The sequence below is a fragment of the Achromobacter sp. genome, from assembly GCF_057314935.1.
The window spans coordinates 1-56434 of record NZ_DBHKZA010000023.1; the positions used below are offsets into that span (position 1 = coordinate 1).

Genomic DNA, 56434 nt, shown 5'->3' on the forward strand with positions numbered 1-56434 from the left:
CAAAGGCCGCCCGCGCGGCCGGCCGGGAGCGGGCCCCGCAAGATCCTCCACCACCTAAAACCCGGGGCGAGAACCCTAAGCACACCGTTCTCCCCTGCTGACGTGAAGTTGCAGCTGGCAGAGCCTGTCGCGGCAGTCCCCCGGGGCGTGCGGGGAGTCGATAAGCCCGAGGGAATCCGTAGGAAGCCGAAGGCGTACGAGGATGAGGACGGGGCAGTCCGGAGCGACGGCTCCGGACCGCAATCGTTGACCCGCACGCCCCGGGGGACTGCCGCGACAGGCGCCTAAAGAACCAACAACCCAAAAAAGAAAAAGGGACCGCCAAAAAAGCAGCCCCTCTCCAAACTAAACCCAAAAACCCAAACAGAAATCCGGCCCTTAAACCACCCCCTCGAACTCCTTCAACAAAGGCCCCAACTCCGCCCGCAAAGCCGCCTGTAAGCCGTCTGCCGGCGCCACCAATGGATCCAGCACTTCTGGCGCGTTCACGCCGATCAGATCCATCACCGACTTCATCGGACCCGGATTCGTCTCCGCAAACGCCAGATTCATCAGCGGGATCAACCGGCGATGCAGTTCCATCGACTCCCGCGTGCGCCCTTCGGCCGCCAACGCATAGACCTTCCGCCAGGCCGTCGGCAACAGGCTTGCCGTCACCACGATGCCGCCGCGCGCGCCGGCAGCCAGATGTACCGGCAGCAGCGTATCTTCACCGCTGAACACCGCGAACGAATCGTCCACGCCCGCCACCGTGCGCAAGAAATGGTACATGTCCGTGTTGCACGCCTTCATCCCGATGATGTTCTCGTGGCGCGACAGTTCGTGCAGGACTTCCGGGGCGATCGCGATGCGGGTGCGGTACGGGATCTCGTAGATCATCACGGGCAGCGGCGAGGCGTCCGCGTAGCGCAGGAAATAGTCGCGGATGCCGGCTTGCGTCGGCGTCGTGTAGTACGGGGTCAGCACCATCAGCGCGTCGGCCCCGGCGTCGGCGAATTCGTGGCCGGCTTGCAGGGCGTCGTGAAAGCCGGGGTCCAGCACGCCGGGGATCACCGGCACGCGGCCTTCGATGGCTTCTACCGTCAGCTTGCACATGCGGATGCGTTCGGCGCGGGGCAGGGCGCCGTATTCGCCGGTGCCGCCCAACGGCACGATGCCGTCGATGCCCTGCTTGAGCAGGTAGGCGATCAGCGCGCGGGCGGCCGGGACATTGATGGTGTCGTCGGCGTTGACCGGCGTCGGGATGGCGGGGAAGACGCCGCGAAGATGGGTTGCGTTCAGCATATTGCGAATCCTAAGAGGTAAAACAAGCGCGCATGGGATCAGTTGGCCAGGCTGCGGCGGCGGAGCCGGTCGGCCAGCCAGATCAGCGCGGCGATGAAGATGAAGAGGCACGTCGAGACGGCGGCGATCACCGGGGATATCTGCAGCGTCACTTCGTCCCAGAACTGCTTGGGCAAGGTGGCGTTCAGGCCGCCCGAGGCGAACAGCGCGATCGTCAGTTCATCGAACGAGGTCGCGAACGCGAACAGGAACGACGACATCAGGCCGGCCCCCAGGATGGGGAAGGTCACGAAGCGCAGCGTGGCCCAGGGGCCAGCGCCCAGGCTTTGCGCGGCAAGGTCCAGGCGCGTGTCGTAGTTGCGCAGCACCGCCATCATGGTGATCACCACGTACGGCACGGCAACGACCGTGTGCGCCAGGATCAGGCCGATGGTGGACCCCACCAGGCCGACGCGGGCGAAGAAATAGAACATGCCCACGGCGATGATCATGCGCGGCACCACAATCGGCGACAGCACGAAAGCCAGCATCGCCGACTTGCCGCGCATGTTGGCGCGCACCAGCAGGAAGGCGGCGGGCGTGCCGATCAGCATGGCCAGCAGGCCGGTGCCCACGCCTACGATCAACGAACGGGTGATCGCCTGCATCCACACGGGCGAGGTAAACATCTGTTCGTACCATTGCAACGAAAAGCCCTTGGGCGGCCACGTCAACCCGGAGCCCGAATCGAACGACAGCGGGATCATCAGGAACGCGGGGGCGCTCAGGAAGGCCAGCACGCCCAGCACGATCCACCACAAGGTGCGCGACTGCCCGGTGCCCGATACCGAGCGGCGCAATCGCTTGGGCAGCAGCGCGAACAGCGCGTCCGACACGTTGGCCAGCACGGTCAGCACCGCGTCGCCCGCGCGGCGCGACAGGCTTTCGCGGCCGGAGGCGCGCACGCGGGTGGACGCGCCGCCCGTCATGGTCGACAGGCCCAGCACCTTGTCGTAGATGGCGAAGACCACCAGCACCACCACCAACAGCAGCACCGACACCGCGCCGGCGAACTCCCAGTTCATGGTCTGCTGGACCTGGTCGATGATGATCTGCGTGATCATCGTTTCCTTGCGTCCGCCCAGCAGCGCGGGCGTGATGAAAAAGCCGATGGCCGTCACGAACACCATGATGGCGGCCGCGGCCACGCCGGGCATCGACAGCGGGAAATAGATCCTCCAGAAGGCCGTGCCGGGGCGCGCGCCCAGCGTGGACGCGGCGCGCGGCAGGTTGCGGTCGATGTTCTCCATGACGGACAGCATCGTCAACACCGCCAGCGGCATCAGCGCATGCACCATGCCGACCAGCACGCTGCCGAAGTTGTAGAGCAGGTTGGCCGGCGCATCCAGGATGCCAAGCGCCTGCAGCAGCTGGTTGACCACGCCGTTGCGGCCCAGCAGCACGACCCAGGCGAAGGTGCGCACCAGGAAACTGGTCCAGAACGACAGCAGCACCCAGAACAGCAACGACGTCTTGCGCTTGGCCGACAGGCTGGAGATCAGGTAGGCCACGGGATAGCCCGCCACCACCGAGAAGAACGTCGTCCACAACGAGATCTTCAACGTGATCAGCAGCACGTTCACGTAGACCGACGATTCGAACAGCCGGTGGTATTGCGCCAGGCTAAATCCCTGGTCGCCGACGAAGCTCAACAGCAACAGCTGGCCGACGGGGTAGATCAGCAGCACCAGCAGCAGCACGACCAGCGGGGCCGCCATCAGGAAATGGCGGCGGCCCGGGCTCATGCGCTTGCGGGGATTGGCAAGGGTTGTCATGCGTTCACTCCGCAATGGCCACCGCGTCCGCGGCTTGCCAGCTGACCGTCAGCGGCTGGCCGATAGCGTATTGCTCGGCCTGGCGCTGCGTGGGGTACGCCACGACGATCGGCGCGGCATCCGCCACGCCGGAATCCAGGTACAGCTTGGTCAGGCTGCCCGTCACCATCACGTCCAGCAGCTTGCCGGTCAGCCCCGGGCCGGCGGTGCCCACGCGCAGGTTCTGCGGGCGCAGCATCACCGTGACCTTCTGGCCGGCCTTGATGGGGGCGCCGTTGGACAGCGCCTGCCCGGTCACGCCCTGGTGGGCCAGCTTGACCGTCAGCGTGTCGCCGTCCACCGACACGACGTCGCCCTGCAGCAGGTTCGACTCGCCCAGGAAGTCGGCGACGAACAGCGTGCGGGGGCGGAAGTACAGGTCGGCCGGCGTGCCCAGCTGTTCGATCGCGCCGCCGTTCATCAGGCAGATGCGGTCGGACATGGTCATGGCCTCTTCCTGGTCGTGCGTCACGTACACGATGGTGGTGCCCAGTTCGCGGTGAATGCGCTTGATCTCAAGCTGCATCTGGTCGCGCAGCTTCTTGTCCAGCGCGCCCAGCGGTTCGTCCATCAGGATGATGGCCGGGCGGTAGACCATGCAGCGCGCCAGCGCGATGCGCTGCTGCTGGCCGCCTGACAGTTCGCGCGGCAGGCGCGAGGCCACGTGCGGCAGGCGCACCATCTCCAGCGCCTCGTGCGCGCGGCGGCGCGCTTCGGCGGCCGGCACCTTGCGCATCTTCAAGGGGAAGGCGATGTTCTCCTCGATGCTCATGTGCGGAAACAGCGCATAGTTCTGGAACACCATGCCGATATCGCGTTCATACGGCGCGCCGTAGGTGACATCGGCGCCGTCGATCAGCACGCGGCCCTCGTCGGGCTGCGCCAGGCCGGCGATCAGGCTCAGCAGGGTGGTCTTGCCGGAGCCGGACGGACCCAGCAGGGTCAGGAATTCGCCGCGGGCGACGTCCAGGTGCGTGGGCGCCAGGGCGACGAAGTCGCCGTAGCGTTTGCCCAGGCCCGAGATTTGCAGATTGGAAGAAGACATGGTGTTCATTCAGAAAAGAATTACTTCAGGACCCAGCCGTTGAAGCGCTCGAGCACGTCGCGCTGCTTGTCCAGCCAGTACGCCGCGTTGATGTGCAGGCCAGTCTTGATGTTGTCGGGGTGGGTCGGGCAATTGCGCGCCACGTCGGCCTTGATGTAGTCGAAGGCGGCGGGCTGGGTCACGCCGGCGGCGAAGAATTCGACCAGCGCGGCCTGGCGCTTGGGGTCGGACGCGAACTTGATGAATTCGCGGCAGGCATCGGCGTTGGGCGTGCCTTTCAGGATGGACCAGTTGTCGCAGCCCCAGATGTTCTGGTCCCAGACGATCTGCACCGGCGCGCCGTTGGCGATGGCGGATTGCGCGCGCGACACCCAGGTGGCGATCATGTCGACTTCGCCCGAGCCCAGCATCTGTTCGACCTGCGCGCCCGTGTTCCACCACACGTCCACCGACGGCTTGACCTTGTCCAGGCTGGCCAGCGCGCGGTCGATGTCGCACGGGTAGACCTTGTCCGTCGGCACGCCGTCGGCCATCAGCGCTTCTTCGATGGTGTCGAACGGGTGCTTGCGCAGGCCGCGGCGTCCGGGAATGTCCTTCACGTTCCAGAAATCGGCCCACGACGCCGGGGCGCGGCGGCCCTTGAACGCGTCCGTCCGGTAGGCCAGCACGGTGGTGTAGACGTTATTGCCCACGCCGTACGGCGACATGTATTGCTTGGGGATGGTGGCCACGACCGGATCGGATTCCAGGCCGTGCTTTTCCAGGTAGACCTTGCCGCCTTCGGTCAGCATCAGGATGGCGGGCTGGCTGATCTTGGCCATGTCCCAGGTGTAGTTGCCGGTGTCCACCATGCTGCGGATCTGCGCGGTGGGCTCGGCGTTGGCCTGCACGCCCACGACCTGGATGCCGGTGGCTTCCGTGAAGGGCTTGTAGAACACGGCGCCATACGCCTTGCTGTAGATGCCGCCGTCGTCGCGCACGACGATGCGCTTGGACGCGGCGCGCGACGGCGTCCAGATCATGGGCATGGCCAGCGCGGCGGCGCCGGCGGCAACGGTTTTCAGCGCGCTGCGGCGCGAAGCGTTGTGGGAGGTCGATTTCATGGAAGACTCCTGCGGGTCGGGTCAGGGACGACGGATCAAGAACGACGGCTCAAGGCAGCAAGCGGCCGGGGTTGAAAAGATTGGCGGGGTCGAAGGTGGACTTCAGCGCGCGCATCATCGCCAGTTCGACGGGCGACTTGTAGTGCGCCATTTCGGCCAGCGACGTGCGGCCCACGCCGTGTTCGGCGCTGAAGGTGCCGCCCAGCGCATCGGCCACGTCGTTGACGGCGCGGCGGATATCGGCCGCCATCGTGTCGCGGTCGGGCAGGGCGTTCCAGGCGTCGAACGTGAAGAACGGAATGAAGTGCACGTTGCCGTCGCCCAGGTGGGCCACGATCAGCACGGGCAGGCCGGGCACCAGGCGGTGCACGGCGGCCGTGGCCTCTTCGATGAAGCGCGGCACGCTGGAGACCGGCACGGCGCTGTCGGTGGTCAGGCCCACGCCCGCCTTCTTGTTGCCTTCGGACACGCTGTGGCGCACTTCCCAGAGCGCCGCGCGCTGCGTGTCGTTGCTGGCCACGACGGCGTCGTGCAGCAGGCCCCGTTCGGAGGCCTGTTCCAGGATCTGCTGCAGCAGATCCTGCAGTTCGGCGCCGTTGCCGGTGTCGGACAGTTCCACCAGCACGTGCCAGGGATGCGCGCCGGCCAGCGGATTCTTGCGTCCCGGGACGTGCGCCATCACGATGTCCAGCTGGTTGCTGTCGATCATTTCAAAGGCCGACAAGCGCGAACCGCAAGCGCGCTGGAACAGGCCCAGGATCTCGAGTGCCGCCTGCGGGCTGTCCGGCGCCAGCCAGGCCACGGCGTGGGCGGTGGGCAGCGGGTGCAGCTTCAGCACGGCGGCGGTGACGATGCCCATCGTGCCTTCGGCGCCGATGAACAGGTGTTTAAGGTCGAAGCCCGTGTTGTTCTTGCGCAGCGCCGTCAGGCCGTTCCAGAGAGTGCCGTCGGGCAGCACCACTTCCAGGCCCAGGATGTTGTCGCGCGTGTTGCCGTAGCGCAGCACGCCCGTACCGCCTGCATTGGTGGCGATGGTGCCGCCGATCTGGCATGAGCCTTCGGCGCCCAGGCTGATGGGGTACAGGCGGCCTTCGGCAGCCGCCGCTTCGTGCACGGTGGCCAGCACGCAGCCCGCTTCGACTTCCATGGAATTGTTGGCGGCATCGACCCGGCGGACCCGGCGCATGCGCGCCAGGTTAACGATGACGGGCGGCTTGCCGGAAGTGTCCGGCACGGCCCCGCCGCACAGGCTGGTATTGCCGCCTTGCGGCAGCACTGGCGTGGCGTGTGCGTTGCACAGGCGGACGATGTCGGCGACCTGCTGCGTGTTGCCCGGCAGGGCGACGCACAGCGCGGGGCCCTTGTACCGGCCGCGCCAGTCTTCGGTGTAGCCGGCGGTGTCGGCGTCGGAATGAAGGATGGCGTCCGCGCCCAGGGCCTGGGTCAACGCGTCTAGCAGGGTGATGCCGTTGGTCATGTCTGTGGTCCCGAATGGGGCTCGGACATCGACGGAAGTCCAAGCGCATTTGAGGCACAGCATACGATTACTTAAATCGCTTTTCGATTTAATTAATCGTATTTCAATTGATTCTAGGGTATGTACTAGGGGTGAATCAGTCTGATATCAGAGCCGGCCCATGACCGAAGGATTGCCGGGATGCCCGCAAACCCGCATTCTGCCAAGCTTTGCCGGTGAAGACCCGTTGCGCGTCCGCACCTTGCCGCATCGCTTTTGCCCTTATGGATGCCCCGGATTGCAGTTTTCAAAATGATCGAAATACAATCATATCGTGTGTAATGCAATTCTATTCGGCTCCCGCAAATCAAGGAAGGGGACATGCTTCCCAGCGTGATGGATTACCGGCGGCAGGCGCAAAAGCGGCTGCCGCGGCTGGCGTTTGATTATCTGGAGGGCGGAGCCGAAGACGGGCAGGCCCTTGCCCGCAACCGGGCGGCTTACGCCGATCTGGAATTTCGCCCCGACGTGCTCGTGGACGTGACGGATTGCCGTCTGGAAACGACGGTGCTGGGGGCGGCGGCCGCCATGCCCGCCATCGTGGGGCCGACGGGCCTGAACGGGCTCTTCTGGCCGCAAGCCGATGTGCATCTGGCACGCGCCGCGCATCAGGCGGGCTTGCCGTTCGTGCTGTCCACCGCGTCGACGTCATTGCTGGAAGACGTGCGCGCCGCCACGCCCGGCGAACTGTGGTTGCAGCTGTATGTACAGCGCGACCGCCGCATCGCCGAACACTTGATGGACCGCGCCTGGCAGAACGGCTACACCGTGCTGTTGCTGACCGTGGACGTGCCGGTGCATGGCAACCGCGACCATGACAAGCGCAACGGCTTCAAGCTGCCGTTGCGGCCGTCGCGCCGGCTGCTGCTGGATCTGGTGTCGCATCCGGGCTGGTGCTGGCACATGTTGCGCCACGGCGGGCCACAATTGAAGAACCTGGCCGTCAGCTCCAATGCGCGCGAGAACATCACCGAGCAAGCCTCCGCGCTAAGCCGGCAGATGGATCTGGCGCTAAGCTGGAACGACGTAACCTGGCTGCGCCGCCACTGGCGCGGCCGTATCGTGATCAAGGGCATCCAGGGCCTGGCCGACGCGCGGCGCGCACAGGCGCATGGCGTGGACGGCATCGTCCTGTCCAATCACGGCGGCCGGCAACTGGAAAGCGCGCCGTGCCCGCTGGAGGTGCTGCCAGAAGTCGCCGCGGAACTCGGGCAGTCGCTAGAGATCCTGGTGGACGGTGGCGTGCGCCGCGGTAGCGATATCGCCAAGGCGGTGGCGCTCGGGGCGCGCGCCGTGCTGCTTGGCCGTGCGCCCCTGTATGGCCTGGCAGGGCGCGGGCCGGCCGGGGCGAACGAAGTCCTGGCCATCCTGCGCACCGAGCTCGACAATACCCTCAGGCTGTTGGGCCGCAACCGCATCGGCGCGCTGGACGCCGCAGCCGTGCGAAAGCGCTGAACCCGTCTGGCCACCTCTTTTTTGGAAGCAGAGCAACATGCGAGAAAAGATCGTTTTCATCGGCGGCGGCAACATGGCCTCCGCCATCATCGACGGCCTGCTGCGGCAGGGCCGCGAACTGACCGACTTCCTTGTGATCGAGCCCTACGCGCCCACGCGCGACGCGCTGTTCGAACGCGGCCTGAACTGCCGCGAAAGCGTCGGCCCGGAAATCGCCGACGCGGCGTTGTGCGTGCTGGCTACCAAGCCGCAGGTATTGCGCGAGGCTTGCGGCCAGGTGCATCAGCATCTGGCGGCCGCGGCCACTGTGGTCAGCATCGCCGCGGGCGTCGAACTGGCGTCGCTGTCGGAATGGCTGGGCGGCCATGCGCGCATCGTGCGCGCCATGCCGAACACGCCGGCCAAGGTGGGCTTGGGCATGACGGGGCTTTACGCCACGCCGGCTTGCAGCGACGCCGAGCGCGGTCAGGTGGACGCCTTGTTCGCCGCAGTAGGCGAACGCATCTGGACGGACAGCGAAGCCATGATCGACGCGGTGACCGCCGTGACGGGCAGCGGGCCGGGCTATGTCTTTCACTTCATGGCCGCCTTGGAAAAAGGCGCGTTGGAGCTGGGTTTTTCCGCGGCCGATGCGCGCAGGCTGGCCGTGTCGGCCTTTCGCGGCGCGGCAGGGCTGGCCGCCAGCGAGGAGGTGCCGCTGACCGAATTGCAGGACCGCGTCACCTCCAAGGGCGGCACCACCTACGCCGCGCTGTCGCATATGCGCGAAGCCGGTGTCGCGGATGCGATCACGCAGGCGGTGCACAAGGCCGAACAGCGCGCGCGCGAACTGTCCGCGGGGTAGGGCGGTCCACGGGCGGCTGCAACACCGCCTTTGGCCGGTTCAACGTCGGCGGCCCAGCCACCACAGCAGCACGACCGACGCTGCGATTGCCGCCAAGTTGAACTGCATGGCCGACGCAAACGCCTGGGCGTAACGCTCGGGCGCGCTGGCCTCGGCATGCGCGCGCAACGCGCCGCCGAACAGCATGCCCGCCGCTGACACGCCGAGCGCGGCGCCCACCTGCTGTAACGTCGACACCACGCCTGCCGCCATGCCGGCCTGCCGGTCTTCAACCAGGCCCAGCACCAGATTCACAAGCGGCGTATTGACGGCGCCTTGTGCTGCGCCCAGCCAGACCAACGCCGGCACCAGCGACCACGGCGCCAACGCCGCGCCTGCCGTTCCTACGTGCACCATCAGCGCGGCCGTGGCCCCGCCGTACAACAGCGCCGCCATTGCGATGGCGCCCGTGCCAAAGCGCGCCACCAGCCGCGGCGCGACCATCGACCCCGCCACGAAGCCCACGCTGGCCGGCGCGAAAATCAGGCCGGCGGTCAGCGCATCCAGGCCGAAGCCGGTTTGCACCAGCAGGGCATAGCACAGGAACATCGCGCTGGCGGTCGAGAAGACGAACATCACCAGCAGGCAGCCGGCCGCAAAACGCGGCTGCGCCAGCAAACCCATGTCGACCAGCGGCGCGCCGCCGTGGGCCCGCACGCGGCGCTGCATCCGCACAAACTGTGCGAGCAACACGGCGGATGCGCCGCCGCAAGCGATCGCCCAGACCGGCCAGTGGCGCGCCGGCCCTTCGATCAACGCCAGCAACAGCAGCGCCAACCCCGTTCCCACCAGCGCCGCGCCGGGCCAGTCCATTGCCGCGCCCGACGCCTCGCGCGATTCCGGAATGTGGCGAGCCAGCCGCCACGCCAACAGGCCCAGGGGCACGTTGATCAGGAAGATGGTGCGCCACGCCAGGCCGAACACGTCGGCATGCACGATCCAGCCGCCCAACACTTGCCCGGCGATGGCTGCCAGTCCCAGCGTCATGCCCATCAAGCCGAATGCGCGCCGCCGCGCATGGCCTTCGTAGCTGACGCGGATCAGCGCATACACCTGCGGGAACAGCATGGCCGCCGCCACGCCCTGCAGCACGCGTGCGCCGATCAGCGTATCGGCCGTCGGAGCCAGCCCGCACAGCGCGGACGCCAAGGCAAAGCCGGCCATGCCCAGCATGAACAAGCGGCGGCGCCCGTGGCGGTCGCCCAACCGGCTGCCCGCGATCAGCAGCACGCCATACGCCAATTCGTAGGCGGCGATGATGAAGTTGATCTGCGCAAAGCTGGCCGACAACGTGGTTTGCATGCTGGGGATGGCCACGTTCACCACGAACAGGTCGAAGATCGTGATGAAGCCTCCCGACAGCAGCACGGCCAAGCCCAGCGGGCTGAGCGCAGGGGCGTCGGGGGCGCGTGGCGCGCAAGGGGAAGGCAGGGTGGTCGAGGTCATGAATACGCCATCGGAACAGGATTGGCGCTATTCTGGGCGGGCTCTCAGCCTTATACAATTTAGCTGTTTATGCTATTACTGCTTGCAATAGCCTGCACGCCGGAATGCTTGCTTCCTTCCCTTGATGACTGACGCTCCCACCCCCCAACGCCTGGACCGCACGCGTGCGGATTTGTCCGAATTCCTGCGCCTGCGCCGAGAACGGCTTCGCCCGGCAGACCTGGGCCTGCCCGCGGGCGGCCGTCGCCGCACGCCCGGCCTGCGCCGCGAGGAAGTGGCCGCGTTGGCGGGCGTCGGCCTTGCCTGGTACACGTGGTTCGAACAGGGCCGCAACATCAGCGTGTCGGCCACCTTTCTGGAAAATCTGGCGCGCGTCCTGAAACTGGACCCCGCCGAGCGCCGCCACCTGTATCTGCTTGCCCATCAACGCCCGCCGGCCGAACCCGGCCGCACCGTGTGCACCGTGCCGCCTCAGGTGCGCCGCCTGATGGACGACTTGCCCGCGCGGCCCGCGTACATCCTGAACCTGCGCTGGGACGTCGTGGTGTGGAATGCCGCCGCGGACCGCGTCTTCGGCTTCTCTACCCAGGCGCCCGGCCGCCGCAACCTCTTGTGGATGCTGTTCGTGGCGCCCGCGATGCGGCAGGTGTTCGTCGACTGGCAAGCGCAGGCGCCCGCCATGCTGTCCACCTTCCGGCGCGATTTCGCCAGCGCGGCCGGCGTGCCCGACATCGCCGAGCTGGTCGACGAACTGGAACGCGTGTCACCGGATTTCAAGGTCTGGTGGCGCGAGCATGACGTGCACGGCGCATGCATGGGCGTGCGCAAGCTGCATATCGAGCCGCTGGGAGAGGTGGCGTTCGAGCACGCGACCTTGTCCGTGGACGAAAGCCGCCACCTGCGCCTGGTGGTGTACGCCCCGGCGCCGGACGAACCACGGGCGCAGGACTTCGCGCGATGGGTGCAGGGGCGTACGGCGTCCACAGAGGCCGCGCATTGCGAGTAAGGTACGCAATAGAGGCCTTTGATTGCCTGGCACGCCGGCCGGTGCCACCAGCGGGAACCCGTCCATCATGAAGATCTTCCGTTCAGCCCTCAGACCCGTCCTTGCCGCGGTCGCGTGCGCGTCGATTGCCGCCTGCGCGAATAGTCCGCCCAAGCAAACCGATATGGACTATCGAAGCCGGCCATCTTCCACGACGCAGCGCGCCGACACGCAGCCCGGCTCCTCGGATCAACGCCTGACCATACAGTCCGGCGAAGGGGAAAGGTTGAATCTTCCTTGGTTCATCCGGGATACGCAGGAATGGATCAACACCAATTGAGCCTGGCCTGCGCCGCCGATGCGCTGCGCTTTACGCGCAACCGCGGATGCGTCACCGTTCGCCGGCCGGGCAGACCAGTCCACCCGGCGATTCTCGCGGGTACGTTCCTACGTTTCATTTAGCGGTTCCAATGGCCATACCTCGACGACACCGTGCGCAACCGCGCAGGGTGTGCGTGACACCATATCAATCGCCTCGGCCAGATCGGCCGCCTCGATGATGGCAAAGCCCGCCACGGGCAAAGGTGAACTCAGGTATGGCGCGTTCGTCGTTGCGACGCCGGCGGCATCGTGATTGCGCACCTGCACCGGGGCGCCTGCGATGCCCATCAACACGCCGTCCTGCCTCAACCTGGCGTCGTGCGCATGCGCCGCATCCCGGATGTCTGCTGCGGTACGGTCGTAACCCGCTTGGTCTCCATATCCGATCGTCACGAACTTGGGCATGGGATGCCTCCTGTGAAAGTGCGTCGTCTTCGGGGGGAGCCAGGCTGCATTTTCAGCGGCACGATCTGGCGTCCCGCACCGTGGCCCCTTCGCAATGAACATTCAGTGAGGGGAGTCGGCTTGGCGCGTGGCCAGCCATGCACGGCCTTTGGGCGTCAAGATCGCCACCGGCGCGCCTGCCGTTGCCGACGGCCGGCCAGTCAGATCGATCAATCCGTTGGCGGTGGCGTCCTCCCACGCCGACAGGCGCGGGCATGACGTGCGCCACGCCTCCATGATGTCGGTGTAGGTGCGCGGCCGTTCGGCCACCCAGATCAGGAACTGCGTCAGGTTGCCCAGGTGCGAGGCGCTGGCCTCGATAAGGGGAGTTTCAGGCATGGCGGACTCCGGTGTGATCTGCCGCCTTTTACGATACTCCCGCAGGCCGTGCGCCGCCATTTTTCAGGGGTACAGGCGGAATCTGGCCGGATCAACGGCGCGCGCGTTGCCAGAAATCGGAGTCCACCACCTTTTACCGGCGCGGCGGCAGGACTGCCGCCTGACACCTTAAACCGCTACAGCGTCGGTTGCGGAATCGGGGTGTCTTTTGGCAGCGTGCCCGATATGCGCGATGGGCAATCCGAGATCCCCCACTTGGTCACCATGCCCTTCTCGATCATGAATTTCTCTGCGCATACGTGGTATGCGGACATGGGACCCCAGATCTCTTCGTACGAAATGATGGTCGCCCCGCTTGCCAGCGTATAGCTTTTCTTGGGAGGCCCCCACTTGGAAATCAACTGCTCTTCCGTGCTGCCGACCCAGGCTGCATTGACGTCGTTGTAGGTCTTGTTCCGCGTGCCCATCAGCATGTTCATCTGCCCGGAAGTACATCCGGCAAGCAAAGATGGCAGGACAACAAGCAATGCTAATTTTCTCATTTTGACCGTTACCCCAAAGTTCGACAGTTGAGAGTTGGGTGCTTTAGCGCGGCATGGCATTGGAAAACACCTTCTGCGCGACTGCGGCATGCCCGGCGCAAGCCGGGCCGCGAAGCTGCCCTTGCTTGTATTGATTTTCGGCGTCAATGTATCAGAAACCTTGCAGCCGGGCGGGAAATCCATGTGGCCTGCCAATTACCTGCTTCGAGCGTCGCCGCCAATCTTCCTGGCTGTCAACGTCATGGTGAAAACTCGCCACGCTTGTCGGCCCGCACGGCGGCTATCGACCCTTTTGCGTCATTCGATCAGCTTGGGCGTCGGATCACACTGCGCGCAATGACTGGCCCTGGACGACGTATCCGAGGCGGGCGGCCAGTTGTGACGTCGCCAAATACCCGAATCTGGTCGGGAGCGGGCTTTTGCGATTGTCCGCGCCATGTGATGGTTCACCGCACTGGCAGCAGATATTTCAACCCCTGCGTGAAGCCTCGTGGTGCGACGGTGAGATGGTCCTCGTCGTTCAGGACCGATGACTTCAGTTTCAGGCTCGGATACTTTCTGCTTTGCAGCGCCGCTTCCAACGCCCGGTTGTCGGCAACCATGTCCACCGTCTGGTTGTAGCGTCGATCCCCTTTGCGCAAGGCCTCAAAGGCGCCGACATAAAGATAGACATTCGCCTTCAGGTCCCGATTCTGCTTGGCGTAGCCCGCTTCGAGCGTCAAGGCATGTCGCTTGTCGTACCAGAGTGACGGACTGCCGAGGATATAGTCGCTGAACAAGCCAGGTTCGGTGAAAAGAATCTGCGTCCCAAGCAGTGCGCCGTACGAATGGCCCAGAAAGATCGCCTTGGAAGGGGACGCCCGATAGCGAGCGTTGATGAAGGGCTTTACCTGATCGCGCAGATATTGTTGATAGGCCTGCGCCTGACCGTGGATCGAATTCGGCGGTGCAGTGCTTGGTCCGTTCGGTGTCGGCGTGTAATCACGCTGGCGGCTGACACCGCCGTCCTCGCCCTTTCCATAGGACAGGCCGACGAGAATGAACTCTTCGATCTGGGGACCTTCAACATTCAGGCGTCGCCCTAACTGACGGATGATTGGGAAGGCGTAGTCGGCGTCGGTCACATACAGGACGGGGTAGCGCCGCTGCGGCTGCTTGGCATAGGACGGCGGCAGCGCAACAAAGACCTGGTAGCCGCGCTTGGATACCGGATCGGGCACGTCCCATACCTCGCTGTCGGCGATTTCGTAGGGGTGCCCGTCGCCAGACTGCACCTTTGGCGTCGATGGGGTCTGAGCGTGCGTCGGAGCGATAAACGCGCCGGCGCTGGTCACTAGGGCAATCAACAGGGCAAGTGGAAAACGTCGATGCATGGGGTTTCTCTTTGACGAACGCCGCACTGGGTATATGAGAACAAGTCGGGTCGGGGATGAGTGGCGTGCTGGCAAGATAGTCGGGTTGGTCATCCTACCGGATTCGACTTTTGCACGCCTTCAGGTCAGCCTGCAAATCCGAATCGTTAGCTGCGCGCTTGCACCCCGCTCGATTCCACCTTGGCGCCACTGCGTCTTCCCGGCACCGGCAGCAATTGGCCGTATGTAGCCAGCCAGGCTGCGGTCGCGATGGTTAGCGCATGGGTCCGGATCAAGAAGCCAGAACCGCTTCGGCGCAACGGCGACCAAGAAGGGGGGCAAGGATCACGCCAGGGTGTGCGACCAATGCAAATAAGCCCTCGACTGTTCCGACTTGGCCGCATAGCAGTTTGCCGTCGCTCGTCATGGGACGCTGCGCTGCGGTTATAGAAAGCAGGGATGGCGCCGCGGCGAGCCCAAACAGATCAGCAATGGCGTCACGCGTTTGCGCGGCAAGGGCGGGAAGGCCGGTTTTACCGCTTTCTGGATAATCGGCAGCAGAAACAAGACCCCCTGCTAAGGATGGGCGCAGCTCCAAGTCTTGAGCACAAACAAGGTGACGAAGGCCATCCGCTTCCTTACCGAATCGAAGCAACACTGCCGGCGACTCATGGATTGGAAGGTCCACGCCGACCGTTAAAGCAACCGCGCGTGAGCGATAGCCATTGGCGAGCACGACAATGTCAGCGGGAAGTTTCTTGCCATCCACCACGACCCCCGTGATCCGGTTTCCTGCGGCTTCGACGGCTTCAACCATTCCTTGGCGGACAGATGCACCGGCGGCCTGCGCTCCTGCCAACAGTTGGCGTGCAAATGCGCCGGGTTCCAATGCGAAGTCGCCGGGCGCCCAGGCGGCGAGTGATGGCGCTTTACCAATCGCCGGCTCCTTCGCCACAATCTGGGAACGTGTAAGTCGCTCCATTCGCGTGCCGGCGGCTCGATGCTCTGCAATCATTGCTGCCGTCTCGTCCTCGGAAGACCACCAGAGAAGCGCGCCGCGGGCGGCGATTGGCAAGGGGCAGAGTTCGCGCTCGATACTTGCAAACGCTTCCAGCGCCTGCAATCTCTCGGCGAATGCAGCCTGGTTGTCTGAAGGCGTGCTCGCGCTGGCACCGACCCAGCCGAAAGAGGAGGCGGTCGCACTGGTGAGGCAATCAGGGGCTTGTTCGATCAATGTAACGGACGCGCCTGCTTTGGACAGATGCCAGGCTGCCGACGCGCCCATAATGCCACCGCCCACCACGATCACTTTACCTTTTCGAATTGCTCGGTCGTGCTTGACGAAAATGGGCATGTGTTTGGCTGGGAAAATTGTTGACGCAAGGCGGGCATATTCCCACTTCGATTCATCGGACGCATCTTAGCGTCGATGCGTGTCAACGCGTTCAGACGATTCGAGCCGACAAATCGCCTCCCACGGGCCAGTCCGGCGCCTGGATCGGCCCGGGGAGCACTTGGCCGGTACAGGAGACCGTTTAAGCGTTTGCGAGGTTGGCGAAGTTGGCCACGCATGCGCTCAAGGTTATCCATTTTGACCAACCCACGAGATTGCCGTTTTCGCCGACCACTGTCGCCGTGCGTGGACGGGCCAGGTGTCGTGCATTGTCAGCATTCAACCGTCAAGGATTGTCAACAAAGCGATCGGAGATAATCTCTCGCGATATTGTCTTGCTGGAGGGCGCTTGCTCCATCGAGCCGAGATACGTGGCTTGCGAGGCGTCGATACGCGTATAGCCGATGCGTTTGAGTATTCGCCCTCGCAGCATGGCCCACAGCAGATAGCGGAGAGTATCGAGGCCTGGGGAGATTTAGGCGCCGCAAAATAGATTTACACAGCAGCGCCAGACAGTCGGTGCTTATACTCCAGCCCAGAGCCAGATGGCTACGAACGTTGCCGAGAGTTGTTTTGGACGATTAGTTCCTGAGGGGAACGACGTGTTGCTGCAGCGAGGCAGGCGTGAACAACGGATGCGACCCACGGTACGCCGGACAACACTAAGTTTGGCGGTAATCTGGTTGGCGCTGGTGGCCGGCCTGGGGTGGTGGATTTCGCAAAGGATCGTGACCGCACAGTTAGCGAGCCTGGCGGCCAGCGCCGAATACGAGACCAAAACGACTGTGCGCGTTATGGACCGGTTGTTCACCGAGATGGTAAGCGTGGCCAATATGGTGGCGCGGCAGAGTCTGGTGATTGAACTCGCCATGCGGTATCGCACGGATCCGCCAGGCGCCGCCGAGCTGACACGGCAGGAGCGCGCTTTGCAGTTCACGCGCGACCCACTCGTGCGCCGGGTCGGCGACGTCATGAACGCGCTGGCCAGTGATCTGCGATACGCTCGCATTTACATGAACAACATGTCGGACGACACCGTGACGGCCAGCAATTGGGCCGAGCCCGACAGCATCGTGGGCATGATCTACTCGGGCCGGCCCTACCTTATTGACGCGTTGCGCACGGGCAATGGCCATTCGTTCGGTATCGCGCGTCTGAATAAATCCCCCTCCTATTTCGTGGCTAGTCGTATCGAGGATTCGAACGATGTGCCGCTGGGGTCAGTCACGGTCAAGTTTGACGCACCCGAGGTGGCGCTTTACCTGACAGGGCGCCATGTTGCGCTGATCGTGAACCGCCAGGGGCGTGTGATCACGGCGTCGTCAGAGCCGTTCATGCTACGTAACGTCGCGACGCTTCTTCCACCAGGTACGGTACTTCCGCCAGATGGTGAGGAAGAGCCAGGCGAGCTCATGGATGTACGCGCCGCAGGCAGCTTGGACCCTGCCGACCAGTGGATCATCGACGGCAGGCCCTACCTGCTGCGGCATCAGCCGTTGTCGGACACACAATATCAGTTGCTCACGTTGGCTTCGTTGGAGCACCTCGCGCCCATGCGCAAACAGCACCTTTGGATGGCAGGCCTGGTTGCGGTATTTGGCTTGATCTTGATCCTGCTGTCCGGCCATGCGGCCAGCCAAATCGCGATGCGCCGAGAGGATGAGCGGTATGCGGCCAACTACGATGCGCTGACCGGCCTGCCAAATCGGCGCGCGGTCTTGACCGAGCTGGAACGGTTGTTCGTTCTGGCGAAACGGACGCAGCAATGGGTTCTTGTGGCATTTATCGATCTGGATGGCTTCAAGCCGATCAACGACACTTACGGGCATGATGCGGGCGACAGATTTTTGATCGAGGTTGGTCGACGCATGTCGGCTGGTCTGCGCACGAGCGATATGCTGGGTCGATGGGGGGGCGACGAGTTCGTTGTGATTGGACTGGTGGCTCCGTCCAGGTCCGACGATCCGCAAAGGGTCGTCGACGAGATGCGCAGCCGTTTGGCACTGCCGCTGATCGGTACCTATACCTTGGCTGAGTGCAGTTTCGACTATCGAGGTGCGAGCTTGGGCATTGTTAGCGTGGACCCCGCTGTCAGTTCGCTACACGCCGCTCTCAAGGAAGCCGACCAGCTCATGTATGCGGACAAGCAGGCGCGCCGGCCTGAATGCGCAATGCCTTAAGGCGCCAGACAACATTTTTGCCTTAACGTATGTCTTGCGAGCCAATAAGGAATCCAACCCATGAGTACCGCAACAGACACCGCCATCGCAATCGTGGGGCCGGGCGCCATCGGCACCACGATTGCCGCCGCGCTGCATGAGGCCGGCCGTCCGCACGTGTTGTGTGGCCGCACGCCCCGCGACCAGCTGACGTTGCTGAACGGCGATCGCCGCGTCATTGTCCCGGGGCCCGTGCAGACCGATCCGGACCAGATCGATCGCAAGATGGACCTTGTTTTCCTCGCGGTTAAAGCGACGCAGACCGAGACGGCATCAGGATGGCTCGCGGCATTGTGCCGTCCAGATACCGTGGTGTGCGTGTTGCAGAACGGCGTCGAGCAGTTGGAACGAGTTGCGGCGCATGCGCCGCGTGCGCGGATCGTCCCGGCCGTGGTGTGGTTTCCCGCGCAGGCTCAAGCCGACGGCTCGGTACGTTTGCGGGGGGAGGCGCGCCTGAGCCTGCCGGACTCGCCCGCTTCCCGCGTCGTGGCCGAGGGGCTCTTGGGTACTCAGTGCGCCGTAGAGATCACCGCAGATTTCCAGTCTGTGGCTTGGCGCAAGTTACTGCAGAACGCGGCGGCCGGCCTCATGGCGCTCACCCATCGCCGCGCCGGCATGTTTGGCCGGCCCGACATCGCCGAGCTATCGCTGGCGTATCTGCGAGAGTGCCTGGCCGTGGCGCGTGCCGAAGGGGCCGAACTGGGCGACGAAGTTCCGCAGGAAATCCTCGCCAAGTTTCAAGCTTCTTCTGCCGACTTGAGCACCTCCATCCTGACAGACCGCGAAGCCGGGCGGCCACTCGAATGGGATATCCGGAATGGCGTCGTCTTGCGCCGCGCCCGGGCGCACGGCATACCGACTCCGATCAGCGACGTTGTCGTTCCCCTGCTGGCCGCGGCAAGCGACGGGCCGGGCTGAGACGCGGTCTTCGCGAAGCGGATTCGCAATGTCTCATTATTCGCGCCCATCCGTCTCACCTCGACGCATTTGACGCTTTCCGTGCCGCTCCGCAGTGTAAATTCGCCCACGATTTGCATCGTATGACGCCTTGGGTAAACCAAGCGTCCAACGGTGGAGTCTCCAGCAATTTAACTGACGGTAAAGATGTATATGCTTCCCACGACACGCAGTAAGGCAGTCCGTGTTTCGCTTGCTCTCTTGGGCATGACCCACGCGATGTCATACGCGGCGGACGGTGCAGCAGACCCGGCGGTTACGGATCCCCACTTCGAACTGGCGCCAGGCTATATCCCGAAAGAGCGCTTGCCCAACAGCCTCGATCTGCTGGGGCCGCCGCCGGCCGCGGACAGCGCCGCGTTCGCGCGTGACGAAGAGGCCAGGAAAGCGACGATTGCGCTGCGCGGCGGGGCACGCGCAACGCAGGCCCGCCTGGATGCGGACCTGCAGTTCCCGCAGCCAGCCAAGAATTTCTCGTGCGCCATGGGTGTCGATATCACCGAGGCGCAAACGCCGCACCTGTACCGGCTGATGCAGAAAGTGCTGACCGATGCGGGCCTGTCTACCTACGGGGTCAAGAACACCTATAACCGGGTTCGCCCGTTTGTCGTCCACAACGAAGGCACATGTTTCCCTGAACAGGAATCCCTGTTGCGCACCGATGGCTCATACCCGTCGGGCCATACGGCGGCGGGGTGGGCTTGGGCGCTGGTCCTGGCTGAAATCAATCCTGAGCGGGCCAACACACTGTTCAAGCGTGGCCTGGACTTCGGCCAAAGCCGGGTTGTCTGCAACGCGCATTGGCAAAGCGATGTGGACGCCGGCCGCACGATGGGCGCGGCAACGGTTGCCCTGTTGCAGAACTATGAGGAGTTCCGTGCCGATGTGGCCGCGGCTCGCAAGGAAGTGGAGGCGGCCAAGGCCAGGCACCCGGCGCCCAGCATGGAATGCAAGGCAGAGGAAGCCGCGCTGTCCGAGCAGTGACGCCGCCCGCAATCCGCCTACGGACTTCCAAGACGCCGCAATATCGAGTCGCCATGAAACTGTGCTTTACGCCGCTGATCCTGTTGAGCGCGCTGGTCGGGACCTGCAACGTATCCTTCGCTGACAGCACGCTGCCAATCAGCCCCCTTCTGAAGAAAGAATCGGGCGCGGCTGCCGACGAGTGGCGGGTCAGCGTCAGCCCCTATGTCTGGGCATCCGGCATCAAGGGAAAGGTCGGGCAGTTCGGGCAGCCGCCGGCGAAGCTGAATTCGAGTTTCAGCGACATCATCAGCGAGACGGATCTGGCCTTCATGGGTGCCGCCGAGGCCCGGTACAAGCGGTTCAGCCTGATCGGAGACGTCATGTATGCGCAGCTCTCCGGCGGCGGCAACACCCAATACGGCGTCCTCAGTCGAAAGGTCGACATCTCATCGGAGACGTTCTCCGGCTTTCTTGGCGCGGGTTACAGCGTGCTTGAAGGCGACAGGGGCCACCTTGATGTGATCGGCGGCGGTCGGCTCTGGCACGCAAGCACGACGATTTCACTGAAGGGCGGAGTGCTTGGCGGAAAGCGCCGGAGCGACAGCGCAACATGGATCGATGCGGTGGCCGGTTTGCGAGGCCAATATGCCTTGAATGACCACTGGTATCTGAGCGGTTGGGGCGTGATCGGCGCCGGGCAAGCCCGGCTGGACTGGGACGCCACGGCGGCGATTGGCTATCAATTCAAGTCCAATCTTTCGGCGATGCTTGGTTACCGCGCGCTGGGCGTCAATTTCAATCGGAATGGCTTTGTCTACAACGTCGTTCAGCAAGGGCCCATTGTGGGCCTGGCTTACCAGTTCTGAAGCGCACGCACCTCAGGCCTGGCCAGGCCGATGGCTGTGCGCGGCAAAATGGGTCGACAGGAAATTGTCGCTGTTCACCGGCGACGCCGCATTGCGGCTTCCGCCGCTGGCGTCCTCAGGGGCCACACCGAAGCGTGCGATGAACGCGTGGCGAAATCGTGCGGTAGTGCGAAAACCGAAATCAGCGGCGATCTGGCTCACCGGGCGCGCTGGACGCCGCGGGTCGACAAGAAAGGCGTAGGCCGCGTCAAGGCGCCTCGTCTTGATCACTTGGGCGATGCCGCCAAGGTCGGAAAACACGCGATACAGGTGCGCGCGCGAGACTCTGAATCGCCGCACGAGCAAGTCCGGACCCAGCTCGGGATCGGCAAGGTGGCGATCAATATAGGCAAGGGCGCGCGCGCGCATCGCCTGACCCAGCACGGATTGCGGGCCGTCGTCGACGGGAGCGGTGTTCGACAGTCCGGCCGAAAGCAGGGTGGTAAGGGCTTCTTGCGCCGCGCCGTCTTCGCTTGCGGAAAATTGGCCGGCCACCGCGTGGAAACCGCGAAGGTAATCTCCAAGCAGTCGCGTCATCGGAAGCCCAGGCTCAAGGACAAACCCGTGCACGTCGCGGGCGCCCAGCAGTTTGTCGATGCCGGCGCGCGGAATGGTCGTGGCCAATCGTTCGCCGGCGTCCACGCTGCATGCATAAGGGCGGGCCAGGTCGATGATGCAGATTCCGCCCGGAGCCGCCACGACATTGCGGCCGTCAAAATCGCCGTAAATGGAGCCTGCCGCGACAATATGGACAAGATAATGATCCAGCCCGCTGCGGGCAATCGTGGTCTTGTCCCGTTTGTAGCGCTGCGCATTGAAGGTCGTTGATCCCAGCGTCAATCCGCCAAGATGGCGAATCCGCATGCTTCCCTCCAACGTTTGCGCGCCTTTTGTCGTATCGAGTGTCGTGTCGCAGAAGGGGCGCGTGACTTCACGCCAGTATTCGTCACGCAGCGAGTGCTCTATTGCGTCGGTGGAGATGAACGTTTCTGAGCAAGTCATGTTGACGTCTCGCCTAAAGTCGCAAGCCCGTAGCCGGCTGGAGGGCCAGTGTACCCGCGTCTGTGTTGCACGGACGCGGGGCGTCGGCCCGGGTTGCGCGGCCGATCTGAGGGTCAGGGCTGCGCAGTCGGCTCCGGAAAGGTCCATTTGCCGTTCAAGATTGCATCGCTTGGCTGATAAAGCCTGACCGTATAGTTCCAGCCCGGCGTGGTGGGCAGGCAGTTGGCGATCTTTCCATCGCAGCCGCCGAACTGGATGTCGATCGAACCGTCAGCCTTTTTTTGCGCAGTGAGGTCGTTCAACGAATAGGCGTCGTACGGGTTCTGCTGGAAGTAGCCGTCCGCGTTGTACACGCTGACCGACCAGAAGCTCTTCACCGGGACGTCCTTGACGTTCAGCCGATAAACGGTTTTTCCATCGTTCTTCGGCGCCACGCCGGTAAGGTAGATGGCGTCCTTGCTGGGATTTCCGCCCCAACCCGTCGCGGTTCCAATCAGGTGCTGGATGGGATCGACCGCGCCCTTCGGGCCAAAGGCCCGGTTGTAGTTGGGGACCGTCTCGCCCAGCACCAGCAGGGCGTCGCGCACCTTCTTCTGGCTGGACTGATCCCACTTCGGCACGACGAATTCCCCCGCCTTGGCCTGGCTGACCTTGATGGCGTCCTGCAAGGCGTGCACCTGCTCAAGATCCTTCTTGTCTGCGGGGTCGACGAGCGTGCGGATCGCGACAAAGACATAACGCGTGCCGATTTCCGCTTTGCTCAGGGTGTGGCTGCCGGCGCCGTAGTAAACAGCCGGTACGTAATGGTCTTCGTCGACGATTTGCATCGACAGGAATCTGGCGCCGGCTTCGGGCAGGGTGATCGTGACCGGGCCTGCATCCAGATCGAACACGGCTTCGGAGTAGAGCGTGTCCCGGTTCATGCGGATGACGTTCTGGGCGTCGATGGCAACCGGCGCGCGGCTGTGGATGAACTTGCCGACACCTCCGTCCGCCACCATTTTTCCCATGTAGAGATCGGACTCGGCGCGGACAAAGTTGTCGACCCCGACGGGTGTCGCCGCATCCTGGGATTGCGCGTGCGCGCCGCCAAAGGTTGCGAGCGTCAGGGCGACGATGCGGGACGCGGACGAAAATGACATGTAGGCCTCTTGATCGTTTGAAAGTGACTTCGTTTCCCAGCTTCACGCAGGCATCGCGCTTTCCGACGCCGCTACGCATTCCGGGATGCACCTACGATCTTTGCCTTCGGGCGATGGCTTGGCGCTGCGACGGGCAAACGCTCGACCTATGCACGTCGCCTCGCGTGAAATCGTTGGCGAATTTACACCGCGCTCTGCGGCAGAAGCCGCCATACAGGCCACGACGAGACAAATCGGTCTGAATAATGAGACATTGCCGCGCGTCGAGATCCGAGAGCGCGAGCGCCTCCTTGATTTCCCTGCGCGCGGCGGCCCGGCGTGCGTGTTTTCCTGGCCAGGCCCAAGCGAGTACGGCCGCTTGCCGTGGCTCCAGGAAATCGGCGCGCCGTGGGTCTATTGGCAGACCACGGGCGGCTCCTATAGTCGGGTCTTTCGACCCGCTCCGGCCCGCTTGGATGCCGACCCCCACGTATGCCTTCCACTTCGCTGTCCCGTCGCAACGCCTTGCTGCTGCTGGGCGTCGTGGTCCTGGCCTGGGGCTTCACCTGGGTCGTCAGCAAACTCCTGCTGCAATACATGACGCCGATCTGGGCCGTGGCCGCGCGCAGCGCCGTGGGCACGGCCGCGCTGCTGGTGCTGGGAATCGCGCTGCGGCGTGTCGCGTGGCCGGTCAAGGCCGACCTGCCGGTGATCTTGAGCGTGGGCTTGCTGCACATGGGCGCATTCGCCGCGCTGGTCAGCCTGGGCCTGCAGACGGTGCCGGCGGGCCGCTCGGTGGTGCTGGCCTACACCACGCCGCTGTGGGTCATTCCCGGCGCATGGCTGTTCCTGGGTGAACCCATCGGCCGCGCGCGCCAATTGGGACTGGCTTTGGGGGTGCTGGGGCTGCTTGTCATCTTCAACCCGCTGGCGTTCGACTGGACACGCCGCGACGCGCTGCTGGGCAATGGCTTGGTGCTGTTGGCGGCATTGTGCTGGGCGGCCAACATCGTCTATGTGCGTGCGCACCGCTGGGTGACGCCGCCCTTCGAATTGGCGTTCTGGCAGGCGTTGCTGGCCTCGGCGGTGCTGGCTGCGGTGGCGTTCGCGGCCGAAGGCCCGCCCGTTGTCGTCTGGACGCCGGACCTGGCCTGGTTGCTGGGATATGGCGGCGTCTTCGGTATCGCCGTGGCGTACTGGGCAGCGGTAAACGTGAACCGGTCCTTGCCGGCAGGCGTGACGTCCATCGGGCTGCTGGGGGTGCCGGTATTCGGGTTGTTGTGTTCGGCCGTGATCCTGCACGAACCGCTTGGTGCGTCCTTGCTGGCGGGCATGGCGCTGATTGTGGGGGGCATCGCGGCGGGGGTATTTGAACGCCGCGCTTGACGCCTGGATTTTTGCGGGTGTATCGTAAGATATATATCTAAAGATACATCTTAAGAGCGAAACCACCATGCGACATTTCCATCATGACCACCGCGGCCATCACGGCCACCATCACCACGCCCATCATCCCCGCCACGCCGCCTCTGGCGGCGACTGGTTTTCGGGCCCGTCCGACGGCCGGGGCGATGCGGACGGTTTCGGCGGCGACGGGCGCGGTTTCACGCGCGGGCGTCGCGTGTCGGCCGACGACCTGCAACTGATGCTGCTGGGCTTGCTTGAGCAAAGCCCCAGCCATGGCTATGAACTCATCAAGGCGCTGGGCACGCTCAGCAACGGCTTCTATACACCCAGCCCGGGCATGGTCTACCCCGCGTTGACCTATCTGGAAGAACTGGGCTACGCCACCGTGGAACAAGAGGGCGCCAAGAAGCGCTACCACCTGGCGGATCCGGGCAAGGCGCATCTGGAAGCCAACCGCAGCCGCTTGACCCTGATGTTCAACCGCTTCAAGCACATCGCCCGCAAGATGGACTGGATGCGCCAGGCCTGGAGCGGCCAGCCCCGCAACCTGGGCCCGGAAGGCGAGGACGTGCGCACCGGCTGGCTGCCGGAATTCGTCGAGGCGCGCCAAGCCCTCCGGCAGGCGCTGCTGGATCGCACCGACGCCTCGCCCGCCGAGCAACGGCGCATCGTCGCCATCCTGGCGCGCGCCACCGACGAGATCAACGGCAAGCCCTGTGCTTGACCCGTTCCCCTGACACTGGAGTTTTAATGACCCGTAGCGATTTGAACGTGGAGCGCGTGCGCCACAACCTGAAGATGCGCGTGCTGACCGTGGCGCGCGTCGAGCGCGTTGCCGGCCTGCTGGCCCGCATCACCTTCACTGGCGACGATCTGCAGGACTTCGTGTCCGCGTCGTTCGATGACCATGTGAAACTTTTCTTCCCCGCCGACCCGACCCAGCCGCTGGCCTTGCCCACCGTGGGCCCGGATGGCGTCAAGTTCCCGGAAGGCGTGCCCAAGCCGGCCGCGCGCGACTACACGCCCCGCCGTTTCGACGCTTCCCGCCGTGAGCTTGTCATTGAATTCGTGCTGCACGGCGACGGTCCTGCGTCCTCGTGGGCCGAACAGGCCGCGCCTGGCCAGACGCTTGGCATCGGCGGCCCGCGCGGTTCCTTCGTGGTGCCCACGGGGTTTGATTGGCACGTGCTGATCGGCGACGAAACGGCGCTGCCCGCCATCGCCCGTCGCCTTGAGGAACTGCCCGCCGCCGCACAGGCGTTTGTCCTGATCGAGGTGCCGTCCGCCGCCAATCAGATCCCGCTGGCTTCGGCCGCGCAGGCCTCCGTACGCTGGCTGCATCGTGATGGCACGGCGCCGGGCTACAGCACGTTGTTGCTGGAAGCGGCGCGCGAACTGACCTTGCCGCCAGGCGAAGGCTATGTGTGGGTGGCGGCCGAATCCGCCGTGGCCAAGGCCGTGCGTGAAATCATGGTGTCGCAGCATGGCACCGACAAGGCCCGCATCCGCGCCGCCAGCTATTGGAAGCGCGGCGCCGTGGCCGTGCACGAATCGCACGAAGACTGAGCGTCGCGGCACACCCGCGCTAGGCGCGGCCGCCGGCCAGCCGAAGCAGGTTTTCCACCTTGCCGCCCGGCCGGTCCTGACGCACTGCCAGGCCCAGCACTGCACGCGGCCAGTCCAGCGCGAAAGGGCGGTAGACCACGCCGTCGGGACGCAGATGGCGCAGTGACGCGGGTACTACCGCCACGCCCATGCCGGCCGCCACCAGGTTCACCGCCGACGACAGCTGCGGCGCGCGTTGGCCGATCAGCGGGTTCAGGCCGTGCTGCCGGCAAGCCGCCATGATGTCCGCGCTAAGCCCGTAACCCGATTTGCGCGAATACAGGATGAAGCGCTCCTGCGTCAGGTCCGCGGGCGCCAGCCGCTTCTTCCGCGCCAACGCATGGCCCAGGGGCAGGGCCACCACCAGCGGTTCTTCCGCCAACTGCGTGAACGTCAAGCCGCCGTCCAGTGCGAAGGGCGGCCGCACGAAGGCGGCGTCGATCGCGCCTTCGCGCAGCTGCGCCACCAGCGTCTCGCTATCGCCTTGCGACAGCGTCATTTCCACATCGGGGTATTGCTGCCGGTATTGGCGGATCAGCTCGGTCACGACACCGTTGAACGATGCGGACTCGGTGAAGCCCAGCGTCAGTTCGCCGACCTCGCCGCGGGCGGCGCGCTGCGCCGTCTGCACCGCGGCCTGCGCGCGCTGCAGGATGTCTTGCGCGCAAACCAGGAAGGCGCGGCCCGCGTCGTTCAGCGCAACGCCGCGGCCGGCGCGGTCAAACAGCGGCGTGCCGACCTCTTGTTCCAATTGACGGATCTGCTGGCTCAGCGGCGGCTGCGCCATGCCCAGCAGTTCCGCCGCGCGCGTGAAGTGCTGCGCCTCGGCGGTCACGACGAAATAGCGCAAATGGCGCAGTTCCATATTGATACCTTAAAAGTACTGATTATCAATTTTCCATATATTGGACATTCTATTGCCGCCAGCCGATGATGCATACATCCCGGCATCTTCATCAAGGAACCCGCCATGAACGCTCCCGTCAAACCCAGCACCCTGTTGCGCCAGCACCTGGCCCGTGACATCGTCGTGGCGCCCGGCGCCTATGACGGCATGTCGGCCCGGCTGGTGGCCGCGGCAGGCTTCAATGCCGTGTACGCCAGCGGCGGCGCCATCGCGCGTGCGGCAGGCTATCCGGATATCGGCCTGCTGAGCTTTACCGAAGTGATGGATCGGGTCGAGAAGATCGTCGATGCCAGCGGCCTGCCGGTGGTGGCGGACGCCGACACCGGTTTCGGCGGATCGGCCAACGTGGAGCGCACGGTGCGCATCATGGAGCGCGCGGGCGTGGCGGCCTTCCATATCGAAGACCAGTCATTCCCCAAGCGCTGCGGCCATCTGGACGACAAGAGCCTGGTGGACACGGACGAGATGTGCCGCAAGGTGCACATTGCGCGCCAGACGCTCTCGGATGCCGACGCGCTGGTCATCGCGCGCACGGATGCGATTGCGGTGGAAGGGTTTGATGCGGCGATCACGCGTGCCGAGCGCTATGTGAAGGCCGGCGCGGACATGGTGTTCGTGGAAGCGCCCGAGACGCTGGAGCAGATCCGCGCCATCGCCGAGCGTCTGCCGGGCCTGAAGCTCATCAACATGTTCTACGGCGGCAAGACCCCGCTGGTGCCGCTGCCCGAGCTGGCCGCGATGGGCTATCGCCTGGCCATCATCCCGTCGGACCTGCAGCGCGCCGCCATCCATGCCATGCAGGCCACGCTGGCCGCCATCAAGCAGACCGGCGACAGCAGCGCGCTGGCCGATCGCCTGACCAGCTTCAAGGAACGTGAAGCCATCGTGCAGACCCAGCGCTACCTGGCGCTGGACGCGCAATAGGCGTCCAGCGGCAAGACGGCTTAGCGGCGGCAGCGCGCCGGCAAGGACAGCGGCCACAGGCGCTGGCCGGCGCTGCCGTACAGCGTGCGCATGCCGCACACCATCTCGACGCGCGCCAACGCATTGCCCGCGGGGTCGATGATCTTCGACAGTTCCATCGTGGATACCACGGCGCGCTGGTCCGCGAACGGCGTGACGGCGTTGTAGTCGGTCGGGATGACGAACTTGCCTTCGCTGTTCACATAGCCGAAGTTGAGGTCGGTGCGGGCGGGTGCCAGGCCGTCATGCAGGGCGCCCAGCGCGTCGAACGCCGGGCCGCTCAACGCGCCGTTGGCGTCGACGGCGCGAACCGCCCGGGTAGACAGTTCGGTGACCGCACGCCCCTCCGAATAGGGGGAGGCCGTGCCCTGCACCTTCACCCGCGACTTGCCGTCCAGGCCGGCGTAGTCCGTCATGGCCTTGCCGTTCGCGACGTAATGGCGCAGCAGCCACGCCGAGCCCGGCGGCCAGCGCCAGTCGCCGGAGGGCAGGGTGACGACGGTTTTGCCCGTGGTGTCGATCAGGCGCGCGCCGGCGTCGTCCGTCGACAGCGCGCGGGCGGGCGTGCCCTGGAAGACAGAGCCAACCGCGGCCATGGGGCCGATCTGCCACGCGCCCTGGGCATCCAGATAGCCGTAGCGCGCGGCGCGGCGGATCTCCAGCCAGTCGCCTATGCGGGAATAGGTGGCGTCCTGCAGGTCCTGCACGCCGGAGCCGTCGGCGGCCACGATCCAGCGGTTCTTTTCGCCGCTGGCGGTAACGAATCCTCGCTCTTCGTCGGATACCTGCAGGAGGCGTTGGAACGACGTCAGGGGGCGGCCCTGGTCATTGAAGAGGGCGGCGGGGCGTTCGTAGTCTTCGCCCTGCCCGCCGGCCTGCATCACCCGCCACAGCTTGTCGTTGACGCGTGCAATGCCGTAGTGGCTGGCGGGCAGCACCCACTGTCCCTGCATATTGATCACGCCCACGCGATCCGCGCCCAGCGACGCCACGGCCTGGCCGTTCTGAAAGTGGCCGATGTGGCGGAAGGCCGGGGCGACCAGTTCCTTGCGGGCCACAAAGTCGTACAGGCCCCACGGGGCGTCCGCGTTGGCGCTCTTCAAGAACCGGACCACGCCTGGGGCAACGATGTCCGTCTGGAAGACATCGGGCAGGTCATAGGTCTTGCCCTGGCGGTCGATCATCCGGTTGACACCGTCAGCGTAGATCAGCGCATAGCCGTGGCGGAAGTTGCCGATATGCTGCTGCACCGGCAGGCTCATCGGCCGGCCCTGGGCATCCAGCAACTGCAGGCCGCGGTCGGTCTCGGCGGCAAAGCGCAACTGGTCCGGCTTCAGCGCATCGTCGCCGGCCTCGGGTTCCGGGTCGCTGTCGCGGTTGTCCGTGCCGTCCAGCGAAACCAGGTCCGACCACGACGGATCGGTCACGAGGGTGCCGTCGGCCAGCAACAGGCCGGCGCCCGACACGCCGCATTGGCAATGCGCTTGGCCCAGCATGGCCAGCGGCCCGCCCGGCATGTTCAGCGGCACGGCCCTCAGCTCCATGTACTGCGTCGCTTCAACCGTCTCGGGTTTGAGCAGCACGTGGCCATCGGCATCCACCACATTCAGCAATCCGCCTTCGCGCTTCTTGATCCACAGCCTGCCTTCGCGCACCTCCATCGATCCGGCCTCGCGCAACCAGGCCGGCGCATCGCCGCCATTGAGCCACACGCCCTTGGGCGTCAAGAGTCCGGCGGGCGCGCCCGTCTGGTCGGTGAACATCACGAAGCCGTCTTCGTCCATGCCGGGCGACAACGCGGGCCCCAGCTTGATGGGGGCGGTCTGACCCGGCACCAGGGCCATGAGCGTATCGCCTGAGGGGTAGACGATGGTGTCTTGAAAGCGCTGGGAAGACTGCGCTTCGTCGGGCTTCATGGTCGTGACAAGCGTGCCGGCCGCGTCCAGCACGGCATAGCCCTTGCGGCGGTCCAGCTCGGCGCTCCAGAACGCGCGGCCCACAGGCTGCATGCTGCCGTAGCCCTGGTCCAGGCCGGTCACCTTGCCATCGGCGCCGATCAGCACGGCGCCCTCGCGGCCGTACGCCACGGCCGGCCTGCCGTCGCGCTGCGTCAAGATGTCTTCGTAAGCAGGTTCAACGACCCAGTTCCAGTCGCCGTCCACCACGCCGTAACGGCGTTCGTCGTCGATGGCGATGTACAGCCCTTGGCCGTAGGCCTGCGTGATGGTGACGCCGGGCTTGGCGAAACGGCGCTCGCCGTTGACGCCGCGAAATTCCTGCTTGTACTGCACGGCGGCGCGCGCCGGCACGCCGTCGTCCAGGAACAGGTTCTGGATGCCGGTGTCCAGGGGCTCCCCGACGGGCGCACCCTGGCGGTCGATCAGTTGTTGGCGGCCGTCCAGCGTGGCGACCGCCAGGCCGATTTCGGCATAGTCCTGGACGCTGTCATAACGCGGCGGCACCGCCATGCGGCCGCGCGTATCGATAAAGCCCCATTTGCCTTTCCACTGCACGGCGGCCAGGCCGTGGCGGAAATCCCGCACGTCTTCGAAGAGCGGGCGAATGGCCAGCCGGCCGTTCTGGTCAAGAAAGCCCCACGCGTGGCGACGCAGCGACTGGTCCATGGGAACGCGGTTGACGTTCTCCAGGGCCGAGGGCAGCAGCACGGCGGCACGCCCGTCCGACAGGGCGCGGATGCACCCGTTGGCGTAGGGGCTGACGCCGGCGATGTCGTCGGCGTAGGCGTCGGAGCGGTAGCGGCCTTCGTCCAGGCAGTACATGTGGCCGGTTTGCGCATGGGCGGACAGGGAGGCGCCCAGCGCCGCAATGGCGCAGGCGAGTCGGGTGGTGCGGATCACGCGTGACGTCATGATTGTTCTGCTTTGGCGTTGGCGTTGGCTTTTTCGAGGGCGGGGGGCGGCACGACCGTGGCTTCGGGGCAGGTCAGCGGCTCGGGGGGCCAGGTCTGCGTTTCCTCGGCGTCGAAGATCACCACCTTGTCGCACAGCACGCCGAACGTCGCGGCGGCCTTGCCTTGCCTATCGATGAATTCGACCAGTCCGTCGCGGCGGACCATGGCGCGCTCATCATGGAAATCGCCGGCCCACGTGAATGCGGGCGCAATCGCATAGCGTCCGGTGATGTCGATGTAGCCATACAGCTTGCCGGTGCGTTCCAGGCGGCGCGCGCGGGCCAGGCCGTCCTTCATCGGGCCCAGTTCGCTGAAATGCGTGCCGACGATGCGCTTGCCGTCGGCGTTCGCGAGGCCCTTCTTGCCGCCGCCGTCGCTATACGGCACCACGCCTTCGCTGGCGTGGCTGTCCTCCACGGAATAGCGGCCTGCAAAGCGGGTGATCTCACGGCCTTGCAGGTCGGTCATGATGGCGCTGGATTCCGAATCGTCGGTGAACAGCAGGCGCTGCATCGACGCCAGCGGAACGCCGTCTCCGCGCTTCTCAAGCACCGTCTTGCCGCTTTGGTCGATCAGGCGGTAACCCGTTGCCAGGTTGACGCGCGCCAGGCCTTCAGGCTGTACGAAGAACGGATTGAATTCGCCGTACAAGGCGGGAATCGCCATGTTGCCGCGGGCGTCGATCGCGCCTTCGCGTTCGTCATGGCGCACGATGATCCAGTCGCCGTATTGTTCTTTGCTCTCGGGCTTGCCGTCCGACAGGCGGGTGGCGTGGCCTTGCGCGTCGAACAGCACGGCGCTGCCGTCGGCCACTTCGCCGATGTAGCGTCCATCCTTGATCTTGCTGGGCTTGCCGTAGACCGTGTCGCTGACTTTTCCGGTGCGCAGGTTGACCATCCGGTAAGGGCTCTGCGCGTACCGGTTGGCGCTGGCTTTGGCGTCGGGGTCGTCCACCAGCGTGAAGCCGTTGCCCAGGTAATCCAATTTGTAGGCGCTGTCGTGCGCGGGGCGCACGATCCACTGGCCCTCGCGGTTGATGATGCCCCACCGGCCATCTTGCTGGACGCGCGCCCAATCGTCCTCGAATTCCTCGATTTGCTCGTAGACCGGTTTCAGCGCTGGCGCGCCCAGACGGATGTTCCAGAGGCCCCAGCGGCGCGCGCGGTTTTCGTCTGGCGCGCGGTAGAACAGCAGTTCGCCGTCAAGTCGGCCGGAGTCGGCAGCGACGGCTTCGGGGATGGGCACGGTCTTGCCGCGCGCATCGATCAAGACGGCGTCGCCGCGCTGCATGCCCGGCTTGCGCGCCCACGTGTAGGGGCCGCTGAAGTTGCGGATGCCGCTGAACTGAGGCCGCACGGCCCAATTTCCCTTGCCGTCGATGGCGCCGAATTTGCCGCTCTTGGTCTGCACCACGAGCGGCATCGTCACGTTATAGCTGTCGATGGAATCCCATTCCGGATTCGAGACGATGTTGCCGTCTGCCGTCAGGATCGACGGCGGTTGCTGGTAGTCCCCGGTACGCAGCAGCGCCAACGGCATGCCCGTTGCCGACTGGCTGCGCAACGCCGAGCTCCCGGGCGAGAAGGCGCTGATCTGCAAGCCGGCCAATTGCGCGATCGTGGCGGCATCAAGCAGCGGCTTGCCGTCCGGGTCGTAGACCTGCACCAGGACTTCCGGGCCTGCGGGAGCCATGGACGTCGTTTGATCGTCGTCTTCGACCAGGAGCGAGGACACGGTCGCGTCGGCGGCTGCCACGGAGGCCACGCCTGCCACCGAGGCGGATTCTGCGGCGGCGGTCGCGTCAGGAGCCGGCGTCGCGACGTCCGTCATGACGGTCGCGGCGGCATCGGCGACCGGTTCCAAGGCGGTGGATGCGGCGGCCGTGGGGGCAGCGCCGGGGGCGTTGCTCGCGGTGTCAGCCGCTTCGGCAACGGTCGCAGTGTCGGCGGCTTCTGCCACGTCTGCGGCGTCGCCGGCCTCGGCTTCCTCCGGTGCGGCTTCCTTCACGGCATCCGACAGGCCCGTCGCGTGGGTGTCGGATTGCGCCGCATCGTCTTCGGGCGTTGCCGCCGGCGCGGCCGAGGCGCCGTAGACCCAGGCGCGCCCCTGGTTGATCTCGACGCGGCCGTCTCGCAACGCCAATTTTTCAATCTTGCCGGCCGGGCTGATCAACAGCGTCAAGGCCGTATCCGGCAGATAGCGCCAGCCATCCCGTTCCTGCAGTCCCACATAGGGTTGCGAGAAGGTATGCAGGGTCTTGAACCTGGCGTCCAGCAAGGCTGACTTTCCGTTCTCGGGCTTGACCAGCCACAGCCCGGACGCCACCCACTGCACGCGTTCGTACCGTGCCGTCGACAGCGCGTTGCCGCGCGGATCGACAAATTCCCATTGATTGTCGCGGCGCACGGCCAATACATCGCCGTCGCGTATCGGCGCTTCCTGCGAGCGCAGGACGTCCGGCGGCACCGCCCAGCGTCCATTGTCGTCCAGCAGGCCCCACCAGCCGTTGTAGCGGGTTTCGCGCAACTGGGCGGGCAGATAGCCCGCCGTCGGGGCGCCAAGCGTCATCACCCCGGGCGGCAGGGTCGCGGCCTTGCCTGTCGCGATATTGAACAGGCGCGGCGGCGTGGGCACTTCCATCGACGCCAGCTTCTGCCCGGGCTGGAAACCCCATGTGCGCGTGCCCAGTTCGAAGGTCTTGACGACCTTGCCCTGGCGGTCGATCAGCACATCGCGATCGTCTTCCTCGGCCAAGGCAGTGCCTTCGGCGTTGAAGCCCGACGCCATGCCGAAGCGCGGCTTGATGACCCAGTGGCCCTTGGTGTCGATATAGCCCCAAAGGTCGCCCTGGCTGACCGCGGCCAACCCGTTCTGAAACGGCTTGGCTTCCGAGTAGCCGGGGGCGATGGCCATGCGGCCCTGCTTGTCGATGTAGCCCCAGGCGCCGGTGTCGTCGGCGCGCGTGCCGGTCAGCACGGCCGCGAAGCCTTCGCTGTAGGCCTGGTGGCAATACGTGTCGGACCCCTGGCCGTAATAGGTGGTGGTGCACCGGTCGATCCAGGAGTCGGCCTGCGCTGTGCCGGGGAGGCCGGGCAAGGCAAACGCCAAGGCCAGCGTCAGGGGCTTGAGCGCGGCCCTCATTGCGCGAAAGCGCGGGACGAAGCCGCGGGTAGAAATACGCCAAGCCGGACGTGCCACATGTCAGGTGCCTGTCAAAATTGATGCGAAGGCAGCACTGTAACCAGCAGTAGCAGTCAATGAGGCGGCAAATGTAACGATAGAAAAGAAAACGTTAATACGACGGGCGGGCGCGCGCTGGCCCCTGTCAAGGCGTCGAGGGAGGAGGGGCTATTTGTGTCAAAATGATGCGTCTTTTTAGGGACCTATCCGGCGCATGACCGCCCCAGCTGCCCCAGCCACGCCAACTTCGCCTGCCCTGCCGCCCACCCTCGGGCACGATGCCTCTCATCGCGCCGAACTGGCCCGTTTGCTCTACCGCCAGTCCTACGGCGTGTTGTTCGCCAACTTCGCCATCGTCATCCCCGTCGCCTATGTGATGCGCGCCAGCGTGCCGGTCTGGTTGCTGGCGGCGTGGGCCGCCGCGTTGTATCTGCTGACGGCCTTGCGGGTGGGGGTGAATCGCCGGTTCCTGCGGCTTCCGGTCGCGTCCGCCGACGTGCGGCGCTGGGTGTCGGCGTTCTGCGTGTTGTCATGGCTGTCGGGCCTGTTGTGGGGGCTGGCCGGATTGGCCGCCGTGCTGTCGCACGATGACATGATGCTGGCGTTCGGTTGCGTGATGCTGGCCGGCATGTGCAGTGGCGCGGTGCCGTCGCTATCGGCCTATCCGCCGGCCTACGTCGGGTCTGCGCTGGGCATGCTGGCGCCGTTCACCGTGGCCTGCCTGATCCAGGGCGACGCGTTGCACCTGGTCTACGCCGCCTTCGCGTTCTGCCTGCTGGGCGTGAACATGTATTTCAGCGCCATCACTTACCGCAGTTTGAAGACCACGGTGTCGCTGCGCTTCGAGAACCTGGGCCTGATCGGCGACCTGCAGCGTGAACGCGATCGCGTGGCCGCCGCCGACCAGGCCAAGACGCGCTTCCTGGCGGCAGCCGGACACGACCTGCGCCAACCGGTCCACGCCTTGAGCCTGTTCACCGACATCCTGGCCAGCCGCGCCCAGCAAGGCGACGCCCGCCCACAGGACGTGCTGCATGTCGCGCAGCGCCAACAAACCGTCCTGGCCAGCTTGAACCGTCTCTTGGACGGCTTGCTGGACGTGTCGCGCATGGACGCGCATCTGCTGCGCATCGAGCGCCGCCCCGTCAGCCTGGACGCGTTGTTCGACGAGATCCGCCAGGACTTCGAGCCGCAGGCGCAGGCGCAAGGGTTGCGGCTGGCTGTGCTGCCTACGCCCCTGGTGCTGGAGACCGATCCCACCTTGTTGCGCCGCATCCTGCACAACTTGCTGAGCAATGCGCTGTCGTACACGCCCCGGGGCGGCGTGCTGCTGTGCGCCCGTCCGCGGGCGGGCGGCGCACTGATCCAGGTGTGGGACACCGGCGTGGGGATCGCGCCGGACGCGCAGGAGGCCGTCTTCAATGAATTCACGCGTGTCGGTAATGCGCCGGCGGGTCAGGGTCTGGGCTTGGGGCTGGGGCTGTCGATCGTGCGGCGACTGACGGGGCTGCTGGGTTTTGACATCCAGTTGCGGTCCGTGCCCGGCAAGGGGTCGGTGTTTTCGGTGCGCGCGCCTGCGTCTGCGCGATCCCGTCACATTCCTGCCGAGCATGCAGCGGACAAAAAATAATCGGTTGATGCCGGGACGCCGCTCTTCTGTAATGGACGCCAGGCGCCCTTGATCGCAGGGCGCCGCGCCCGCCAGGAGAACCGCCATGCCGTCCCCGCTTGCCAAGTCTTCCCCGGATGCCTCGCGGCTATGGCTGCTGGTGCTTGCCGGCGGCATCGTCATGGGCCTGGCGCTTGGCGTGCGCCACGTGCAGGGCCTGTTCCTGCTGCCGGTCTCGATGGATCGGGGCTGGAGCCGCGAAACCTTCGCCATGGCGATGGCCATCCAGAACCTGACCTGGGGCATCGCGCAACCCTTTACCGGCATGGTGGCCGACCGCTACGGTTCGGCCAAGGTCATCGTCGTGGGGCTCGCGTTCTATGCGCTGGGCCTGGCCGGCATGGCCTACGCCGCGACGCCCGCGGCCTTTTTGCTGGCGGCGGGCGTGTGCATAGGTATCGCGCTGTCCGGCACCGCGTTCGCGGTCATCTACGGCGCGCTGAGCCGCCTGGTGCCGCCCGAACGCCGCGGCTGGGCGCTGGGCGTGGCGGGCGCCGTGGGCGGACTGGGCCAATTCACCATGGTGCCGGCGGCGCAATGGCTGATCGCAGGCTGGGGCTGGGTCAACGCCTTGCTGGTATTCGCGTTGCTGCTGGCGATCGTGCTGCCGTTGGCACGGCCCCTGCGCGAACCGGCCCGCGCCCTGCAGGACCCGGCGGCGCCGGATGCGGGCCTGTCCCTGCACGCGTCCATCCGCGAAGCCTTCGCGCAGCCCGGGTTCTGGTTGTTGAACCTGGGATTTCTGGCTTGCGGCTTCCAATTGGCGTTCATCGGCACGCACCTGCCCGCCTACCTGATGGACAAGGGCCTGCGCGCGGCCGACGCGGTGGGGGCCCTGGCGATCATTGCGCTGACCAACGTCGCGGGCACGTATGTCTGCGGCATTCTGGGCGCGCGGCACCGCCGCAAGTATCTGCTGGCCGGCATCTACCTGGTGCGCACCGCCGCCATCGCGCTGTTCCTGTTGCTGCCGCTATCGAGCTGGACCGTCTACGCATTCGCCGCCGTCATGGGCTTCGTCTGGCTGGGCACGGTACCGCTGACCAACGGGCTGATCGCGCAGGTCTTCGGCGTACGCTATCTGACCACGCTGTTCGGCTTCGTGTTCTTCGGCCATCAGCTGGGTTCGTTCCTGGGCGTGTGGCTGGGCGGCATCGTGTTCGAAGCCACCCGGTCCTATGACCTGATCTGGATGGGCGCGATGGCGCTGGGCGTTTTGTCGGCGGTGTTGCACTGGCCGATAGACGACCGAGAAATCACGCGGGCGCGTCCCGTCGCCGCGCCCGGCTGAGGCTACAGCGGGCGGTGCTGCGTGCCGGCGCCCATGGTGATGTGCAGCATCCGACAGGGCTCGACCACCTTGACGGTGTGCCAGGCGCCTTTGGGGATCACGTACGCGTCACCGTCCAGCATCTTCACCTTCTGGATGCCTGTCGGCCACTCCAGATGCAGCTCGGCCACGCCAGACATCAGGCGCACGATCTCGTCGGCTTCGGGGTGCATTTCCCACTGGGGCCAATCCTTGGAGAAGGCGTATTCGGACACCAGCCAGCCGCGGCCGAAACGGTCCAGCTCATCGGGGGACTGGGACCAGAACGCGTCCCCGCCGTTGACGGTGGAAGCGGTGCCGTTGGCATCCAGCAAGACATAATGCGACGACAGATCGGTAGCCATGTTGCGCATCCTTGTGTGTGGGGCGTGGGGCCATAGTAACGAGGCTGCCCGGATTTGGCCCGGGCTTTCGCGCCGGCTTCAGCGCGTCATCTTGAAGCGATATCATGTCGCCCATCAGCAACTACAACGGGAAAGGCGATGAGCCAGGGGTTCGATGGGGTCAGGCCCGCGTCCGAATCGTCCATCGAGATCGGCTTCTTCTATGACGGCAGGCACTGCGTTGAACGCATCCGCGTCAAGCCCACGGCCGCCAACCTGAAACGGGCCGCCGATCGCCGGGCGGCCATCCTGGAGGCCATCGCGCGCGGCGATTTCGATTACGACGCCGAATTCCCCAAGCGCAGCGTGCCTCCGAAGCCATCACAAGGGTCCGCATGACAAGCAACACGCAGCTGGTAGTCAATGATCTGACGCCGCAGGCTTTCTCGGCTTACGGCTGGATGTTGGGCAAGCCCATGCCGGACGGCAATGGCGTGCCGCTTTTCTCCAACCCGGCCACGGATTTCTGGCAGGAACACGTGTTCAACACGGGGGCGGGCGGCGACGCCGAACTGCTGTGGGTCAACTACCGCAGCCCGTCCGTGGAAATCGCCAGCCTGGAAAAGCACCTGCTGACGCAGCAGGCCATCGTGCCGCTGACGGGCCAGATCATCCAGGTCGTCGCCAAAAGCGCCGCCGACGGCAGCCCTGATCTGGCGACGCTGGCGGCCTTTCGTGTGCCGCAAGGACAAGGCATCTGCATGCGGCCGGGGTGCTGGCACGCGACCCGCGTCGTCGATGGGGAAGTGACCTGCCTGATGTTGACGCGGCGGTCCACCACCGTGGACCTGATCCAGCATCTGACCACCGACGCGCGGGCAACGGAAAGCGCGATTGTCGAGATCCCTTTGCAACGCCTGGAAGACCTGGCCGGCGTGGCGCAGGAAACCGCTACGCAATGACCTGGGAACGGGCTGCCGGGGAATCCGCGGCAGTCATTCTGCTTCGCGGCATTCCACGCCCAGGCGCTTGAACAGCGGCCATTTGTTGCGGTAGCCCTCGGTCCAGCACATGGCGGCAAACGCCGCAAGCGGTTCATCCACCGCATGCACCGTGATCTGCGCGGCCGCCGCGTCGTCTGTCGGGCAAAAGGGCTGGCCGGGCGTCGGATACAGCGCTCCTTCCCAGACGGGGCTGTCGCAGTGTTCGCAGAAATTGGTCCATTGGCCGTTCCGGCCGGGGTGCTGGCGCACGGTAGGCGCCAGGGCATGCAGGGTGCGCACGACCGGCGCCGACAGGATGCCGACCTGCGATAGCAGGGCCGGCCCCGCGATGCGCTGCCATTGCTCGGGGCCGAACAGCCAGTCGTGGAACGCGCCTGGGTCCAGTCCGGTGCTGTCGCCGTCTTCGTCCAGCTCGATGTCGGCGTCCGTGCTTTCGTGATCGGGCGGTACCGCCAGCGCGAACACGGGTGTGGATTCGCCACACTGGGCGCAGCGGTGCGTGGCTTGCAGCACGTAGTACGACGACGCTCGCAGGTTTGCGCCCGATTCGCCGTCGCCGCCCGTATTGCTATTGTGCGTATCCATGCCTGATATGTTGTTCCTGTGCGAACCGGTCCTAGTTGTGGAACACCGGTTCTTCTTCATCGCCGGGAAATATGCCAGAATCAGTCCCGGAATTTCTGCTTAGCCCGCGACGCTGCCGCCACCAGGGCGTTGCCAACATCCCAACGTGTTGGAGCCAACCATGAGCGACCGCCAGCGTAGCACCGGATTTTCCATCGCCCTTCGCGGCACGCCCACGCGGTGGTTCGTCACGGCATTGCTGGCCGGCGGCTTGGCCGGTTGCAGCTTCACGTCGCCAGACGAGGCCACGGGGTCGCAATCCGTCGGCATTCACGGGGTCACCGGGCAGCAGGCGCGCAGCATCGCGCGCGAGGCCTATCTGTATGGCACGCCCATGGTCGCCAGCTACCAGACCATGTATGCGTTCAGCATCGACAAGAACAACCCGCAGTACAAGGGGCCGTTCAACACGGTGAACAACATCGCGCGCGTCTTCACCCCGGAAGACACGGCGTTCGTCACGCCCAACTCCGACACGCCATACTCGTTCGCCATCCTCGACCTGCGCGCCGAGCCGGTCGTGATTTCCGTGCCGCCGATGGAAAAGCGCCGCTACTTCGTCCTGCAGTTGATGGACCTGTACACGTACAACTTTGCCTATATCGGTAGCCGCAGCACGGGCAACGGCGGTGGCAATTTCCTGATTGCGGGTCCGCGCTGGACGGGCAAGGTGCCCCCCGGCATCACTAAGGTGATCAAGTCGGAAACCGAACTGGTGAACATGGTGGGCCGCACCCAATTGTTTAACCCGGCCGACCTCGAAAACGTCAAGCGCATCCAGGCCCGCTACAAGATCCAGCCCTTGTCGGCCTTCGCCAAGCGCCCGGCGCCACCCCCGCCGCCGGCGGTCGACTGGATTCCGCCCGTGCCGCCCGGCGAGATGCGCACGTCGCTGGAGTTCTATAACCAGCTGGCTTTTTTGCTGCAGTTCGCGCCCACCCATCCCACCGAGAAATGGCTGCGCGAACGCTTCGCCAGCATCGGCTTGAAACCGGGGCAGCCCTACAAGGCCGATACCCTGAATCCCGCCTTGCGGCGCGCCTTGCAGGAAGGCATGCACACGGCGCAGAACGACATCGACAAGAACCGTTCCGCGCTAGGCGGCAAGACCGATACGCTGTTCGGCGACCGCAACACGCTGAAGAACGACTATCTGAGGCGTGCCACCGGCACGCAGGTCGGCATCGGTGCCAACAGCCGCGAAGAGGCGCTGTACCCCGTGCTGGAAAAGGACAGCCGCGGCCAGGAACTGGATGGCAAGTACGCCTACACGCTGCGCTTTGCGCCGCGCAGCCTGCCGCCCGTCAATGCGTTCTGGTCCATGACCATGTACCGGCTGCCCGACCAGCTGCTGGCGCCCAACCCCATCAACCGCTACCTGATCAACTCGCCCATGCTGCCGTCCCTGAAGAAGGATGCCGACGGCGGGCTGACGCTCTACATCCAGGCGCAATCGCCCGGCAAGGCCAAGGAATCCAACTGGCTGCCCGCGCCCGATGGCCCGTTCATGGTGACGATGCGGTACTACTGGCCCAAGCCGGAATTGCTGGAGGGCAAGTGGGTGTCGCCGGAAATAGAGCGGGTGCCGCAATAGGCGCATCGGCGCGCAGGGCCTAGAATCGGGCTCCGGAGGGCGGCTGGCGCAAAGCCGGCCGCCTTTCCCATGGGGAGGAGTCACGGGCATGAAGCGCAACTTCAACATCCACGATCTGCGTATCTTCTATACGGTCGTCATGACCGGGTCCACCCGCCAGGCGGCGCAGGTGATGCACCTGACGCAGCCGGCGATCAGCCATGCGGTCTCGCGCCTGGAAAGCGCCACGGGCGTGCAGCTGTTCGACCGTACGCACAAGACCTTGCGGCCCACCGAGGCGGGGCAGTACCTGTATACCGAGGCCAAGTTCGTGCTGGACGAACTGGTGCGCATCGACGAAGCCTTGCACAGCATCGAGCAGTTCGGGGGCCGCGGCCTGCGCATCGCATCTTCGCCGGCGCTGGCGCTGAGCTATGCGCCCGAAGCCGTCAAGCGCTACCTGGACGAACACGGCAAGCGGCCGTTCTCGGTCGATGTGGAGTCTTCGGTGCAGGTGATCAGCGCCGTCGAGACCATGCGGGCGGATTTCGGCCTGGGGGCGGTCGGGCAGGACAGCCCGCGGCTGAATTTCACGCCTTTCCTGCGCACCGATGTCATGGCGATTGCGCACCGGGACCATCCGCTGGCCAGGCGCCGCGTGGTGGCCGTGGCGGATATCGCGCCGGACACCTTCGTCAAGCCCCTGTGGTCGGACTACGTGGTGGCGCAGGGCGACACCGGCGACACCACGCAGCTGGATTTCGCCATGCAGGCGCACATGACCCTGGTGCCGGGCACCGTGCGGGCGGTGAAGGGCATTAGTCTCGTCAACGCGCTGTCGGCCTCCGATATCGCGTTGGTCTACCCCGATCTGGTGGCGCTGCCGCTGGCGTCGCGGCAGTGGTTTGAATTCGTGCTGATCACCCGTAAGGATGCGCAGAACCAGGAACTGACCGGGCGGCTGCTGGGCGCGCTGCACGCCACCGCCCAGGCGCGCCGCACCGGGGTCTATGCGGACACGATCCAGCTGATCGGCTAGCGCGCAGCGCCTTTGACGCGGGTCAATCGGCTGGCGGCTGCCACGGCAGCGACTGCAGGTCGCCGTCGATGCTGATGGCCTGTCCGCTGACCATCGCGCCGTAAGGGCTGGCCAGGAACAACGCCATATTCGCGATATCGGCCGCGCGCACGAACTGGCGCAGGCTGACGCCCGCCAGCTCCAGTTCGGTTTCTTCCTCGACGGTCAGGCCCATGTTGCGGGCGCGGGCGGCGATGACACGGTCGATGCGGGGGCCGGCGACCAGCCCGGGCAGCAGTGCGTTCACCCGGATGCCGTAACCGCCCAGTTCCACCGCCAGCGACCGCGTCAGCCCGACCACGCCCCATTTGGAGGCGGCGTACGGCGTGCGCATGGGAATGCCCATGCGGCCGGCCACCGAACTGATGTTGATGATGGCGCCGCCGCCCGCCTGGCGCAGCGCGGGCACCGCATGCCGAACGGTGTGGAATTGCGAGGCCAGGTTGATGTCCAGCGTCGCGCTCAGGTCGTCCGGCTGGATGTCGGTGATGCCCGCTGTAGGGCCGGCGATGCCGGCGTTGTTCACCAGTACGTCCAGGCCGCCCAGGTGCGAAAGGGCGGTTTGCATGTAGCGGTCGATATCTTCGCGGCGGCTGACGTCGGCATGGCTATTGGCGTGGCGGCTGGACGCCAGCGCGTTCTGGTCCACATCGCACAGGTGGACGCGGGCGCCGCGGTCGGCAAAGGCGTCGGCCAGGGCCGCGCCGATGCCTGCCGCGCCGGCGGTGATGATGACGCGGCGGCCGCTCAAGTCCACCGGCAGGGCGGTAAGGTCTTGCTGGTTCATGAGGTTTTCCAGGAATGCGTTCGGATCAGGGTTTCATCAGGCGGCACTTGGACTCCGCCGGCGACGTGTAGATCTGGTCGCCCGGAATCTGCGCGATCAGCTTGTAGTAGTCCCACGGCCCCTTGGATTCGGACGGCTTCTTCACCTGCATCAGGTACATGTCGTGCACCATCAGGCCGTCGGCGCGGATGTGCGCGTCCTTGGCGAAGAAGTCGTTCACGGGGTTGGCCTTCAGCCATTTCATGATCGTGTCGCCATCGGTGGTGCCGGTGGCTTGCACCGCCTTCAGGTACGTGGTCGTCACCGAATAGTCGCCCGCCTGCAGCATCGACGGCTTCTTCTTCATGCGCTCTTCAAAGCGCGCGGCCCATTTGCGCGACGCATCGTCCTGATCCCAGTACCAGGCCGTCGTCAGGTACATGTCTTGCGCTGCCGCCAGGCCGAGGGCGTGGATGTCGGTGATCAGCACCAGCAGGCCGGCGATCTTCATCTTGGGCGTCAAACCGAATTCCGCCGCGGCCTTGACCGCGTTGCTGGTGTCGTTGGCCGAATTGGCCAGCCCCAGCACCGTCGCGCCGGATGCCTGCGCCTGCAGGATGAACGACGAGAAGTCCGGCGAGTTCAACGGGTGCCGCACGCGGCCCTTCACCTGGCCGCCATCGGCCTGCACGACCGCCGACGCGTCGCGCTCCAACGCGTGGCCAAAGGCGTGGTCCACCGTCAGGAAGAACCAGTCCTTATTGCCTTCCTTCAACATCGCGCGGGCCGTGCCGCGCGACAGCGACACCGTGTCGTACACGTAATGCACCGTGTAGGGCGTGCACTGCGCATTGGTCAGCTCGGAAGCGCCCGCGCTGACGACGAAGAACGGCGTCTTCTTCTCTTCGGCCACCTTCGCCATCGCCAGCGCGGCCGCGGAGTTGGCGCCGGCGATCAGCATGTCGACGCCTTTCTGGTCCAGCCATTCCCGGGCGCGGGACGAGGCGATGTCGGCGCGGTTCTGGTGGTCGGCCACCAGCACTTCGATCTTCTTGCCCGCGACGGCGCCACCCATGTCCGCCACCGCCATCTTGATGGCCTCGGCGCCGCCGGGGCCGTCGGCGTCCGCCGACAAGCCCGACATATCGGTGATGAAACCGATGCGGATCACGCCGTCATCGGCGCTGGCCGCGCCACCCAGGCTCAGCAATACCGCGGCCATGGCCGCATTCAAGGTCTTTTTCATGATGTCTCCCCGCGAGGGTTTTGGTGTGGTTCCGGCGCTGCGTCAGAACGCGACGTTGTCCCGGCCTTTGAGCTGCAGGATGTCGCGCGCGTCGTCAGGCGTGGCGATGGTGAGCGACAGGTCTTCCAGAATGCGGCGGATGCGCCGGACCTGGTCCGCGTTCGAATGCGCCAGTTCGCCCGGCCCGTCCCACAGCGAGTCTTCCAGGCCCACGCGCACGTAGCCGCCCATCGTGGCGGCCTGGGTGGCCAGCGGGGTCTGCTTGCGCCCGGCGGCCAGCACCGACCACCGGTAGTCGTCGCCGAACAGGCGATCGGCCGTGCGGCGCATCATCATCACGTCTTCGGGGTGCGTGCCGATGCCGCCGCGGATGCCGAAGACGGACTGGATCAGGAAGGGCGGCTTCAGCAGGCCCTTGTCCACGAAGTGCGCGGCCGTATACAGATGGCCGATGTCGTAGCACTCGATCTCGAAACGCGTGCCGTTGTCGTTGCAGGACCTGAGGATGTGCTCGATGTCCTTGAACGTGTTCTTGAAGATCAGGTCGTTGCTGCCTTCCAGATACGGGCGTTCCCAGTCGTGCTTGAATTCCTTGAAGCGTTCCAGCAACTCATACATGCCGAAGTTCATCGACCCCATGTTCAACGACGCCACTTCGGGCTTGAACGTGGTGGCGGGCAGCATGCGTTCGCTGACCGGCAGCACGGGCGACCCGCCGGTGGTGATGTTGATGACCACATCGCTGGCCGCCTTGATGCGGGGCAGGAACTGCGCGTAGAGCGCGGGGTCCTGCGTGGGCCTGCCGGTCTGGGGATCGCGCGCATGCAGATGCACGATGGCCGCGCCGGCTTCTGCCGCTTCCAGCGCCGACTGCGCGATCTGGTCGGGCGTCACCGGCAGGTAGGGTGACATCGACGGCGTGTGCACCGATCCGGTGATGGCGCAGGTGATGATCACATTGCTTTTGGGTTTCTTCATGGGCCTTGGACGATTCGTGTTTTCTTATGGGCCCCGGCTGTCTCCTCCGGGTGCGGCCCATTCTGTCGCACGGTCCTGGCCTTGTCACCTGAACAGAAATTATCAACTGATAGGCTTTACGGTGCTGCGGCGCAACGTGGACGCGCAAGGTTGCCGCGGCCCAATAAAAAGCCGCCGCCCGGAGCGGGCGGCGGCCTTGAAGGAAAACGTCGTCAGGTCTGGTCTTTGGTCGGCGACTTGGGGCCGTTCGTCTTGACGGACTCGATGCCTTTGTCCCGCGCCTGGGCCGTCGAATACATTTCGCTGCGCCCGACCGATTCGCCATTCGCCGCCACCAGCGTGAAGTAGTGGGAGCCGTCTTTCGCCGTCTTGCGCATATAGCGCGCCTCGTCGGCCGAATACTTCTGCACCGCGGCAATGCCGCCTTCGGCCGAGGCCTTGGTCGTGTATTGCTCGCTGGTCAGGATCACCTCGTGATTACCCGCGTGCAGATTGAACATGAACTGCGTCCCGCTGCGCTTCAGTACAAAGTAACCGCTCATCGTCGTCTCCGTTCTTGTTGAAGGGGTAACGCTTGGGCAACTTGCAACACGCCGGGTGGCGTCTGCCGAGAATACTTGATGCGGGCGGCTTTGGAACAGCGGGCTGAAATACAATCGGCCGCTATGTCAGACCGCCCGATGTTCCCCCCGTCTTCCCCTCAAACGCCCCGCACCGGCTACGTCCTGGCGGTGGACCTGGGCGGCACGCGCTTTCGCGCGGCGCTGGTGGATGAACGCGGCGGCATTGCCCATTCCTGCGCCATCGACAGCCCCGCAGGCGCCGCCAAGCAGGCAGGCTGGGACGATGTCGACGCCGACGCCTGGTGGCGCGGCCTGCAATCCCTGTCCGGCACCTTGGCCGCCCAGGCCGGCGCTGCCTTCGACGCCGTGCAGGCCATTGCCATCTGCGGCGTCACGCGCACGCAGGTCTTCGTCGACGCGCAAGGCGCCGCCATCCGGCCGGCCATCACGTGGCGTGATACGCGCGCGGCCGGGGACGTGGCCCAATGGCTGGCGGCCATGCCGGCCGGCCATCCCGAAAGCCGGCAGATCAACGCCTTCCACCCCTGGGCGCGCGTGGCGTGGCTGCTGCGCGCCGAGCCGCAGCATGCGGCGCGGGTGCACGTCGTGCTGGAACCCAAGGATTACCTGAACTTTCGCCTGACGGGCAGGGCGGCCAGCGACACCGTGTCGATGGCGCGCCTGGCCGCCGCTGCCGGGGGGCACGCGGCAGGGTCGGATCTGCTGACGGCCCTGGGCGCCGATCCCGCCTGGGTGCCCCCCTTGCTGAGCCCCCTGGATGTGGTCGGCCCCGTGCAAGCCGGCCTGCCGGGCGCCCTGGCCCGTCTGGCGGGCCGCAGCGTCGTCGCGTGCGCGAACGACACCTGGGCGGCGGTGGCCGGCCTGGGCGCGCTGCGCGAGGGTTATGCCTACAACATCTCGGGCACGACCGAAGTCTTCGGCGCGGTCGGCGCCGAGCCCGTGCAGGCGCAGGGCCTGATGACCGTGGATTGGGGCGGCGGCAACCACCAGATCGGTGGCCCGGGCCAGAACGGCGCAGACACGGTGGCGTGGCTGCTGCCGCTGCTGGGCCGTCTGGGCGCGGAGGGCATGGCGGGCGTCGGCGCGGCCATGGACGCCTTGTTGAACGCGCCCCGCGACCCGCAACCTGCGTTGTTCCTGCCGTACCTGCAAGGCGAGCGCGTCCCGTACTGGGATCCGCACCTGCGTGGGGCATTCGTCGGGCTGAACCGGCGGCATGGCGCGGGCGACCTGGCATGGGCCGTGCTGGAGGGCGTGGCCTTCCTGAACCGTACCGTTCTGGAGCGCGCGGAGGCCGCCCTGGGCGCGCCGGTCGGCGAAATCCGCTTTGGCGGCGGCGCGGCCTCCAGCCCGCAGTGGTGCCAGGTCAAGGCCGACATCTGCGAACGCGCCGTCGTCGTCGGCCAAGCCGAGCAGCCCGGCGTCGTGGGCGCGGCCGTGGCCGGCTGGACCGCGCTGGGCCGCTACGGCAGCTTTGCCCAGGCGCAGGACGCGTTGGTCCGCACGGCGCACCGCTACGATCCCCGGCCCGACCGCAGCATCGCCTACCGGCAGCTGTACGCCCAGTTCCGCGCGGCGGAAGCGGCGTTGACGCCGGTGTCGCACGCGCTCGCGAGGATGCGCTTGCCGTAAAAACCCTAGGTGCGTCCGCGCGGCCTGACGGCCCTGGGCCGCGCCGCCGGGTATAAACTCCTACGCCATCAGGGCGCGAACGCCCGGCAGGCGGTGGATAACCCTTGCACTACAACGAATACCAACGCAGCAAGGGTTGAGTCGATGCGCGGCATCCTGGAAAAGTACGGCACGGCAATCGCGGGATTGGTCCTGGTGGGCTTCTTCGCAATCGCCGCCCCGAATTTCGCGGCACCGAACAATCTGTTGAACATCGCCAAGGAAACCAGCTTCCTGGCCATCATCGCCATCGGCTTCACGCTGGCGCTGGTGACCGCCGAACTGGACCTGTCGGTGGCCGATGTCGCCAGTCTGGCGGCCGTCGTCACGGGCGCCCTGGTGCACACGGGCCAGCCCGTATTGATCGCCATCGCGGCGGGCCTGGGCGTCGGCCTGCTTTGCGGCCTGGCCAGCGGCATCGCCGTCACCCGGCTGCGCGTGCCATCCTTGATCGCCACGCTGGGTATGGCCGCCATGGCGCGCGGCTTCGCCTTCATGCTGACCGACGGCGTGTCCTACGTCGGCCGCTGGCCCGCAAGCTTCACGGACCTGGCGCGCGCCAAGCCCTTTGGCATTCCCGCGCTGGTGCTGTGGATGCTGGGCGCGGTGCTGGTCGCCTGGTTCCTGATCAAATGGACCCGCACCGGCGCCCGCATGACGGCCACTGGCGAAGCGGGCGAATCCGCGCGGCTGGCCGGCATCAACATCCGCGCCATGAAGAGCATCGGCCTGGCGCTGTCCGGCCTCTGCGCCGGCCTGGCCGCCGTGCTGCTGACCTCCAGCCTGTCTTCCGCCGCGCCCAACATGGCCGGCGATTACTTCCTGTACGCGATCGCGGCTGTCTTGCTGGGCATGACCATGTTCAACCCCGGCCATGCCAACATCCCCGGCACCCTCGTCGCCGCGCTGATCCTGAAAGTGCTGGGCAACGGCCTGGTCCTGATGGGCGCGCCGTACTACGTGCAAGACATCGTGCTGGGCTTCATCATGATCGCGTCCGTCGCGGTGTCATCGGCCGTGCTGAAGAAAGCGGCCTTCAAATTCTGATCCGAAGGGGAAACCACCATGACCAAAATCTTGAAGCGCACGCTGCTGGCCAGCGCGTTCGCCTTGCAATCGCTGGTGGCCAGCGCCGCCTACGCCTTTGACGTCGGCATCGTCGCCTTCCAGATGTCGTCCGAAACGCACGCCCGCGTGGCCAACGCCGCGGCCGAGGCCGCCCGCGCCAAAGGCTGGACCGTCACCCAGCTGAACGCCGAAGGCTCGCTGCCCAAACTGGCCGAACAGCTGGACACCCTGGTCAATAAAAAGGTCGATGCCATCGTCGTCGCCATGGGCAAGCCCGTGGAAACCGACGCCCAGCTGCAAGCCGCCAAAGAGAAGGGCATCCCCGTCGTGGGCGTGATGTCCGGCGCCAGCCCGCACATGCTGTTCGACGTCGAAGTCAACGAATACGCCACCGGCGCGCAGTCCGTGCTGTACCTGCTGGGCAAGATGGGCTACCAGGGCAACATCCTGTCCGCCCGTTTCGACGGCAACTCCGGCACCCGCATCCGCGGCAAGATGCTGGATGCCGTCCTGACGGAAAACACCGCCGTCAAGGACCTGGCCAAGTTCAGCATGGCCCGCACGCAAAGCTGGCGCGACGACGTGCGCAACGGCATGCAAGCCTTGTTCCTGCGCCATCAGGGCCAGTTCAAGGGCGTCTGGGCCTCGTTCGACGGTCAGGCCTACGTCATCGATGACCTGCTGCAATCCCAGGGCATTAAGAAAGGCGACATCACCCTGGTGTCCGTCGACGGCGGCCCCGAAACCTACCGCCGCATCGCCGACCCCAACAGCCTGATCACCGCCACCATGATGATCCCGTTCGAACAGCTGGGCGCAAGCGCCATCGACTCCATCGACCGCATCGTGGTGAAGAAGGAGCCCAAAGAGACCGTCGCCGCCGGCCCGTACCTGTTCATGGACTCCGTGCTGGTCGACGCCACCAACGTCCAGAAATTCCTGCAACCCGCCGCCAAGTAATCGCCGTGACCACCATGACCGCCGCGTTGTCGCTACGCCAGATCCGCAAGTCCTATGGGCCGGTCGAGGCCCTGAAGGGCGTCGACCTGGACGTGCCCGAAGGCCGCGTCATGGCCATCTGCGGCGACAACGGCGCAGGCAAGTCCACGCTGATCCGCATCATCTCCGGCGCGCAGGAACCCACGGGCGGCGAGCTGAGCCTGAACGGCCAGAAGGTCGCGTTCGGATCTCCGCATGACGCGCTGGTGCAAGGCATCGCGACGATCTACCAGGACCTGGCGCTGGCGCCGCGGCTGTCCATCTGGGAAAACGTCTTCATGGGCGCCGAACTCGTGCGCCGTGTCGGGCCGTTCAGCGTCCTGGACAAGCGCCGCATGGCGTTGGACGCGCGCGGCTATCTGCAGCGCCTGTCCGTGCCGATCGAAGACATGGACCGCCCGGTCGAACGCATGTCCGGCGGCCAACGCCAGGCGGTGGCCATTGCCCGCGCGCTGCGCTGGGATGCGCGCGTCGTCATCATGGACGAACCTACCGCGGCATTGGGCGTCAAGGAAACGGCGCTGGTGCTGAATCTGGTGCGCAAGCTGCGCGAAGAGGGACGCACCGTGATCCTCATCAGCCACAACATGGCCGACGTGGTGGCGCTGGCGGACCGTGTCGCGATATTGAAGAGCGGCGTGAAGGTCATCGAACGCGACGTGGCCGGGCTGAATGCGGATGCCCTGGCGCACATGGTGATGACGGGGAAGGAATAAAGAGGGCGGGGCGCGTCCGACCCTGGTTGCCCCCAAAAAAAAGGCCGCCGCCGGGTTTCCCCTGGCGGCGGCCTTTTTCGCATGCAGCAGCGGGACTTAGTCCTTGCGGCTGGTCACTTCAACCAGGTGATAGCCGAACTGGGTCTTCACCGGGCCCTGGACCACGCCAACCGGGGCGCTGAACACGACGGTATCGAATTCCTTGACCATCTGGCCCGGGCCGAACGTGCCCAGGTTGCCACCGTCACGGCTCGACGGGCAGCTGGAGTTTTCCTTGGCGACTTGCGCGAAGTCAGCGCCGTTTTCAATGGCGGTCTTGAGTTCGTTGCACTTGGCTTCGGTGGAAACGAGGATGTGACGGGCGGAGGCTTGTGCCATGGGGGCTCCTTGCGGGGAATGATTGGGGGAGGGGAGAGTAACGCATTCGGCGTTGCTCGCTACCTTGCAATCATAAACGGGGAATCGGGCCTCCCCGGGCGGGTCTCTGCCTGCTGTCCGTGTTTTGCGCCTGATACGGCTAGACGAAGTTTCCTGCGTTGCACCATCATTAAGCAATGACTAAAATGCAGTCAATGACTAATGGAGGCTTCCCATGGCGACCATGACCATCCGAAACATTGATGACCAGCTCAAGGCTCGCCTGCGCGTGCAGGCGGCCCAGCACGGACGTTCGATGGAAGACGAGGCCCGCGACATTCTCCGCGCCGCGTTGTCCACGGAATCTCCCCGCGGCCTTTCGCTTGTGGGGGCGATCCGTGCGCGTGTCGCGCCGCTGGGGGGGCTTGAACTGGACCTTCCGGCGCGTGAACCCATACGCACGCCGCCGGAGCTGGCCGCATGATCCTCCTGGATACCAACGTCATTTCAGAGATTCTTCGGCCAGAGCCCGATCCTCACGTCGTCGAATGGCTTGAGACGCAGCCGCGGACCGCGCTGTTTACAACGACGATTACGCGTGGCGAATTGCTCTACGGCGTCAGGTTGCTGCCTGAGGGGCAGCGCCGGGATGCGCTCTTGCAAGCCGTGCTGGCGATCTTTGCGTCAGATATGGCGGGACAAGTGCTTAATTTTGATGGTGAGGCCGCAGATGCCTATGCGGAGATCGCCGCCTCACGCCGAGCGGTTGGCAGGCCGGTCAGTCAGTTTGATGCGATGATCGCCGGCATCGCTCGATCCCGGGGAGCGAGCCTGGCGACACGTAACGTCAAGGATTTTGTCGACTGTGGCATCAACGTGATTGATCCTTGGCGCAATTGACAGCAAATCCCTTGGCGTCCGCCCTGGTCGGAGTTTGATTACTCCGCAAGCCACGGCTTGAACGGCTCCAAATCCAAACCGCTGGGCACATACCAGACCTTCCTGGTCTTATCCCACTGTGCCCCCAGCGCCTTCACCACGTCCTTATTCTCATACGCGACCCGAAGATCGCGGTGTCCAACCGCCTGTGCCGGTGCGGCCATGTTGCGGCGTAGCGCGGTGTCCGCGCGCTTCTGAATCGCGGCCAGTTGCATCCGTTCAACGAATACGCTCCGCCTTGCAGCTTCTTCCGAGGAAACCAGCGTCAAGCGCGCTTTCGTCCGTGTGGCCGCCACATAGAACAGATTCTCTTCTTCCCCCAAATCCCGCAGCGGATTCGGAAACTCGCCCGCGTCCATGAACGGCAGGACGACGTGGTCGAATTCTTTGCCTTTCACATTCACGATGCAGTCCATCAACACCGCGTTCTTTCCAGGCCTGGCGCCAACGAACGCTTCCGCGGCGCCAATCCATTCGGAAAACTGGCTCAGCGTCTTGCCCGAGTTCTGTGCCGTGGTGATGAACCCGCTGACGGATTTCGTGACGACCGAGGCTTCATACGGGTGGACGTATAGCCGTTTGGCCAAATTATCCATGTCCATGATGTCGCAGACCTTCTCCAGCGCGGTATGGGCAGGCGAGTCGACGGACAAGCCGCGCAGGAATGACACGGCGTCCGCGATGCGGGTGCGGGCAGAGACGCTGCCCACGCGTTGAATCTGGCCGTCGAAAAAGTGCTTCAACGCCGACGGCTCTTTGGCCAGGGTGGATTTGGCCTCGCTCAGCGCTTCCGGCGTCAGCGGCACTTCTGCAAAGGTTGCCAGCGCTTCCACGATGGCCTCTCGCGTAGTCGGCGACGCCACGTGATGGAAGTCGTCCAGCGCGATGGCAATCATGCCGCGCAGGAACAGGATCTCTTCGCGCAACAGGTAGCTGTTCATCGTCAGCGTGCGGTATTGCAGGCCGGCGTTCATCAGCGCATTCTCTATTTCGATGGACTGGTGGGCATCGCGGAACAGGATGCAGCAGTTCTCCAGCTTCTTGCCGTCCTGCTTCCATTGAATAACCGCCTTGACGACCTCGGCGCCGCACGCGCCCGGTGTGTTGGCGTAGGTCAGTGCATGGATATCCGTGCGCACCGGAAGATTTGAATCGACGGGCTTGTGCTTGAACGCCTCCATGGCGTAGGCCAGATGGGGGCCATGGCGGTACGTCATCGTCAACGGGAAGCTGGCGCAGTCCGTAAAGCTGGATGCGATGCGATATTGCAGGAACGCTTCGTCCGCGCCCAGGTGCGAATAAATGACCTGATCCTTGTCGCCCACGCCGACGAAATAGGTCGTGTCCAGGCTGACTAGGGCTTCGACAATGCAGAACGAAGCCTCATTCATGTCATGCAGTTCGTCGCAAACCACCAGTTTGTGGTGGGGTAGGTCGTGGCGTGCGTCGGGGTTCGACCGCAGCAGGCGCGCCAGGTCATAGGTAGCATCGAAAAAGCCGCGGGCATCCACATAACCGAACACGTCAACGCGCTGCTTCTCGTATTCGATGGCCCACAAGTAGTCCGTCAGCGGAAGCCCCAAGGTTTCTGCCGCGTATTCGGGATCGTCGTCGCCGTCAGGCGCCAGCATCATCGTTGCCTTCAGCTTCAGCAGGTTGTCCAGGAACTGACTGACGGCGGTGTTGTGGGTACGGATATCGAGCAGGTCTGCGTATTGCGGATGGTTGTGCGCCACGTGCTCCAACACGGACAGCGCATAGCTCTGCTGTTCACGGGTAGATGGCAGCAGTGCCGGCTTGCCGTCCTCGAGGCGGGACAGGACTTGCTGGGCAAACGTTTCAACCGTTTGGACGGAGATCCGCTTGGCCGTGTTGTAGGCGATGCCGACTTCCACCAGCCGCGCTTGCAGGACCTGTCGGGCTTCGTCGGTGAAGGTCAGGGCAAGGATGTCTTCGGGCGCCAATCCCCGGGCAAGCGACTCCCCGATACGCAGGGCCAGCGTGGTGGTCTTGGCGGCCCCCGCGTTGGCGATCACCAGGCTCGCGCGGTTGCGCGAAGCCTGGATCCTTTTCTGTTCTTCGGTGGGAACAAATCCTGCAGGGAAGAACTGGGTGGGAGGGGAGCTTGTCGTCATCGGGGGGATAAAGGCGCGAGCAGAAATGTCGCTGGAATCAGGCCCCAGTGTAACGATTCCGAAAACGCGTCCGCCCAATGTAAGCGGCCGGCGGGCGCGCTGGGCACCCGCCGGCCGCTCAGGCCTTATTCCTGGCGCTTAGCGCACCGGCCAGCCGTACATCAGGCCGCCGTCGCGATAAGACGCGTTCAACCCGCGCGTCAGCTTCAGGGGGCTGCTGGGGCCCAGGTTCTTCTCGAAGCTCTCGCCGTAGTTGCCGATATGCTTGATGATGTTGTAGGCCCACTTGTCATCGACGCCCAGGTTCTTGCCCATGCCCGGGGTCACCCCCAGCAGGCGCTGCACGTTGGGGTTGGTGCTTTTCAGCATCTCGTCCACGTTCTTCGACGTGATGCCGTATTCCTCGGCTTCCAGCATGGCGAACATCGTCCAGCGGACGACGTTGAACCATTGCTCGTCGCCTTGGCGGACCATGGGGCCCAGCGGTTCCTTCGAGAAGTTCTCGGGCAGGATGTCGTACTTTTCCGGGTTCTCGAGGTTGGTGCGGGCCGCGGCCAGCTGGGATTTGTCGCCGGTGAACGCGTCGCAGCGTCCCACCGCGAAAGCGCGGATGATCTCGTCCAGGCGTTCCACGACCACCGGCTTGAAGACGATGTTCTGCGAGCGGAACCAGTCGGACAGGTTCAGCTCGGTGGTCGTGCCGGGCTGCACGCACACCGTCGCGCCGTCCAGTTCCTTGGCGCTTTTCACGTTCAGGGACTTGTTCACCATGATGCCCTGGCTGTCGTAGTAGTTCACGCCGACGCCGATCAGGCCCAGGGTGGTGTCGCGCGTCAGCGACAGGGTCGTGTTGCGCGGCAGGACGTCGACTTCGCCGGACTGCAGCGCGGTGAAACGTTGCACGGCGCTGACCGCCATGATCTTGGATTTGGAGGCGTCGCCAAACATGGTGATGGCAAGCGCGCGGCACAGGTCGACGTCCAGGCCGATCCAACCGCCCTTGCTGTCGTTCACGGAGAAGCCCGCGACGCCCGTGGAGACGCCGCATTGGACGAAGCCTTTGTTCTTCACGCTGTCGAAAGTCACGCCGGCGTTGGCAGCGGCCCAGGACGAGAGGAATAAGGCGGTGCCTGCCGCAACATGTTTGAGTGCTTTCATGGTGTCTCCGCGCAGAATGCGCATGGTATTCGTCCGCCAGTGGGCGGATGTGCGCGGAATGGTAGCTATCGGGCTGAAACGGGAATATCAGGGAATTCCCGTTAAATCCACTAAGCGGAATTTGCGTGGCAATAAGGGCAATTGGAATCGATGCTTGACCCGACCCCCGGCTTCCGATTCTCCGTACCCGCTTGCCCGGCGTGAGCGCATTCATGCGACAGCCATTGGCTCAGCCTGTCATAGCTTTCCATGTTGCTGCGCCAATTGGGCGCGCACAAATAGTAGCCAAGCGGGCTTTCAAACGTGCGGTCGAAGATGTCGACCAGTTGCCCCGTCGCCAGCTCTTTTTCGATCAGGCAGTGAGGCATCAGCGCGACGCCAAACCCGGACGAGGCCGCCTGGATAATCATCGAAAACAGATTGAACCCTGGCCCGAAACGCGCGCGGTCATAATCGCCGAGATAGGTGGAAAACCAGTATTCCCATGACAGGGGAATTTCAATGTGCTGCAGCAGCGTGCATCGCTTGATGTCTTCCAGGCTGCTTATCGGATGCTGTTCCAGGTATTCGGGTGAGCAGACCAGCCGCGTTTCCCGGCCGGTCAGGTACATGGCATCCCCGTCATGCCAATCCCCATAGCCATATTGGATCGAGGCATCGAAATCCAGTTCGGTGCTCTTGTAATCGGCCACGCTGTATCGGACGAAGTTGATGGAGATGTCCGGGTTGACGTCGCGAAAGGTCTTCAACCGGGGAAACAGCCATTGCGCCGCGAAGGTGGGCGCAGCGGATACGTTCAGCGATTTGGCCGATTGCTGCGTGGCCATGACCTGCGACGTGGCGCTTTCCAGCGTGTGCAGCGCAGGCCGGATCAGGCTCAGGTAGGTAGCGCCCATGCGGGTCAATTGCAGGCCGCTGGTGGCGCGGATGAACAGCGCGTGCCCCAGGTAGCTTTCCAGCGTGGCGATGTGCCGGCTGATGGCGCTTTGCGTGACGAACAGTTCTTTTCCCGCCTTCGAGAACGACAAATGACGGGCCGCCGCGGTGAACGCATTCAACTCAGAAAGGGTGGGGCAGCGACGTCTCATAGGGGGTATGAGTAATGCTCATAAGGCTGTTCGAATTTGTGTCGGACGCCTAAGGGGAGACCCGGTATCGGACGTTTGGATTGTACCGGTAGAGTTCGCCATGCTGAATTTCCTGCATGTCGAACGGATAGCGTGATTTATTTATGAAGCCGGTTGTTGTCAAGAATTGCAAGATTTTGAATACCCGATCGTTGGCGCTGGAAGCCGCGGCAAATGTGCTGATCGAAGACGGGAAGATCTCCCGCATCAGCGCCGACGAGATCGCGTCGCCCGATGCGCAGGTAGTGGATGCGAAGGGCATGACCTTGATGCCCGGCATGATCGATTGCCACGTGCATGTGGTGGCTTCGTCATTCAATCTGGGCCGCGTGGCGGCCTTGCCGAACGCGTTGGCGCTGCTGCGCGCCTTGCCGATCATGCAGGGCATGCTGGACCGGGGCTTTACCTCCGTGCGCGATGCCGGCGGGGCGGACTGGGCGCTGGCGCAGGCGGTGCTGGACGGGGTGATCGACGGGCCGCGCCTGTACTGCTCGGGCAAGGCGCTGTCGCAGACCGGTGGGCACGGCGATTTCCGTCAACGCAATGATGAGCTTGATCCTTGCCCGTGCTCGGTCAAGATCGGCAATATCGGCCGGGTCGTCGATGGCGTGGACAACTGCCGCCTGGCGGTGCGCGAAGAAATCCTGAAGGGCGCGACGCAGATCAAGGTCATGGCCTCTGGCGGCGTGGCCTCGCCCAATGATCCGATCCAGAACCTGGGCTTTTCCGAGGCAGAGCTGATTGCCATCGTGGAAGAGGCCAGCAACGCCAATACTTACGTGATGGCACATGCGTACACGCCGCGTGCGATCTCGCGCGCCGTGCGCTGCGGCGTGCGCACCATTGAACACGGCAACCTGGTCGACCGCGAGGCGGCGCTGGTCATGAAGGAGCACGGCGCCTACATGGTGCCCACGCTGATCAC

General features: G+C 65.0%; 51 protein-coding genes (1 of these 51 cut by a window edge). 25 read left to right on the top strand and 26 right to left on the bottom strand.

Translation table 11 applies throughout. The features are described from left to right. Positions 1-378: 378 nt before the first annotated feature. From dapA to ACO6D5_RS10925, 5 genes are read right to left on the bottom strand one after another with little or no spacing between them, the layout of a single operon-like run. Positions 379-1284, bottom strand: coding sequence for a 4-hydroxy-tetrahydrodipicolinate synthase (gene dapA, locus ACO6D5_RS10905; RefSeq protein ID WP_485825371.1), 906 nt, complete (start codon positions 1282-1284; stop codon positions 379-381). Positions 1285-1322: 38 nt separating this feature from the next. Next, positions 1323-3098: an ABC transporter permease subunit gene (locus ACO6D5_RS10910; protein WP_485825372.1), complete on the bottom strand. Its 1776-nt coding sequence runs from the start codon at positions 3096-3098 to the stop codon at positions 1323-1325. A gap of 4 nt (positions 3099-3102) precedes the next feature. After that, a complete protein-coding gene (locus ACO6D5_RS10915) occupies positions 3103-4182 on the bottom strand; it encodes an ABC transporter ATP-binding protein (protein WP_485825373.1) in 1080 nt (359 codons plus the stop codon). Positions 4183-4202: 20 nt separating this feature from the next. Next, entirely contained in the window at positions 4203-5285 is a 1083-nt protein-coding gene (locus tag ACO6D5_RS10920) for an ABC transporter substrate-binding protein (RefSeq protein WP_006222481.1), read from the bottom strand. Positions 5286-5334: 49 nt separating this feature from the next. Then, positions 5335-6762, bottom strand: coding sequence for an FAD-binding oxidoreductase (locus tag ACO6D5_RS10925; protein ID WP_485825374.1), 1428 nt, complete (start codon positions 6760-6762; stop codon positions 5335-5337). A 360-nt stretch (positions 6763-7122) separates the two neighbouring features. Between ACO6D5_RS10925 and ACO6D5_RS10930 the strand changes: the two genes are divergently transcribed. Together ACO6D5_RS10930 and proC are read left to right on the top strand one after the other, a co-directional pair. Continuing rightward, on the top strand, positions 7123-8256 hold the full coding sequence (locus tag ACO6D5_RS10930) for an alpha-hydroxy acid oxidase (RefSeq protein ID WP_485825375.1): 1134 nt from the start codon (positions 7123-7125) through the stop codon (positions 8254-8256). A gap of 37 nt (positions 8257-8293) precedes the next feature. Further along, positions 8294-9100: a pyrroline-5-carboxylate reductase gene (proC, locus tag ACO6D5_RS10935; protein WP_485825376.1), complete on the top strand. Its 807-nt coding sequence runs from the start codon at positions 8294-8296 to the stop codon at positions 9098-9100. Positions 9101-9139: 39 nt separating this feature from the next. On the opposite strand, the gene ACO6D5_RS10940 is transcribed toward proC, so the two are convergent. Continuing rightward, positions 9140-10585 carry an MFS transporter gene (locus tag ACO6D5_RS10940; RefSeq protein WP_485825377.1) on the bottom strand — a complete coding sequence of 482 codons (1446 nt, stop codon included), beginning with the start codon at positions 10583-10585 and terminating at the stop codon, positions 9140-9142. A 124-nt stretch (positions 10586-10709) separates the two neighbouring features. Between ACO6D5_RS10940 and ACO6D5_RS10945 the strand changes: the two genes are divergently transcribed. Continuing rightward, positions 10710-11591 carry a helix-turn-helix transcriptional regulator gene (locus tag ACO6D5_RS10945; RefSeq protein WP_485825378.1) on the top strand — a complete coding sequence of 294 codons (882 nt, stop codon included), beginning with the start codon at positions 10710-10712 and terminating at the stop codon, positions 11589-11591. 67 nt (positions 11592-11658) lie between these two features. After that, positions 11659-11910 carry a hypothetical protein gene (locus ACO6D5_RS10950; RefSeq protein WP_315525616.1) on the top strand — a complete coding sequence of 84 codons (252 nt, stop codon included), beginning with the start codon at positions 11659-11661 and terminating at the stop codon, positions 11908-11910. Positions 11911-12017: 107 nt separating this feature from the next. Here the strand turns inward: ACO6D5_RS10950 and ACO6D5_RS10955 are convergent, their stop codons facing one another. The 5 genes from ACO6D5_RS10955 to ACO6D5_RS10975 all read right to left on the bottom strand — a co-directional run bounded on the left by ACO6D5_RS10955 (position 12018) and on the right by ACO6D5_RS10975 (position 15982). After that, positions 12018-12356 carry a YciI family protein gene (locus tag ACO6D5_RS10955; RefSeq protein WP_315525618.1) on the bottom strand — a complete coding sequence of 113 codons (339 nt, stop codon included), beginning with the start codon at positions 12354-12356 and terminating at the stop codon, positions 12018-12020. A 102-nt stretch (positions 12357-12458) separates the two neighbouring features. Next, positions 12459-12734, bottom strand: coding sequence for a hypothetical protein (locus tag ACO6D5_RS10960; protein ID WP_315525620.1), 276 nt, complete (start codon positions 12732-12734; stop codon positions 12459-12461). Positions 12735-12910: 176 nt separating this feature from the next. Next, positions 12911-13459 carry a hypothetical protein gene (locus tag ACO6D5_RS10965; RefSeq protein ID WP_315525623.1) on the bottom strand — a complete coding sequence of 183 codons (549 nt, stop codon included), beginning with the start codon at positions 13457-13459 and terminating at the stop codon, positions 12911-12913. A gap of 263 nt (positions 13460-13722) precedes the next feature. Then, positions 13723-14649, bottom strand: a complete 927-nt coding sequence (locus ACO6D5_RS10970) for an alpha/beta hydrolase (RefSeq protein WP_485825379.1) — start codon at positions 14647-14649, stop codon at positions 13723-13725. A 271-nt stretch (positions 14650-14920) separates the two neighbouring features. After that, positions 14921-15982, bottom strand: a complete 1062-nt coding sequence (locus ACO6D5_RS10975) for an NAD(P)/FAD-dependent oxidoreductase (protein ID WP_485825380.1) — start codon at positions 15980-15982, stop codon at positions 14921-14923. A gap of 584 nt (positions 15983-16566) precedes the next feature. Here ACO6D5_RS10975 and ACO6D5_RS10980 point away from each other — a divergent pair. The 4 genes from ACO6D5_RS10980 (at position 16567) to ACO6D5_RS10995 (ending at position 21029) form a co-directional block, all read left to right on the top strand. Continuing rightward, complete coding sequence (locus ACO6D5_RS10980) at positions 16567-18201, top strand: sensor domain-containing diguanylate cyclase (RefSeq protein ID WP_485825381.1); 1635 nt, start codon at positions 16567-16569, stop codon at positions 18199-18201. 60 nt (positions 18202-18261) lie between these two features. Further along, entirely contained in the window at positions 18262-19158 is an 897-nt protein-coding gene (locus ACO6D5_RS10985; protein WP_485825382.1) for an oxidoreductase, read from the top strand. Between the two features lie 258 nt (positions 19159-19416). Then, positions 19417-20181 carry an acid phosphatase gene (locus ACO6D5_RS10990; RefSeq protein ID WP_485825383.1) on the top strand — a complete coding sequence of 255 codons (765 nt, stop codon included), beginning with the start codon at positions 19417-19419 and terminating at the stop codon, positions 20179-20181. Positions 20182-20234: 53 nt separating this feature from the next. Then, entirely contained in the window at positions 20235-21029 is a 795-nt protein-coding gene (locus ACO6D5_RS10995) for a hypothetical protein (RefSeq protein ID WP_485825384.1), read from the top strand. Positions 21030-21041: 12 nt separating this feature from the next. Here ACO6D5_RS10995 and ACO6D5_RS11000 read toward each other — a convergent pair whose 3' ends face one another. Further along, positions 21042-22070 (bottom strand): AraC-like ligand-binding domain-containing protein, encoded by a 1029-nt coding sequence (locus tag ACO6D5_RS11000; RefSeq protein WP_485825385.1) that lies wholly within the window; start codon positions 22068-22070, stop codon positions 21042-21044. A 113-nt stretch (positions 22071-22183) separates the two neighbouring features. Continuing rightward, positions 22184-23212: a DUF1254 domain-containing protein gene (locus ACO6D5_RS11005; protein ID WP_485825386.1), complete on the bottom strand. Its 1029-nt coding sequence runs from the start codon at positions 23210-23212 to the stop codon at positions 22184-22186. A 471-nt stretch (positions 23213-23683) separates the two neighbouring features. Between ACO6D5_RS11005 and ACO6D5_RS11010 the strand changes: the two genes are divergently transcribed. The 3 genes from ACO6D5_RS11010 (at position 23684) to ACO6D5_RS11020 (ending at position 26164) form a co-directional block, all read left to right on the top strand. Next, positions 23684-24577: a DMT family transporter gene (locus tag ACO6D5_RS11010; protein WP_315525645.1), complete on the top strand. Its 894-nt coding sequence runs from the start codon at positions 23684-23686 to the stop codon at positions 24575-24577. Positions 24578-24644: 67 nt separating this feature from the next. Continuing rightward, the gene (locus tag ACO6D5_RS11015; protein WP_485825387.1) at positions 24645-25322 is read left to right on the top strand and encodes a PadR family transcriptional regulator; all 678 of its coding nucleotides are present in this window, start codon (positions 24645-24647) and stop codon (positions 25320-25322) included. Positions 25323-25348: 26 nt separating this feature from the next. Beyond that, positions 25349-26164, top strand: a complete 816-nt coding sequence (locus tag ACO6D5_RS11020; protein WP_485825388.1) for a siderophore-interacting protein — start codon at positions 25349-25351, stop codon at positions 26162-26164. A 19-nt stretch (positions 26165-26183) separates the two neighbouring features. Here the strand turns inward: ACO6D5_RS11020 and ACO6D5_RS11025 are convergent, their stop codons facing one another. Next, positions 26184-27068, bottom strand: coding sequence for a LysR substrate-binding domain-containing protein (locus tag ACO6D5_RS11025; protein ID WP_315525653.1), 885 nt, complete (start codon positions 27066-27068; stop codon positions 26184-26186). A 105-nt stretch (positions 27069-27173) separates the two neighbouring features. Here ACO6D5_RS11025 and ACO6D5_RS11030 point away from each other — a divergent pair, with 105 nt between their 5' ends. After that, complete coding sequence (locus ACO6D5_RS11030; protein ID WP_485825389.1) at positions 27174-28034, top strand: isocitrate lyase/PEP mutase family protein; 861 nt, start codon at positions 27174-27176, stop codon at positions 28032-28034. 20 nt (positions 28035-28054) lie between these two features. On the opposite strand, the gene ACO6D5_RS11035 is transcribed toward ACO6D5_RS11030, so the two are convergent. After that, positions 28055-30943, bottom strand: a complete 2889-nt coding sequence (locus ACO6D5_RS11035; protein WP_485825390.1) for a WG repeat-containing protein — start codon at positions 30941-30943, stop codon at positions 28055-28057. Beyond that, positions 30940-34080 (bottom strand): WG repeat-containing protein, encoded by a 3141-nt coding sequence (locus ACO6D5_RS11040; protein WP_485825391.1) that lies wholly within the window; start codon positions 34078-34080, stop codon positions 30940-30942. The genes ACO6D5_RS11035 and ACO6D5_RS11040 overlap by 4 nt, the downstream gene beginning before the upstream one ends. Positions 34081-34378: 298 nt before the next feature. Here ACO6D5_RS11040 and ACO6D5_RS11045 point away from each other — a divergent pair, with 298 nt between their 5' ends. Both ACO6D5_RS11045 and ACO6D5_RS11050 read left to right on the top strand, forming a co-directional pair. Next, positions 34379-35794 carry a sensor histidine kinase gene (locus tag ACO6D5_RS11045; RefSeq protein ID WP_485825392.1) on the top strand — a complete coding sequence of 472 codons (1416 nt, stop codon included), beginning with the start codon at positions 34379-34381 and terminating at the stop codon, positions 35792-35794. An 85-nt stretch (positions 35795-35879) separates the two neighbouring features. Then, positions 35880-37124 carry an MFS transporter gene (locus tag ACO6D5_RS11050; RefSeq protein ID WP_485825393.1) on the top strand — a complete coding sequence of 415 codons (1245 nt, stop codon included), beginning with the start codon at positions 35880-35882 and terminating at the stop codon, positions 37122-37124. Between the two features lie 2 nt (positions 37125-37126). Here ACO6D5_RS11050 and ACO6D5_RS11055 read toward each other — a convergent pair whose 3' ends face one another. Next, a complete protein-coding gene (locus ACO6D5_RS11055; protein ID WP_485825394.1) occupies positions 37127-37507 on the bottom strand; it encodes a cupin domain-containing protein in 381 nt (126 codons plus the stop codon). A gap of 138 nt (positions 37508-37645) precedes the next feature. Between ACO6D5_RS11055 and ACO6D5_RS11060 the strand changes: the two genes are divergently transcribed. Then, the gene (locus ACO6D5_RS11060; RefSeq protein ID WP_315525672.1) at positions 37646-37885 is read left to right on the top strand and encodes an Arm DNA-binding domain-containing protein; all 240 of its coding nucleotides are present in this window, start codon (positions 37646-37648) and stop codon (positions 37883-37885) included. Continuing rightward, positions 37882-38448 carry an ureidoglycolate lyase gene (locus tag ACO6D5_RS11065; RefSeq protein ID WP_485825395.1) on the top strand — a complete coding sequence of 189 codons (567 nt, stop codon included), beginning with the start codon at positions 37882-37884 and terminating at the stop codon, positions 38446-38448. Before ACO6D5_RS11060 ends, ACO6D5_RS11065 begins: the two co-directional genes overlap by 4 nt. A gap of 33 nt (positions 38449-38481) precedes the next feature. Here the strand turns inward: ACO6D5_RS11065 and ACO6D5_RS11070 are convergent, their stop codons facing one another. Beyond that, positions 38482-39075 (bottom strand): hypothetical protein, encoded by a 594-nt coding sequence (locus tag ACO6D5_RS11070; protein WP_485825396.1) that lies wholly within the window; start codon positions 39073-39075, stop codon positions 38482-38484. Positions 39076-39235: 160 nt separating this feature from the next. Here ACO6D5_RS11070 and ACO6D5_RS11075 point away from each other — a divergent pair, with 160 nt between their 5' ends. Continuing rightward, positions 39236-40708, top strand: coding sequence for a DUF1254 domain-containing protein (locus ACO6D5_RS11075; RefSeq protein WP_485825397.1), 1473 nt, complete (start codon positions 39236-39238; stop codon positions 40706-40708). Between the two features lie 88 nt (positions 40709-40796). Then, a complete protein-coding gene (locus tag ACO6D5_RS11080) occupies positions 40797-41726 on the top strand; it encodes a LysR family transcriptional regulator (RefSeq protein WP_485825398.1) in 930 nt (309 codons plus the stop codon). Positions 41727-41748: 22 nt separating this feature from the next. Here the strand turns inward: ACO6D5_RS11080 and ACO6D5_RS11085 are convergent, their stop codons facing one another. The 4 genes from ACO6D5_RS11085 to ACO6D5_RS11100 all read right to left on the bottom strand — a co-directional run bounded on the left by ACO6D5_RS11085 (position 41749) and on the right by ACO6D5_RS11100 (position 45297). Further along, positions 41749-42552 carry a 3-oxoacyl-ACP reductase FabG gene (locus ACO6D5_RS11085; protein WP_315525688.1) on the bottom strand — a complete coding sequence of 268 codons (804 nt, stop codon included), beginning with the start codon at positions 42550-42552 and terminating at the stop codon, positions 41749-41751. A gap of 25 nt (positions 42553-42577) precedes the next feature. Next, entirely contained in the window at positions 42578-43777 is a 1200-nt protein-coding gene (locus tag ACO6D5_RS11090; protein ID WP_485825399.1) for an ABC transporter substrate-binding protein, read from the bottom strand. 42 nt (positions 43778-43819) lie between these two features. Next, complete coding sequence (kce, locus tag ACO6D5_RS11095) at positions 43820-44755, bottom strand: 3,5-dioxohexanoate:acetyl-CoA acetone transferase (protein WP_485825400.1); 936 nt, start codon at positions 44753-44755, stop codon at positions 43820-43822. A 212-nt stretch (positions 44756-44967) separates the two neighbouring features. Continuing rightward, positions 44968-45297 carry a YegP family protein gene (locus tag ACO6D5_RS11100; RefSeq protein ID WP_006222446.1) on the bottom strand — a complete coding sequence of 110 codons (330 nt, stop codon included), beginning with the start codon at positions 45295-45297 and terminating at the stop codon, positions 44968-44970. 138 nt (positions 45298-45435) lie between these two features. Between ACO6D5_RS11100 and ACO6D5_RS11105 the strand changes: the two genes are divergently transcribed. From ACO6D5_RS11105 to ACO6D5_RS11120, 4 genes are all read left to right on the top strand, one after another. Then, positions 45436-46971, top strand: a complete 1536-nt coding sequence (locus tag ACO6D5_RS11105) for a xylulokinase (protein ID WP_485825401.1) — start codon at positions 45436-45438, stop codon at positions 46969-46971. A 144-nt stretch (positions 46972-47115) separates the two neighbouring features. Beyond that, on the top strand, positions 47116-48057 hold the full coding sequence (locus ACO6D5_RS11110; RefSeq protein ID WP_485825402.1) for an ABC transporter permease: 942 nt from the start codon (positions 47116-47118) through the stop codon (positions 48055-48057). 18 nt (positions 48058-48075) lie between these two features. After that, positions 48076-49038, top strand: coding sequence for a sugar ABC transporter substrate-binding protein (locus ACO6D5_RS11115; protein WP_485825403.1), 963 nt, complete (start codon positions 48076-48078; stop codon positions 49036-49038). A gap of 14 nt (positions 49039-49052) precedes the next feature. Then, the gene (locus ACO6D5_RS11120) at positions 49053-49793 is read left to right on the top strand and encodes an ATP-binding cassette domain-containing protein (protein ID WP_315526325.1); all 741 of its coding nucleotides are present in this window, start codon (positions 49053-49055) and stop codon (positions 49791-49793) included. 96 nt (positions 49794-49889) lie between these two features. Here the strand turns inward: ACO6D5_RS11120 and ACO6D5_RS11125 are convergent, their stop codons facing one another. Next, a complete protein-coding gene (locus ACO6D5_RS11125) occupies positions 49890-50171 on the bottom strand; it encodes a peptidylprolyl isomerase (RefSeq protein WP_006222441.1) in 282 nt (93 codons plus the stop codon). A gap of 214 nt (positions 50172-50385) precedes the next feature. Here ACO6D5_RS11125 and ACO6D5_RS11130 point away from each other — a divergent pair, with 214 nt between their 5' ends. Both ACO6D5_RS11130 and ACO6D5_RS11135 read left to right on the top strand, forming a co-directional pair. Next, entirely contained in the window at positions 50386-50634 is a 249-nt protein-coding gene (locus ACO6D5_RS11130; protein ID WP_315525708.1) for a FitA-like ribbon-helix-helix domain-containing protein, read from the top strand. Next, positions 50631-51050, top strand: a complete 420-nt coding sequence (locus ACO6D5_RS11135; protein ID WP_315525711.1) for a PIN domain-containing protein — start codon at positions 50631-50633, stop codon at positions 51048-51050. Before ACO6D5_RS11130 ends, ACO6D5_RS11135 begins: the two co-directional genes overlap by 4 nt. A gap of 38 nt (positions 51051-51088) precedes the next feature. Here the strand turns inward: ACO6D5_RS11135 and ACO6D5_RS11140 are convergent, their stop codons facing one another. The 3 genes from ACO6D5_RS11140 to ACO6D5_RS11150 all read right to left on the bottom strand — a co-directional run bounded on the left by ACO6D5_RS11140 (position 51089) and on the right by ACO6D5_RS11150 (position 55440). Continuing rightward, positions 51089-53302, bottom strand: a complete 2214-nt coding sequence (locus ACO6D5_RS11140; protein ID WP_485825404.1) for a UvrD-helicase domain-containing protein — start codon at positions 53300-53302, stop codon at positions 51089-51091. Positions 53303-53362: 60 nt separating this feature from the next. Then, positions 53363-54382: an amino acid ABC transporter substrate-binding protein gene (locus ACO6D5_RS11145; protein WP_315525716.1), complete on the bottom strand. Its 1020-nt coding sequence runs from the start codon at positions 54380-54382 to the stop codon at positions 53363-53365. A 110-nt stretch (positions 54383-54492) separates the two neighbouring features. Continuing rightward, entirely contained in the window at positions 54493-55440 is a 948-nt protein-coding gene (locus ACO6D5_RS11150; RefSeq protein ID WP_315525719.1) for a LysR substrate-binding domain-containing protein, read from the bottom strand. Positions 55441-55613: 173 nt separating this feature from the next. On the opposite strand from ACO6D5_RS11150, the gene ACO6D5_RS11155 reads away from it, so the two are divergent. Next, on the top strand, positions 55614-56434 hold the 5' portion of the coding sequence (locus tag ACO6D5_RS11155) for a metal-dependent hydrolase family protein (RefSeq protein ID WP_485825405.1). Its footprint extends 409 nt past the window's final position; only the first 821 of its 1230 coding nucleotides appear in the window; the start codon lies at positions 55614-55616; its stop codon lies beyond the right edge, outside the window.

Bases quoted from the DNA above. Each gene is read 5' to 3' on its own strand.
- ACO6D5_RS11135 (WP_315525711.1), top strand. From the start codon at position 50,631: ATGATCCTCCTGGATACCAACGTCATTTCAGAGATTCTTCGGCCAGAG.
- ACO6D5_RS11075 (WP_485825397.1), top strand. From the start codon at position 39,236: ATGAGCGACCGCCAGCGTAGCACCGGATTTTCCATCGCCCTTCGCGGC.
- ACO6D5_RS11045 (WP_485825392.1), top strand. From the start codon at position 34,379: ATGACCGCCCCAGCTGCCCCAGCCACGCCAACTTCGCCTGCCCTGCCG.
- ACO6D5_RS10960 (WP_315525620.1), bottom strand. From the start codon at position 12,734: ATGCCTGAAACTCCCCTTATCGAGGCCAGCGCCTCGCACCTGGGCAAC.
- ACO6D5_RS10970 (WP_485825379.1), bottom strand. From the start codon at position 14,649: ATGCATCGACGTTTTCCACTTGCCCTGTTGATTGCCCTAGTGACCAGC.
- ACO6D5_RS10915 (WP_485825373.1), bottom strand. From the start codon at position 4,182: ATGTCTTCTTCCAATCTGCAAATCTCGGGCCTGGGCAAACGCTACGGC.
- kce (WP_485825400.1), bottom strand. From the start codon at position 44,755: ATGAAGAAACCCAAAAGCAATGTGATCATCACCTGCGCCATCACCGGA.
- ACO6D5_RS11035 (WP_485825390.1), bottom strand. From the start codon at position 30,943: ATGACGTCACGCGTGATCCGCACCACCCGACTCGCCTGCGCCATTGCG.
- ACO6D5_RS11020 (WP_485825388.1), top strand. From the start codon at position 25,349: ATGACCCGTAGCGATTTGAACGTGGAGCGCGTGCGCCACAACCTGAAG.
- proC (WP_485825376.1), top strand. From the start codon at position 8,294: ATGCGAGAAAAGATCGTTTTCATCGGCGGCGGCAACATGGCCTCCGCC.
- ACO6D5_RS11090 (WP_485825399.1), bottom strand. From the start codon at position 43,777: ATGAAAAAGACCTTGAATGCGGCCATGGCCGCGGTATTGCTGAGCCTG.
- ACO6D5_RS10965 (WP_315525623.1), bottom strand. From the start codon at position 13,459: ATGGATTTCCCGCCCGGCTGCAAGGTTTCTGATACATTGACGCCGAAA.
- ACO6D5_RS11025 (WP_315525653.1), bottom strand. From the start codon at position 27,068: ATGGAACTGCGCCATTTGCGCTATTTCGTCGTGACCGCCGAGGCGCAG.
- dapA (WP_485825371.1), bottom strand. From the start codon at position 1,284: ATGCTGAACGCAACCCATCTTCGCGGCGTCTTCCCCGCCATCCCGACG.
- ACO6D5_RS10910 (WP_485825372.1), bottom strand. From the start codon at position 3,098: ATGACAACCCTTGCCAATCCCCGCAAGCGCATGAGCCCGGGCCGCCGC.
- ACO6D5_RS10980 (WP_485825381.1), top strand. From the start codon at position 16,567: ATGGCTACGAACGTTGCCGAGAGTTGTTTTGGACGATTAGTTCCTGAG.
- ACO6D5_RS10940 (WP_485825377.1), bottom strand. From the start codon at position 10,585: ATGACCTCGACCACCCTGCCTTCCCCTTGCGCGCCACGCGCCCCCGAC.
- ACO6D5_RS11070 (WP_485825396.1), bottom strand. From the start codon at position 39,075: ATGGATACGCACAATAGCAATACGGGCGGCGACGGCGAATCGGGCGCA.
- ACO6D5_RS11000 (WP_485825385.1), bottom strand. From the start codon at position 22,070: ATGACTTGCTCAGAAACGTTCATCTCCACCGACGCAATAGAGCACTCG.
- ACO6D5_RS11120 (WP_315526325.1), top strand. From the start codon at position 49,053: ATGACCGCCGCGTTGTCGCTACGCCAGATCCGCAAGTCCTATGGGCCG.
- ACO6D5_RS11010 (WP_315525645.1), top strand. From the start codon at position 23,684: ATGCCTTCCACTTCGCTGTCCCGTCGCAACGCCTTGCTGCTGCTGGGC.
- ACO6D5_RS10975 (WP_485825380.1), bottom strand. From the start codon at position 15,982: ATGCCCATTTTCGTCAAGCACGACCGAGCAATTCGAAAAGGTAAAGTG.
- ACO6D5_RS10995 (WP_485825384.1), top strand. From the start codon at position 20,235: ATGAAACTGTGCTTTACGCCGCTGATCCTGTTGAGCGCGCTGGTCGGG.
- ACO6D5_RS11145 (WP_315525716.1), bottom strand. From the start codon at position 54,382: ATGAAAGCACTCAAACATGTTGCGGCAGGCACCGCCTTATTCCTCTCG.
- ACO6D5_RS10945 (WP_485825378.1), top strand. From the start codon at position 10,710: ATGACTGACGCTCCCACCCCCCAACGCCTGGACCGCACGCGTGCGGAT.
- ACO6D5_RS11050 (WP_485825393.1), top strand. From the start codon at position 35,880: ATGCCGTCCCCGCTTGCCAAGTCTTCCCCGGATGCCTCGCGGCTATGG.
- ACO6D5_RS10925 (WP_485825374.1), bottom strand. From the start codon at position 6,762: ATGACCAACGGCATCACCCTGCTAGACGCGTTGACCCAGGCCCTGGGC.
- ACO6D5_RS11125 (WP_006222441.1), bottom strand. From the start codon at position 50,171: ATGGCACAAGCCTCCGCCCGTCACATCCTCGTTTCCACCGAAGCCAAG.
- ACO6D5_RS11030 (WP_485825389.1), top strand. From the start codon at position 27,174: ATGAACGCTCCCGTCAAACCCAGCACCCTGTTGCGCCAGCACCTGGCC.
- ACO6D5_RS11060 (WP_315525672.1), top strand. From the start codon at position 37,646: ATGAGCCAGGGGTTCGATGGGGTCAGGCCCGCGTCCGAATCGTCCATC.
- ACO6D5_RS11110 (WP_485825402.1), top strand. From the start codon at position 47,116: ATGCGCGGCATCCTGGAAAAGTACGGCACGGCAATCGCGGGATTGGTC.
- ACO6D5_RS11130 (WP_315525708.1), top strand. From the start codon at position 50,386: ATGGCGACCATGACCATCCGAAACATTGATGACCAGCTCAAGGCTCGC.
- ACO6D5_RS11065 (WP_485825395.1), top strand. From the start codon at position 37,882: ATGACAAGCAACACGCAGCTGGTAGTCAATGATCTGACGCCGCAGGCT.
- ACO6D5_RS10930 (WP_485825375.1), top strand. From the start codon at position 7,123: ATGCTTCCCAGCGTGATGGATTACCGGCGGCAGGCGCAAAAGCGGCTG.
- ACO6D5_RS10985 (WP_485825382.1), top strand. From the start codon at position 18,262: ATGAGTACCGCAACAGACACCGCCATCGCAATCGTGGGGCCGGGCGCC.
- ACO6D5_RS11080 (WP_485825398.1), top strand. From the start codon at position 40,797: ATGAAGCGCAACTTCAACATCCACGATCTGCGTATCTTCTATACGGTC.
- ACO6D5_RS11085 (WP_315525688.1), bottom strand. From the start codon at position 42,552: ATGAACCAGCAAGACCTTACCGCCCTGCCGGTGGACTTGAGCGGCCGC.
- ACO6D5_RS11115 (WP_485825403.1), top strand. From the start codon at position 48,076: ATGACCAAAATCTTGAAGCGCACGCTGCTGGCCAGCGCGTTCGCCTTG.
- ACO6D5_RS11105 (WP_485825401.1), top strand. From the start codon at position 45,436: ATGTTCCCCCCGTCTTCCCCTCAAACGCCCCGCACCGGCTACGTCCTG.
- ACO6D5_RS11100 (WP_006222446.1), bottom strand. From the start codon at position 45,297: ATGAGCGGTTACTTTGTACTGAAGCGCAGCGGGACGCAGTTCATGTTC.
- ACO6D5_RS11005 (WP_485825386.1), bottom strand. From the start codon at position 23,212: ATGTCATTTTCGTCCGCGTCCCGCATCGTCGCCCTGACGCTCGCAACC.
- ACO6D5_RS11055 (WP_485825394.1), bottom strand. From the start codon at position 37,507: ATGGCTACCGATCTGTCGTCGCATTATGTCTTGCTGGATGCCAACGGC.
- ACO6D5_RS10955 (WP_315525618.1), bottom strand. From the start codon at position 12,356: ATGCCCAAGTTCGTGACGATCGGATATGGAGACCAAGCGGGTTACGAC.
- ACO6D5_RS10990 (WP_485825383.1), top strand. From the start codon at position 19,417: ATGTCATACGCGGCGGACGGTGCAGCAGACCCGGCGGTTACGGATCCC.
- ACO6D5_RS10950 (WP_315525616.1), top strand. From the start codon at position 11,659: ATGAAGATCTTCCGTTCAGCCCTCAGACCCGTCCTTGCCGCGGTCGCG.
- ACO6D5_RS10920 (WP_006222481.1), bottom strand. From the start codon at position 5,285: ATGAAATCGACCTCCCACAACGCTTCGCGCCGCAGCGCGCTGAAAACC.
- ACO6D5_RS11015 (WP_485825387.1), top strand. From the start codon at position 24,645: ATGCGACATTTCCATCATGACCACCGCGGCCATCACGGCCACCATCAC.